This is a genomic window from Pseudonocardia bannensis, from assembly GCF_012911875.1.
Classification (GTDB): domain Bacteria; phylum Actinomycetota; class Actinomycetes; order Mycobacteriales; family Pseudonocardiaceae; genus Pseudonocardia; species Pseudonocardia bannensis.
Genome location: NZ_JAAXKZ010000032.1, coordinates 1 through 49,707 on the forward strand (window position 1 = coordinate 1; position 49,707 = coordinate 49,707).

A 49,707-nucleotide genomic window follows, 5' to 3' on the forward strand; every position below is an offset into this window, starting at 1 on the left:
GCCCCGCCCGCCCCCCGGTGGTCTGGACCGTCATGCGAATCGAGCCCGACGTTCTCCTCGTCGTCTTCGGACCCGCCGGGGCTGCACTTCGCGGCCGAGGACCAGATCCGCAGGGCAACCCGCCGCTGCACCCGCCGTCGACGGGCTTGAAACGCAAACAAAGCGTGACAAGCGTCATAGCCCGGATCACTGCAGCGTCCCGGAGTGCCTGAGTAGCACCGCCCCAAATGAGCGGACGCCCCGGCTTCGAATAGTTGCGGCCCAGCGCCTGCTGCCGACGAGGTGCAGTCCGCCGACCAGCGATTTCAAGGCGTTCGTGGTCGTCGACCGGCTCCCGGCACGCGGTCGAGTCCGAGGCGTGGAGCGGTTCGTGGAATGAGTCGTTCCGTGAGGCATTCCACGGAAGCGCGTCAGAACCTGTTCACGGCCGCAACTCTGAGCGGTTCGTGCAGGTCAAGCGTGGTGCCCCCGGCAGGATTCGAACCTGCGCTCCCGCCTCCGGAGGGCGGTGCTCTATCCCCTGAGCTACGGGGGCCGTGCAATGAGGAAAGCCTAGCGCACGATCTACAGCGGCAGCGGCTGCCCCCCGCGCTGGGTCAGCAGCTGCATGAGGTATGTGGACTCCGCGCTCTGCGAGCTGAGCATCTGGGTGGCGAGATTGCGGACCACGGGCTGCTCGGCGTGCTGCGCCCCGTACTCCAGCATCGCGGCGCCGCCCTGGTGGTGGCGCAGCATGAGCTGAAGGAACAGGACGTCGAGGTCCCGGCCGGAGGCGGCCCGCAGGGCGCGCAGCTCCTCGGCGCTCGCCATCCCGGGCATCGTTGCGACGCCCTCACCGGCGGATGTCGTCGCGGCGTGGGAGTGGCCGGACGTTCCGGACATCCAGGCCATGTGCTGCCCGCCGACGGGCAGGGCCGATGCGCCCCACAGCTCGAGCCAGCCCTGCATGCGGCCGATCTGCGCGGTCTGGGTGGCCTCGATGTCGAAGGCGAGCTGGCGGAGGACCGGGTCGCCGCTGTGGTCGCGCTCCCACGAAGCCATCTGGACGGCCTGCTCGTGGTGCACGCTCATGTCCTGCGCGAACCCGACATCGACGGATCCGGCCGTGGGGGCGGCAGGCTCGGCGCTCGGCAGTCCGATGAGCAGGCCCGCCGCGGCGCCGAGCAGGAGCAGGGCGAGCACCCCGCCGAGCGCGACCAGCACCCGTTGCCACCTGGTCGCTCCGTGCCGGTCGCCGGGGCTCGTCGTGAGGGGGTCCGAATCGGTGGACGTGGGCATCCGACCATGATGCCCCGCCTGCCCGAGGTCCCCGTCCAGCTCGCTGGGGCGTTCGTCACGCACCGTCATGATGATCCCCTACCCGGCCTGCGTGGCGGCGGCGCCGCCGTCGGTCGATCCCCGGTCGTCAGCCGGCGCTGGGCTGCTGGCCGGCCTCCGGCACCGCGCCGGGGGCGTCCGGGGCGGGCGGCGGTGCGAACGCGGGCGGGTCGTCCTGCACGAAGTTGCCCGGGCCCATCTCGTTGCAGCTCGCACCCGGCTCGGGGTGGGCGTACTGGTTGCGGCGCAGCGCCTGCACGAACTGGTCGATCCGGATGTCGTTCGCGTCGGTCAGCTTGAGCTGGTGCCCCCAGGACTGCAGTGAGATCGGCTGGTCGAGGCCGGGGTAGGGCGACATGACCATGTACGGCTGGCCCTCCACCTTGGCCCGCAGCGTGGCCAGCGCGTCGCCGGTGACCTGGTCGGGGTTGTAGGCGATCCAGACCGCACCGTGCTCGAGGGAGTGCACCAGGTTCTCGCTGCGCACCGCCTGCGGGTAGACGACGCCGTTGCAGGCGGCCCAGGCGAACTCGTGGGCGCCGCCCATCGGTGGGTTGTGCGTGTAGGCGACCTGCTGCTCGGGTGTGACGTGCTGCCCGCCCTGGAAGCTGACGACCTCGACACCCTCGATCTGCCGCGCCGGATCCTGGTTCTGCGCGGTGGGGGTGAACGGGGCGAGCGCCTCGGTGCGCCGGCTGTTCTCCTGGTTGCGGAAGAACGCGTAACCGAAGACGGCCCCCGCGAACAGCACGACGACCAGGACGGCCGCGATCAGGCCCCACGGCGTGGACTTCTTGTTGACGACAGCGGCGCGTGCGTTGCGGACCGCCTTGCTGTTCTTGCCGCTGACCATGGACCGTCCCGTGTCGCGTCGACGCTGGAAAATTGGTGACGTTCGCGGCCATCACCCGGATGGCCCTAGCGGTGCCGAAGTGTAGGAGCGCCGCCTGAGAAGCTTCTGAGCAGCACCTCCTAGACTCGGTGAAGTGACTCCCGACGTGCTCGCCGACCTCGTACGTGTGGCCGCGCTGGACGTGCTGGCCGACCGAGGCCTGGACGTCGCGGCGCTGCCCGCCGATGTGAGTGTCGAGCGCCCCCGCAACCCCGAACACGGCGACTACGCGACCAACGTCGCTATGCGCACCGCGAAGAAGGCCGGCGTCGCCCCCCGCGACCTGGCCGGCTGGCTGGTCGAGGCGCTCGCCCAGCGGCCCGGTATCGCCGCGGCCGAGGTCGCCGGCCCCGGCTTCATCAACCTGCGACTGGCCGCCGACGCGCAGGGTGCGCTGGTCCGCGAGGTGCTCGCCGCCGGCGACGCCTACGGCACCGGCGACGAACTGGCCGGCCGCAACGTCAACCTCGAGTTCGTCTCGGCCAACCCGACCGGGCCGCTGCACCTGGGCGGCACCCGGTGGGCCGCGGTGGGCGACGCGCTCGGCCGGGTGCTGACCGCGCGCGGCGCCAAGGTCACCCGCGAGTACTACTTCAACGACGCGGGTGCGCAGATCGACCGCTTCGTGGCCTCGCTGGTCGCCGCCGCGAAGGGTGAGCCGGCCCCCGAGAACGGCTACGGCGGCGCGTACATCGGCGAGATCGCCGCCCAGGTCGTCGCGGCCGAACCCGGGGTCCTGGACCTGCCCGACACCGAGCGCGACGAGGCCTTCCGCCGGATCGGCGTCGGGCTCATGTTCGACGAGGTCAAGACGGCGCTGCACGAGTTCCGCACCGACTTCGACGTGTGGTTCCACGAGCAGTCGCTGCACGACTCGGGCGCGGTCGAGGCGGCGGTGAACCGGCTCAAGGAGTCCGGGAACCTGTACGAGGCCGACGGCGCGTGGTGGCTGCGCTCGACCGAGTTCGGCGACGACAAGGACCGAGTCGTCATCAAGAGCGACGGCCGCCCGGCCTACATCGCCGGTGACATCGCGTACTACCTCGACAAGCGGGCCCGCGGGTTCGACCTGTGCATCTACATGCTCGGCGCCGACCATCACGGCTACGTCGCCCGGCTGCGGGCCGCCGCGGCCGCCTTCGGTGACGATCCCGACACCGTCGAGGTGCTCATCGGCCAGCTGGTGAACCTGGTCAAGGACGGCCAGCCGGTCCGGATGAGCAAGCGGGCCGGCACCGTCGTGACGATGGACGACCTGGTCGGCACGGTCGGCGTCGACGCGGCCCGTTACTCGCTGATCCGCTCCTCGGTGGACTCCATGCTGGACGTCGACCTGGACCTGCTGGCCAAGCGCAGCAACGACAACCCGGTGTTCTACGTCCAGTACGCCCACGCCCGGCTGGCCTCGCTGGCCCGCAACGCCGCCGATCTCGGCGTCGAGGTCGGCGAGTCCCCGGACTTCGGGCTGCTCGACCACCCCCGCGAGGGCGACCTGATCCGCACCCTGGGCGAGTTCCCGGCCGTCGTCTCCTCGGCGGCGGAGCTGCGCGAGCCGCACCGGGTGGCTCGTTACCTGGAGTCGCTGGCCAGCGCGTACCACAAGTTCTACGACTCCTGCCGCGTGCTGCCGATGGGCGACGAGGAGGTCACCGACCTGCACCGGGCCCGGCTCGGGCTGTGTGTCGCGGCCCGTCAGGTGCTGGCCAATGGCCTGAACCTGCTGGGCGTGTCCGCCCCGGAGCGCATGTGAACGCGCACCCGGCCGGCCCGCTGCACGCCGGCGTCCAGGCGCCCCCGGAGACCGCGGGCCGCCGCCCGTCCACGCCCGCCGAGCTCGACGAGCTCGCCCGCGCGGTGTGGCCGCGCAACGCGGCGCGCAACGCCGAAGGCGTCATGGAGGTCGCCGGGGTCGACGTCCGGGAGCTGGCCGAGCGGTACGGCACCCCGCTGTTCGTGGTCGACGAGGACGACTTCCGCTCCCGCGCCGCCGAGTTCGCCGCGGCCTTCGGCCCGGAGTCGGTGCACTACGCCGCCAAGGCCTTCCTGAGCGTCGAGATCGCCCGCTGGGTGGACGACGAGGGCCTGTCCCTCGACGTGTGCAGCGGGGGAGAGCTCGCGGTCGCTCTGCGCGCGGGGTTCCCGCCGGAGCGGATCGCCTTCCACGGCAACAACAAGTCGGTCGCCGAGCTCGTGGACGCGGTCGAGGCCGGCGTGGGCCGGGTGGTGGTCGACTCGTTCCACGAGGTCGTCCGGCTCGACGCGATCGCCCGGGAGCGCGGGGTCGTCGTCCCGGTGATGATCCGGGTGACGGTCGGCGTCGAGGCGCACACCCACGAGTTCATCGCGACCGCGCACGAGGACCAGAAGTTCGGGTTCTCGATCGCCGGTGGACCGACCAGCGACGCCGCCGAGGCCGCCCGCCGGGTGCTCAAGGCCGACGGGCTGTCGCTGGTGGGGCTGCACAGCCACATCGGCAGCCAGATCTTCGACACGGAGGGCTTCGAGGTGGCGGCCCACCGGGTCGTCCGGCTGCTCGCCGATCTGCACCGCGAGCACGGCGCCGAGAAGCTCGCTGAACTGTGCACGCTCGACCTCGGCGGCGGCATCGGCATCGCCTACCGCGCCGAGGAGCAGCCGCTGTCGGTGGCCGAGCTGGCCAGGCAGCTGCGCGAGATCGTCGAGCGCGAGTGCCGCGCCGCCGGGCTGGACGTCCCCGTCATCGCCGTCGAGCCGGGCCGGGCCATCGCCGGGCCGGGCACAGTGACGCTCTACGAGGTGGGCACGCTCAAGGACGTCTCGCTGGACAGCGGGTCGCGGCGGTACGTGAGCGTCGACGGCGGGATGAGCGACAACATCCGCACGGCGCTCTACGACGCGGTGTACGACTGCCGGCTCGTCTCCCGGGCGTCGCTGACCGACACCTGGGACAACGCGGGCGGTTCCGGTGACCCGAGCGAGGTCTCCGCGCTGTCGCGGGTCGTCGGCAAGCACTGTGAGTCCGGCGACATCGTCGTCCGCGACTGCTGGCTGCCGGCCGACCTCGCTCCCGGCGATCTGCTCGCCGTCGCCGCGACCGGGGCGTACTGCTATTCGATGGCCAGCTCGTACAACCGGTTGCCGCGGCCCGCGGTGGTCGCGGTCCGCGACGGACAGGCCCGGCTGCTGCTGCGCCGGGAGACCGTCGACGACCAGTTCCGGCTCGAGGTGTCGGGGTGAACCGGGGCACCCTGTGCCCCGGATCGGCCCACGAGCAGTCATGATTCGTGCCCGGAGGTCCGGGACGGTCCGCACGCGGCCCTGTGCGCCGCTGGGAGGGTTTGAGTGAACGGGAACGGCCCGAGGGGCAACGGCACACCGATCCGGGTGGCGCTGCTCGGCTGCGGGACGGTCGGCGGCGAGGTGGTACGGCTGCTGAACGAGCAGGCCGACGAGCTCGCAGCGCGGATCGGCGCGCCGGTCGAGCTGGCCGGAGTGGCCGTGCGGCGCCCGCACAAGCACCCAGAGCTGCCCGAGGGGCTGCTCACCACCGACGCGGCGGCGCTGATCGGCCGGACCGACGTCGACGTGGTCGTCGAGGTGATCGGCGGCATCGAGCCGGCGCGCACGCTGCTGCTCGAGGCACTGAAGTCCGGCAAGTCCGTGGTGACCGCGAACAAGATGCTGCTGGCCGAGGACGGCGCCACGCTGGCCGAGGCCGCGGACGCGTCCGGGGCGGACCTGTACTACGAGGCGTCGGTGGCCGGCGCGATCCCGCTGCTGCGCCCACTGCGCGAGTCGCTCGCCGGCGACCGCATCACGCGGGTCGCCGGGATCGTCAACGGCACCACCAACTTCATCCTCTCCGCGATGACCGCCTCCGGTGCCGGGTACGCCGACGCGCTGGAGGAGGCCACCCGGCTGGGCTACGCCGAGGCCGACCCGAGCGCCGACGTGGACGGCTACGACGCCGCGTCCAAGGCCGCGATCCTCGCCTCGCTGGCCTTCCACACCCGGGTCACCGCCGCGGACGTGCACTGCGAGGGCATCCGCGGGGTCACCGCGGCCGACATCGCCGCCGCGGCCGCGCTGGACTGCACGATCAAGCTGCTGGCCATCTGCGAGCGGGTCCCGGGCGGCCCCCAGGGGGACCCGGAGTCGGTTTCGGCCCGCGTCTACCCGGCCATCATCCCGCGCAGTCACCCACTGGCCGCGGTCGACGGCGCCTTCAACGCGGTGTTCGTCGAGGCCGAAGCCGCCGGGCAGCTGATGTTCTACGGTCAGGGCGCCGGTGGTGCCCCGACCGCCAGTGCCGTCCTCGGCGACCTGGTTGCCGTGGCCCGCAACCTGGTGGTGGGCGGCCGCGGACCGCGCGAGTCGTCCTACGCGAGCCTGCCGGTGCGTCCGATGGGCGCGGTGTCCACGCGCTACCACGTCAGTCTCGAGGTGGCCGACCGCGCCGGTGTGCTGGCCTCGATCGCGGGGGAGTTCGCCCGTAAGGGCGTCAGCATCGCGGCGGTCCGGCAGACCGGAGGCGGGCAGATCCCGCTGAACGGGGAGTCCGAGGACGAGGCCCGGCTGGTCGTCGTCACGCACGGCGCGCCGGACGCCGCGCTGGCCGCGACCGTGGAGGCGTTGAGTGGGTTGGATGCGGTGCGAGGGGTCGACAGCGTGCTGAGGGTCGAGGATCTGGGTCGTTCGGTGAGCGCGCTGGGGGTGCCCGGATGAGCGCCGCAGCAGCATCAACGCCTGCCCGCACCGGCCTGCGCCGCTGGCCCGGGGTCATCGAGGCCTACCGGGACCGGATGCCGGTGCAGCCCGGCTGGACGATCGTCACCCTCGGTGAGGGCGGCACCCCGCTGCTACCCGCACCGCACCTGGCGGAAGCCACCGGCTGCGAGGTCTACCTCAAGGTCGACGGTGCCAACCCGACCGGCTCGTTCAAGGACCGTGGGATGACCATGGCGGTCACCGCGGCGCTGGCCGACGGCAAGCAGGGTGTGCTCTGCGCGTCCACCGGCAACACCTCGGCCTCGGCCGCCGCCTACGCCGCCCGCGCAGGCCTGACCTGCGCGGTTCTCGTCCCGCAGGGCAAGATCGCGTTGGGCAAGCTGGCCCAGGCCGTCGCGCACGGGGCCCGGATCCTGCAGATCGACGGCAACTTCGACGACTGCCTGGAACTCGCCCGCAAGACCGCGACCGACTACCCGGTGGCCGCGCTGGTCAACTCGGTGAACCCGACGCGGATCGCGGGGCAGGCCAGCGCCGCCTACGAGATCTGCGACGAGCTCGGCCGGGCACCCGACATCCACTGTCTGCCGGTCGGCAACGCCGGCAACATCACCGCCTACTGGAAGGGCTACCGCGGCTACCACGCCGACGGGCTCATCCCGGAGCTGCCACGGATGTTCGGGTTCCAGGCCGCCGGCGCGGCGCCGCTGGTGCACGGTGCGCCGGTCAAGCAGCCCGAGACCATCGCCACCGCCATCCGGATCGGCGCCCCGGCGTCGTGGACGGCCGCGGTGGCGGCCCGCGACGAGTCGAACGGGCAGTTCGCGGCGGTCACCGACGAGGAGATCCTGGCCGCGTACCGGATGCTGTCGGCCCAGGAGGCGGTGTTCGTCGAGCCCGCTTCGGCGGCCAGCGTCGCCGGTCTCCTGCAGTCGAGTGCGAACGGGACGCTGCCGCGCGGCTCCCTCGTGGTGTGCACCGTCACCGGGCACGGGCTCAAGGACCCCGACACCGCGCTGCTCACCGCCCCGGCGCCGACCGTGGTCCCGATCGACCCGGGGGCCGTCGCCGCCGCCCTCGAGCTCCAGTGACGGTCCGCTGATGGGGCGGCCGCGCGAGATCCGGATCCGGGTGCCGGCGTCGTCGGCGAACCTCGGACCGGGTTTCGACTCGCTCGGGCTCGCGCTGTCGCTCTACGACGAGATCGACGTCGCCGTGACCGCCGACGGGGTGCACGTGGAGGTGCTGGGCGAGGGCGCGGGACAGGTCCCCTGTGACGAATCCCATCTCGTCGTCCGTGCCATGCGCGCCGCGTGGGCGGTCCTGGGTGACGCGCCGTCCGGGCTGCGGCTGCGCTGCCGCAACGCCATCCCGCATTCCCGCGGTCTGGGCAGTTCGGCTGCCGCCGCGGTCGCCGGTTCGGTGGCCGCCGCCGTGCTCTCGGGACGGGACCCGGAACTGGACCGGCAGGCATTGCTGCAGGTCACGGCAGGTATGGAAGGCCACGCCGACAACGCGGCGGCCAGCCTGCTCGGCGGCTTCGTCATCGCGTGGGAGACTTCGCCGGGCTCCGGGAATAAGCCGGACCGTTTCGACGCTGTACGACTCGACACGCACCCGGGTATCCACCCGGTGGCGTTCGTCGCAGGGGTCGAGTCCTCCACCAAGACGACCCGCGGGCTGCTGCCCGATCGGGTGCCGCTGACCGACGCCGCGTTCACCGGGAGCCGCACGGCTCTGTCGGTGTTGGCGTTCACCCAGCGCCCCGACCTGCTGTTCGCGGCGACCGAGGACAGGCTGCACCAGGGTTACCGGCGTCCGGCGTATCCGGCGTCGGCCGACCTGGTCGACGCACTGCGCCATCGCGGCGTACCGGCTGCGATCTCCGGCGCGGGGCCCACCGTCCTGGCGCTGACCAGCGACGGAACCGTCCCCGACGGGATCGACACGCACGGCTTCACCGTCGTGCCGCTGCCCGTCGACCGGGTCGGCGCGCGCGTCGAGATCGGCTGATCCGGACCGCGCGATGCTCCGTCCGGCGCGTCGAACGGGGGGTTGTTGCCCGGACCCGGGGGAAGCGTCTACTCTCGGCACCGCACGGCGACCCACGCGTCATCCGCGTGGCCTCTCGAGCCGGAATCCGCACCTCGGCAGCACACTGGGCCAGCGGATCTGGTTCCGGACCGAGCGGCCTCTTCCCCGCGACCGTCGCAATGGTTGCCGCCCCCTGCAGTCGGGACGGTTGCCGATCACGCGGCCCCGTAGCCGATTTTCGTCCGGCGGACCGTTCGGGCGAGTGTGTGAATCCGCTGACCTGGGTAGATGACCCGGGTCGGTCAGGAAGGATCTTCGTGAGCGAGACTGATCTCGTCAGCACCGAGACCGCCGCAACCGATGCGGCCAACGGAACCCCTACCCGCCGTCGGGGTGGCCTGTCCGGAATGGTGCTGGCGGAGCTGCGCCAGCTTGCTGGTGAGCTGAACATCCCCGACACCACCGGGATGCGGAAGGGCGACCTGATCGCCGCCATCAAGGAGCGCCAGGCCGGCGGCTCGGCCGCTGCGTCTCCGTCGTCGCCGCCGGCGTCCTCCGCGGCGACCCCGCAGCTGTCGCTGCCCGAGAACGAGGCGGCCGCCACCCCCGTGACCAGCACGGATACCGCTGCGCCCGCCCCCACCACGACCACCCGTCGTCGTCGCACGGCCTCGCGCCCGGCCGGTGCGCCGAGCCCGCAGCCCACCACGGCCGACACCGGCCCGGCCGCGGCCCCGACCGAGAAGGCCCCCGAGCCCGCCGTCACCGAGACGGCGCCCGCCGCCTCCGTTCCGGAGAGCCCGGCGGCCGACCCCACCGCGACGACGGACGCGCCCGCGTCCGGCGAGACCGCCGCGCCTGCCGAGACCGAGACCGGTGGCCGGCGTCGTCAGACCCGCCGGGGCCGCAACGCCGACCGCGGTGCCGATCAGGCCGCCGACCAGGGCGTTGCCACCACCGAGACCGGTGCGGCGGCGAGTGCGCCCGCCGAGACGGCCGGCGCTGAGACCGTCGACGGCGGTGACCGGGGTCCCCGCGAGGGGCGGCGGTCCCGCCAGGACAACGACCGCGATGGCCGGGGCGACCGCGACGGCGGCGGCCGCGAGGGCGGTCGCAACAACCGCGGTGGTGACAACCGCGCCGACAGCCGCGGTGACCGTAACGATCGTGGCGACCGGGGCGGGAACGACCGCAACGACCGCAACGACCGCAACACCCGGGACAGCCGCGACGACGACTCCGAGGACGACGGCGACGGCCGCGGCCGCCGGGGCCGACGCTTCCGGGACCGCCGCCGGGGCCGCGACCGCGACCGTGCCGGCGGGGGTGCGAACAACGTCGACACCGAGGTGCGCGACGACGACGTGCTGCTGCCCGTGGCAGGCATCGTCGATATCCTCGACAACTACGCGTTCGTCCGGACCACCGGCTACCTGTCCGGCCCGACCGACGTCTACGTGTCGCTGTCGATGGTCCGCAAGTACGGTCTGCGCCGCGGTGACGCGATCACCGGTGCCGTCCGCCAGCCCCGCGAGGGCGAGCAGGCGCGGCAGAAGTTCAACCCGCTCGTGCGGGTGGACACGGTCAACGGCCGGGACCCGGAGTTCGCGCGGCAGCGTCCGGAGTTCACCAAGCTCACCCCGCTCTACCCCAACGAGCGGCTGCGCCTGGAGACCGAGCCCAGCAAGCTGACCACCCGGGTCATCGACCTGGTGATGCCGATCGGCAAGGGCCAGCGCGCGCTGATCGTCTCGCCGCCCAAGGCCGGTAAGACGATGGTGCTGCAGTCGATCGCCAACGCGATCACCACGAACAACCCGGAATGCCACCTCATGGTCGTGCTCGTCGACGAGCGGCCCGAGGAGGTCACCGACATGCAGCGGTCGGTGAAGGGCGAGGTCATCGCCTCCACGTTCGACCGGCCGCCGTCGGACCACACCACGGTCGCGGAGCTGGCCATCGAACGGGCGAAGCGACTGGTCGAGATGGGCCACGACGTGGTCGTGCTGCTCGACTCGATCACGCGTCTGGGCCGGGCCTACAACCTGGCGGCGCCCGCGTCGGGCCGGATCCTGTCCGGTGGTGTGGACTCCACGGCGCTCTACCCGCCGAAGCGGTTCCTCGGCGCGGCGCGCAACATCGAGGACGGCGGCTCGCTGACGATCTTCGCCACGGCGCTGGTCGAGACCGGGTCCACGATGGACACGGTGATCTTCGAGGAGTTCAAGGGCACCGGCAACGCCGAGCTCAAGCTGGACCGCAAGATCGCCGACAAGCGGGTCTTCCCCGCGATCGACGTCGACGCGTCCGGCACCCGCAAGGAGGAGCTGCTGCTCTCCCCGGACGAGCTCGCGGTCACGGTCAAGCTGCGCCGGGTGCTCGCCGCCCTGGACGACCAGCAGGCCATCGACCTGCTGCTCACCCAGCTCCGCAAGTCGCGCACCAACATCGAGTTCCTGATGCAGGTCGCGAAGTCCACGCCCGGTAGCGACGACTGAGTCGACCGATCGGTGCCGGCGGGGTGGTCACGGGCGCTGCCCGCGGCCGCTCCGCCGTCCGGGTCGCGGGAACACCGCGTCGACCCGGATGGTTGAATGGCACGTCATCCCGGCTCCGGTTCACCCAGGCGCAGCCATAGGCGCTGATGGGACCCGGCGGCCACGTCGAGAGGAAAACCCATGCGTTCGGGAATCCACCCCGAGTACGTCGACACCCAGGTCACGTGCGGTTGCGGGAACCAGTTCACCACCCGCAGCACGAAGGCCAGCGGCGCGATCACCGTTGAGGTCTGCTCCGCCTGCCACCCGTTCTACACCGGCAAGCAGAAGATCCTGGACTCCGGCGGTCGTGTCGCCCGGTTCGAGGCCCGCTACGGCAAGCGCGGTACCCGCTCCGGCAGCTAGCAGCACCGACGGCGCCCACCACCGATGCGTGGTGGGCGCCGTCCGTTTGTCCGGGCCCTTGTCCGGCAACGACTCCCACCGTGATTCCCCGCATGTCCCCGAGATCGGAACCAGAAGAGATGACCGCCTCCGCTGGGTCGTCGGCGTCGGCAGTGTCGGCAGGACCGGCAGGGTCGTCGTTGGATGCGCTGCTCGCCGAGCACGCCGACCTGGAGCTCATGCTCGCCGACCCGGCCGTGCACGCCGACGCCGCGAACGCCCGCAAGCTGGGCCGCCGCTACGCCGAGATCGGCCCCGTCGTGGCCGCCGCCCGCGAGCTCGCCGCCGCCCGCGACGACCAGGCCGCCGCCCGCGAGCTCGCCGCCGAGGACCCCGCGTTCGCCGCCGAGGCCGAGGAGCTGACGGGCCGTATCACCGCGCTCGAGGCCCGGCTGGCCGATCTGCTCGTCCCGCGTGACCCGCACGACGGCGACGACGTCGTGCTGGAGGTCAAGTCCGGGGAGGGCGGCGAGGAGTCCGCGCTGTTCGCCGGCGACCTGGTGCGCATGTACCTGCGCTATGCCGAGCGCCGCGGCTGGAAGACCGAGGTCCTCGACGCCGTGGAGTCGGATCTCGGCGGATACAAGGACATCACGGTCTCCGTGCGGTCCCGGGCCGCCGACCCCGACGGCGTCTGGTCGGCGCTGAAGTTCGAGGGTGGCGTGCACCGCGTGCAGCGGGTCCCCGTCACCGAGTCGCAGGGCCGCGTGCACACCTCCGCCGCCGGGGTCCTCGTCTACCCGGACACCGGAGAGGACGCGGCCGTCGAGATCGACGAGAACGATCTGCGCATCGACGTGTTCCGTTCCTCCGGGCACGGTGGGCAGAGCGTCAACACCACCGATTCGGCGGTCCGCATCACGCACCTGCCGACGGGCATCGTGGTCTCCTGCCAGAACGAGCGCTCCCAGCTGCAGAACCGGGCCAGGGCCATGGAGGTGCTGCGGTCCCGGCTGCAGGCACTCGCCGAGGAGGAGGCCGCGGCGAAGGCGTCGGACCAGCGGCGTTCGCAGGTGCGCACCGTCGACCGCTCGGAGCGGATCCGCACCTACAACTTCCCGGAGAACCGGATCTCCGATCACCGGGTCGGTTACAAGGCCTACAACCTGTCGTCCGTGCTGGACGGGGATCTGGACGACGTGCTCGCCGCGCTGGCCGCGGCCGACCGGGCGGAGTCGGTAGGCCGATGAGTCGCTCGTGGGCTCGGGAGCCGGCACGATGAACCGGCAGCCGCTGAGGGTCGCCGTCCTGGAGGCCGAGCGGATGCTGGCGGCCGCAGGGGTGGAGAGTCCCCGGGTCGACGCGGAGGTCCTCGCCGCGCACGTCCTCGGCGTGCAGCGCGGCCGGTTGATGATGGTGCCGCTGGTCGATCCACCCGTGGTGGAGGCCTACCGCAAGCTCGTGGTGCGCCGGGCCGCCCGGGAGCCGTTGCAGCACCTGCTCGGGACCGCCGTGCTCGGTCCGGCCGTGGTCGCGGTCGGACCCGGCGTGTTCACCCCGCGCCCCGAGACCGAGTTGCTGCTCGAGTGGGGCCTGGAGCGGATCGCCGACGTGCCCGCCCCCCTGGTCGTCGACCTGTGCACCGGGTCGGGGGCGCTCGCGCTGGCCATCGCGGCGAGCCGGCCGGACGCGCGGGTGCACGCCGTGGAGGCCGATCCGGGGGCGCTGAGCTGGGCGCGGCGCAACATCGAGTCGCACATCGAGGGCGGCGGCACCCCCGTCACGCTGCACGCCGCCGACGTGCGCTGGCCGGACCTGCTGGTCGAGCTGGAGTCCAAGGTCGATCTGGTGGTGTGCAACCCGCCCTACGTCCCCGACGGGACCCCGTTGCCACCCGAGGTGGCCGGGTGGGACCCGCCGGGCGCCGTCTTCGGCGGCCCGGACGGGCTGGAGATCATCCGGGCGGTGATCGCCGCGTCGGCCGGGCTGCTGCGCTACGGCGGCTGGCTGGGGATCGAGCACGACGACACCCACGGCGACGCCGTCCCGGGGCTGCTGCGGCGCCGCCGGGTGCTCACCGGCGTCGAGGGACACACGGACCTCGCCGGTCGGCCGCGGTTCGCGACCGCGCAACGGCGGCTGCCCCCCTCGTGAGCTACGGGTCGGGTGCGCGCCGCGCCGTCGGGTGCCGGTCGTAGGCTCCCGGCGTGACCCAGCCCAGCCCCCCGATCTTCGACTGTTCCGATCCGGACGCCCGGCTAGAGGGACTCGCCGCCGCCGCCCGCGCGGTGCGCGCCGGGCAACTCGTCGTGCTTCCCACCGACACCGTCTACGGCGTGGGTTGTGACGCGTTCTCCGGCGCCGCCGTCCGCTCGCTGCTCGCGGCGAAGGGCCGCGGCCCGGACATGCCGGTGCCGGTGCTCGTCGGCTCCTGGTCGACGATCGACGGCCTGGTGCTGGGCGTGCCCGCGGCCGCGCGCGAGCTGATCGAGGCGTTCTGGCCCGGCGGGCTCTCGCTGGTGCTGCCGCACGCTCCGTCGCTGGCCTGGGACCTCGGCTCGACCAAGGGCACCGTCATGCTGCGGATGCCGCTGCACCCGGTGGCCCTCGAACTGCTGCGCGAGTTCGGGCCAATGGCGGTGTCGAGCGCCAACAAGTCCGGCTCCCCGCCCGCCGCCAGCGCCCAGGACGCCATGGCACAGCTGGGTTCCTCGGTGTCGGTCTACCTCGACGGCGGGCCGTCGGGTGAGCCGGTGGCCTCCACGGTCGTCGACCTCACGGCCGACGAGCCGCGCGTCCTGCGCGAGGGCGCGGTCCCGGTGGCCGCGGTCGCCGAGGTCCTGGGTCGCGAGGTCCTGACCGTCTGAGCCGGAGTCCGCTCGACGCCTACGTCAGCCCGACCTCCGTCGCCAGCCGGTCGATGGTGTGGTCGAAGAACGCGGCGTGGTCGGTGACCACGTTGTGGGTGTGGCCGAACAGCTCGAAGCTGATCGTGCCGAACAGCGCCGACCACGCGAACACGGCCCGCGCCCCGAGGGACGAGGCCGGGTCGTCGGAGGCCAGCCCCAGGTCGTCCAGGAGCGTGGGGTCGAGCGTGGTGTCGGCGCCGGCCGGTCCGGCGCCGGGATCGACCTGCCCGGCGGCCACGCCGTCGGCCAGCACCCGGCTCAGCAGCGCGCCGACCCGGGCGGCCGGGGCGATCGTGGCCTCGGGAGCGGCGTAGCCGGGCACCGGCGAGCCGTAGACCAGCGCGTACTCGTGCGGGTGGGCCAGTGCCCAGTCCCGGGTGGCCCGACAGGCGGCCCGCCACCGGGCGCGCAGGTCGTCGCGCGGCTGCCCGGCCTCGGCCTCTTCGGCCGCCCGGCCCAGCGCGTCGTAGGCCTCGACGATCAGGGTGGTGAGCAGGTCGTCGCGACTGGGGAAGTAGCGATAGACCGCTGAGGAGGCCATGCCCAGCTCGCGGGCCACCGCGCGGAGCGAGAGTGCGGCGGCGCCGCTCGCGGCCAGGTGCCGGCGGGCGACCTCGGTGATCTCGCCGGTCAACTGGGCACGGACCCGGGCTCGGGCGTTCGCGGGGGCGGACATTTCGGTAGTCTGGCACGCTTCCGGAGCGGCGCCAACAGAGGAGAGCACCGCTCTGTCGAGGCTGCGGAGACGGTCCTCGTGGGCGTGATGAGGTCCCGTCCGTCGGTCCGGAACGCCGCAGGTAGCCTGGAGCACCGTGAGCACACCGTTCTGGGGCCCGGACTTCGACGCGTTGCAGCAGCAGGATCCCGAGATCGCGGGGGTCGTGCTGAACGAGCTCGACCGCCTGCGCGGCGGCCTGCAGCTGATCGCGAGCGAGAACCTGACCAGCCCGGCGGTGCTCGCGGCGCTCGGCTCGACGCTGTCCAACAAGTACGCCGAGGGCTACCCCGGCCGCCGCTACTACGGCGGATGCCAGGTCGTCGACGTCGCCGAGGAGATCGGCATCGCGCGCACCAAGGAGCTGTTCGGCGCGGAGCACGCCAACCTGCAGCCGCACTCCGGGGCGAGCGCCAACCTCGCCGCCTACGCGGCGTTCGCCAAGCCCGGCGACACGGTGCTGGCCATGGACCTCAAGCAGGGCGGCCACCTCACGCACGGCAGCAAGGTCAACTTCTCCGGGCAGTGGTTCAACGCGGTGTCCTACACCGTCCGCGAGGACTCCGAGCTGATCGACTACGACCAGGTTCGCGACCTGGCCCGGGAGCACCGGCCGAAGATCATCATCGCCGGCGCCACCGCGTACCCGCGGCTGATCGACTTCAAGGCGTTCCGGGAGATCGCCGACGAGGTCGGTGCGATCTTCATGGTCGACGCGGCGCACTTCATCGGTCTGGTGGCCGGGCAGGCGATCCCGTCGCCGGTGCCCTACGCCGACGTCGTCACCGCGACCACGCACAAGGTCCTGCGCGGCCCGCGCGGCGGGATGATCCTGTCCCGCGCGGAGCACGCCAAGGCGCTGGACAAGGCCGTTTTCCCGTTCTCCCAGGGTGGTCCGCTGATGCACTCCGTCGCGGCCAAGGCCGTCGCGATGAAGGAGGCGTCGACCCCCGAGTACCAGGCCTACGCCAACCAGGTCATCGCCAATGCGCAGGCGCTCGCCAAGAGCCTGGAGGCCGAGGGCATGCGGGCGGTGTCCGGCGGCACCGACACCCACCTGGCGCTGATCGACCTGCGGCCCGTCGGCGTCACCGGGAGCGAGGCCGAGGCCCGCAGCGACGCCGCGCGCATCACGCTGAACAAGAACGCGATCCCGTACGACCCCGCCCCGCCGATGAAGCCGTCGGGTATCCGGGTCGGGTCGCCGAGCGTGACGACGCAGGGCATGGTCGAGGCCGACATGGCCGAGATCGGGCGGCTGCTGGCGCGCGCGGTGAAGGCCGCGCAGGGCACCGCGGCCGGGGACGCCGAACTGGCAGACGTCGCCGAGGCGGTCTCCGCGCTCGTCGCCCGGGCCCCCGCCTACCCGCGGCCCTGACGGTTCGGGCGCCGCGGTGCGCACCCAGGCGCCCGTTCTCGGGCTGGGGTTGCCGATCCGGGAGTACCTGCTCGCCGGGTTGACCGCCGCGGTGATCACGTTCCTGCTCACCGGCCTCGTCCGGGTGCTGGCGCTGAAACTGGGCGCGGTGGCCTGGCCGCGGGGTCGTGACGTGCACGTCACCCCGACGCCGCGGTGGGGCGGGCTCGCGATGCTGGCCGGCGTGCTCGGCGGCATCGGCCTGGCCGCCCAGTTGCCGGCGCTGCGCCTGGCGTTCGACTACTCCTACGACGTGCCCGGCGTCGTGCTGGGCGCGGTGCTGCTCGTCGCCGTCGGCGTGCTCGACGACCGCTACGAACTCGACGCCGTCACCAAGCTGGCCGGACAGATCACCGCCGCCGGCGTGCTCGTGCTCTTCGGCGTGCAGTGGGCGGTGTTCTGGGTGCCGTGGGGCGGGGACGGCGCCGAGACCTCCGGGTCGTTGCTCATCCTCGGCCAGGAACAGGGCGTCCTGCTCACGGTGCTGCTCACCGTCGCGCTGGTCAACGCGATGAACTTCGTCGACGGCCTGGACGGCCTGGCGGCCGGCATCGGCCTGATCGCGGCCGCCGCGACCTGCGTCTTCGCGATCGGCCTGGTGAAGCAGAACGGCAACGACCCGTCGGCCTACTCGCCGGCGCTGATCGCCGCCGTGCTGGCGGGGGCCTGCCTCGGTTTCCTGCCGCACAACTTCAACCCGGCCCGCATCTTCATGGGCGACTCCGGCTCGATGCTCATCGGGGTCCTACTGGCCGCGGCCACGACGAGTGCGTCGGGGCGCATCTCGATCAGCACGACCACCGACGGCACGGACATCCTGGCGCTGTTCGCCCCCCTCATCGTGCTGGCGGCGGTGGTGTTCGTGCCGCTGCTGGACCTGTTGATGGCGGTGGTCCGGCGGACGTGGGCGGGGATGAGCCCGTTCTCGCCCGACAAGATGCACCTGCACCACCGGCTGCTGGAGATCGGGCACAGTCACCGGCGCGCGGTGCTGCTGATCTACCTCTGGGCGGGCGTGCTCGCGTTCGGTGCGGTGGCGCTGGCGCTGATCGACGACCCGTTCATCGTGTTGTGGGCGGTCGGGGTGGGGCTCGTCGTGGCCGTGCTCGCGTCCGCCGTCCCGAGAGCAAGGATCCGATGATGAGTACAGACGACGCTTCCCCGCCCGCCACCGATCCACCGCACGTCGCGACCGTGCTGCGGCTGGCGGGGGCCATGCAGCGCACTGCGCTGATCCTGGGTGTCGCCACGAGTGCGGTCGCGATCGTGGTGGCCGTCGTGCTGCGGGGCGGCCCCGGACTCGTGGGCGCCGTGATCGGTGCGGTCCTGGCCCTGCTCGCGGGCGCGGTGGGGACCTTCGTGATGCGGGGGACCGCCCGGACCAGCCCAGCGGGGGTGATGATCGGCGCGATGACCGCCTTCGCCGGAAAGATCGTCATCCTGCTGATCTTCCTGTTGATCTTCCGGGGCACGACCCTGTTCGACAACCAGACCTTCGCGTTCACCCTGCTGGCGGTGACCGCGGCCTGGATCGTCGGGGAGGTCGTGGGATTCGTCCGGGCCAAGGTCCCGGCGGTGGACCTGTGACCGGTGGGTCGGCGTTCCCGGCCGTCGCTCGTCGAATGCGACGAGCGATGCGGATGGTCACGCCCGATGCGTTACCGATGTCCGTGATGCCCGTCTCTTTGCGACCTGCGTCACGGTCCCTGGCGCCTTCTACAAGCGATAGAGCGACGTCGGCGGCGTATCGGGGTGGCGAACGGTGAGATCGCGCGGTGAATGGACGTCGTGCGAGGTCGTCCCTGGTAAGCGGTCCCTAACGTGCCTGATATGGTCCCCGTGATGGAGCCGGACCAGCCGCGTAACGGGGGTGGTCGTACACCACCGCCCGGCGAGGCCTGGACTGCTCTGTCCTACCTCCTGTCCGGCTTTCTGCTCTTCGGCGGAATCGGCTGGGGGTTGGACAAGCTGCTGGACACGCGGGTCTTCTTCTTGGTCGGGCTGCTGGCCGGGGGGGCTGCCTCGTTGTACTTGATTTATCTCAGGTACGTTAAGTCTTGATCGTCTCGATTCTGTCGACCCGGTTTAGCCCGGTCGGCGGAACCGGAAGGAGCATTGGGTGACCACGTTGGCCACCGCCCCAGCCCCGGGCTTCGAAGCTCCGGGAGTCGCGGACTTCGACCTGCCGCCGATCTTCGGCCCGGTCACGAAGCCGGTCGTTCAGCTAGTGCTCGCCGCGATCATCATCTACGTGGCGTTCCGCTACTCCGTCCGCAAGCCCGCGCTGGTGCCGAGCAAGTCCCAGTTCCTGGGCGAGTCGTTCCACGGGATCGTGCGTAACAGCATCGCGCGGGACATGATCGGCCCGGAGTTCCTGAAGTACGTGCCGTTCCTGACCACGCTGTTCGCCTTCCTCTTGGTGAACAACCTGTTCGGGATCATTCCGCTGTTCCAGTTCCCGACGTTCTCCCATCCGGGCGTGCCGTACGCGCTCGCCGCGATGGTGTGGTTGATCTTCACCTACGTCGGCATCAGGCACCACGGCTTCCTGGGTTACCTCCGGACCTCCACCTGGCCGCCGGACGTGCCGTGGTGGGTGCGGATCATCCTGACCCCCATCGAGTTCATCTCGAACATCCTGCTGCGCCCGGTCACCCTGTCGCTGCGGTTGTTCGGCAACATGTTCGCCGGCCACCTGCTGCTGCTGGTGTTCATTCTCGGTGGCGAGTACATGCTGTTCACCGCCGACTCGATCCTGCTGAAGGTGCTGTCCCCCTTCGCCTTCGGGATGGGCATCGTCTTCACGTTCTTCGAGGCCTTCGTCCAGGTGGTGCAGGCCTACATCTTCGTCATGCTGACGGCGTCGTACATCGGCACCGTGCTCGCCGACGACCACTAGGTCGTCCCGCTCCAGACCTCCCGAGGGCCGCGAAACGTACCGCGGACCGGATCGAAAGGAAAAGAACGACAATGACCGGAAGCCTGAACGTCGTCGGGTACGGCCTGTCCGCCATCGGCCCGGGTATCGGCGTGGGCATCGTCTTCGCCGCGTTCATCAACGGCGTGGCCCGTCAGCCGGAGGCCCGCGGCCAGCTGCAGGGCATCGCGTTCATCGGCTTCGCGCTGTCCGAGGCGCTGGCCATTCTGGGCCTGGTGCTCGCGTTCGTCCTCTGAGCCTGAGCCATCCGCAGCGTCACAGGTGAGGCGGAGGAGCACACCATGACCATCGTTCTCGCGGCGGAGGAACTGAACCCCCTCGTACCGCACCCGATCGAGATCGTCGTCGGCACGATCGCCTTCCTGCTGCTGTTCTACGTCCTGAAGCGAACGGTCTTCCCGCAGTTCGAGAAGGTCTACGCCGAGCGCACCGACAAGATCGAGGGTGGGCTCAAGCGGGCGGAGGAGGCGCAGGAGGAGGCGAACCGCCTGCGCCAGCAGTACGAGGAGCAGCTGGCCGGCCTGCGTGCCGAGGCCGCCCGCATCCGCGACGAGGCCCGTGCCGAGGGGCAGCAGATCAAGGCAGAGCTGCGTGCCCAGGCCGAGGAGGAGGCGGAGCGCATCCGCCAGCGTGGCCTCGAGCAGCTCAATGCCGCGCGTGAGCAGACCGTGCGCACACTGCGTGCCGAGGTCGGCGGACTGGCGGTCCAGCTGGCCGAGCGCATCATCCGCACCGAGTTGTCGGACGACGCGCGGCGCGCGGCCACCGTCGACGACTTCCTGTCCGAGCTCGACGGTCTCGCGCAGCGGCGGGAGACCAGCCCGACCGCGGGTGGGTCGAGCTGATGGCGGTCGTCTTCGCGGCCACCAGCCGGGAGTCACTGACCGAGGTCCGCGCCCGGCTGGACGCCTACCTCGACCAGGCATCGGCCGCGGACCTGGAGCGGCTCGGCCAGGAGCTGTTCGCCGTCACCCGGCTGTTGCAGGACACGGCGTCGCTGCGCCGCCACCTGGCCGATCCGGCGGTGCCGGAGTCGGTCCGGACCGGCCTGGTCCAGCGTCTGCTGGGCGGCAAGGTGGCCCAGCAGACGCTGGACCTCGTGTCCGCCGTCGTCGGCGCGCGCTGGTCGCGGTCGATCGACATGGTCGACGCGCTCGAGGACCTGGCTCGCCGTGCCACCCTTGCGGTCGCGGAGAAGAACGGCACCCTCGACGACGTCGAGGATGAGCTGTTCCGCTTCGGCCGCATCCTCAACCGCGAGCCCGAGCTGGCGATCCTGCTCGCCGACCCGTCGCAGCCGGCGGACAAGAAGGCCGAGCTGCTCGACCGGATCCTGGCGGGCAAGGTCTCGCCGGTGACCGCGACGCTGCTGCGCGAGACCGTCCGGTCCCCGCGTGGACGGCAGCTGGACGTCGCCGCGGAGGAGCTCGCCGAGATCGCCGCCGCCGTCCGGGACCGTTCGGTGGCCAAGGTGGCCACGCCGGTTGCGCTGACGTTCGCGCAGCAGCAGCGGCTGACGGATGTGCTGACCCGCATGTACGGGCGGCCGATCGCGCTGCAGATCGAGCTGGACGAGGGCCTGCTGGGCGGGCTGACGGTCCAGGTCGGCAACGAGGTCATCAACGGCAGCGTGGCGGGCAAGCTGGAAGAGGCCCGGCGGCGGCTGCCGCACTGAATCATCATGCCGGCGCGGGTCTCGGCGAGACGTAACTGACTGATCGAGAAGAAGGAACACACGACAGCCATGACAGAGCTGACGATCTCCCCGGAGGAGATCCGGAGTGCGATCTCCAGCTACGTCTCGTCGCTGGAGACCGAGACCTCCCGCGAGGAGGTCGGCACCGTCTCCGACACCGGTGACGGCATCGCCCACGTCGAGGGTCTGCCCTCGGCGATGACCAACGAGCTGCTGGAGTTCGAGGGCGGCGTGCTGGGCGTCGCGCTGAACCTGGACCAGCGCGAGATCGGTGCGGTCATCCTCGGCCCGTATGGCGGGATCGAGGAGGGCCAGCAGGTCAAGCGCACCGGCAGCATCCTCTCGGTGCCCGTGGGCGACGCCTTCCTGGGTCGCGTGATCGACCCGCTGGGCGCGCCGATCGACGGGCTCGGTGCCATCGAGGCCGAGACCGAGCGCGTGCTCGAGCTGCAGGCCGCGTCGGTGGTCGAGCGGCAGAGCGTGAGCGAGCCGCTGCAGACCGGGATCAAGGCGATCGACGCGATGACCCCGATCGGCCGCGGGCAGCGGCAGCTGATCATCGGTGACCGCAAGACCGGGAAGACCGCGGTCTGCGTGGACACGATCATCAACCAGAAGCAGAACTGGGAGACCGGCGACCCCAAGCAGCAGGTCCGCTGCATCTACGTCGCGATCGGCCAGAAGGGCTCCACGATCGCGGGTGTCCGCCAGGCGCTCGAGGAGAAGGGCGCGCTGGAGTACACGACCATCGTCGCTGCGCCCGCGTCCGACCCGGCCGGGTTCAAGTGGCTCGCGCCCTACACCGGGAGCGCGCTGGGCCAGCACTGGATGTACCAGGGCAAGCACGTGCTGATCGTGTTCGACGACCTGTCCAAGCAGGCCGAGGCCTACCGGGCGATCTCGCTGTTGCTGCGTCGCCCGCCGGGTCGTGAGGCCTACCCGGGGGATGTCTTCTACTTGCACTCGCGGCTGCTGGAGCGGTGCGCGAAGCTGTCCGACGCGCTGGGTGCGGGGTCGATGACCGGGTTGCCGATCATCGAGACGAAGGCCAACGACGTGTCGGCCTACATCCCGACCAACGTCATCTCGATCACCGACGGTCAGGTGTTCCTGGAGTCCGATCTGTTCAACCAGGGGGTCCGGCCGGCGATCAACGTCGGTATCTCGGTGTCCCGGGTCGGTGGTGCGGCACAGATCAAGGCGATGAAGCAGGTCTCGGGATCGCTGCGGCTGGACCTGTCGCAGTACCGCGAGCTGGAGGCGTTCGCCGCCTTCGGTTCCGACCTCGACGCCGCCTCGGCGGCGGCCCTCGGTCGCGGTGAGCGCCTGGTCGAACTGCTCAAGCAGCCGCAGTTCTCGCCGGTGCCGGTCGAGGAGGAGGTCGTCTCGATCTGGCTGGGCACCTCGGGCCAGCTCGACTCGGTGCCGGTGCAGGACATCGCCCGCTTCGAGAAGGAGTTCCTCGAGCACCTGCGTCGCCAGCACCAGGGCGTTCTGGCCGAGATCCGGGACACCGGCAAGCTCACCGACGAGGCCATCGACCGGCTCAAGGGCCTGGTGGACGAGTTCAAGAAGCAGTTCACCGCGTCGGACGGCTCTTCGGTGGTGCCGAAGGAGGCCGGGGCCGAGGCGCTGGACGAGGACGAGGTCGACCGCGAGACCGTCAAGGTCAACAAGCCGGCTCCGGCCGCGAGCTGAACGGATAGTCACCGATGGCGGCACAGATTCGCGTGCTGCGGCGGCGGATCAGGTCGACGCAGTCCATCAAGAAGATCACCAGGGCGATGGAGCTCATCGCCACCTCCCGGATCGCGAAGGCGCGCGCCCGGGTTGACGAGGCCAAGCCGTACGCCGAGCAGATGACCCGGGTCCTCACGGAGCTGGCCACCAACTCGGCGCTCGATCACCCGCTGCTCGTCGAGCGGGAGAACCCGAAGCGGGCCGCGGTGCTGGTCGTGACCAGCGACCGCGGCCAGTGCGGCGGCTACAACGCCAACGTGCTCAAGGAGGCCGAGCAGCTCCAGCAGCTGCTGCGGGAGCAGGGCAAGGAGCCCGTGCTCTACGTCATCGGCCGCAAGGGTGTGGGCTACTACCGGTTCCGCCGGCGCAAGGTGGCCGCGTCCTGGACGGGTTTCTCCGAGCAGCCCCGGTACGAGAACGCGGCGGAGGCGGCCCGGACGCTGGTCGAGGCGTTCATGGCCGGGCAGGACGACGGGCCGGACGGGTCCGCCGGTGACGACGGCGTTCAGGGCGTCGACGAGCTGCACCTCGTCTACACGCAGTTCAAGAACATGGTCACCCAGACGCCGCAGGCCCGGCGAATGGCGCCCATGGAGGTCGAGTACGCGGTCGACACCGTGGGAACCCCCGGTGGGGACATCGACGAGCCCTCACGTGGACCGTCGGACAACCCGCAGGCGCTGTACGCCTTCGAGCCGGACCCGGAGACCCTCTTCGACGCCCTGCTCCCGAAGTACATCGGCGCCCGGCTGTTCGCCGCGCTGCTCGAGTCGGCGGCATCGGAGTCGGCCAACCGCCAGCGGGCGATGAAGGCCGCTACGGACAATGCGAACGAACTGATCCGTACCCTGACGCTGCAGGCCAACCAGGCCCGTCAGGCCCAGATCACCCAGGAGATCAGTGAGATCGTCGGTGGCGCCGACGCTCTCGTGAGCGCAGGAAGTGAGAACTGATGACCGCCACCGCTGATACCCAGACCAGGACCGGCCGGGTCGTCCGGGTCACCGGCCCGGTCGTCGACGTCGAGTTCCCGCGCAACGCCGTCCCGGAGCTGTACAACGCTCTGACGGTCGATGTGACCTTCGGGGAGCTCGCTCGCACCCTGACCCTGGAAATCGCCCAGCACCTGGGCGACAACGTGGTCCGGGCGATCTCGATGCAGCCGACCGACGGTCTGGTCCGCGGCGCCTCCGTGACCGACCTCGGCCGCCCGATCTCGGTGCCGGTCGGTGACCAGGTCAAGGGCCACGTGTTCAACGCCCTGGGCGACTGCCTCGACAAGCCCGACCTGGAGATCACCGGCGAGCTGTGGGGCATCCACCGCAAGGCGCCGGCGTTCGACCAGCTCGAGGGCAAGACCGAGATGCTGGAGACCGGCATCAAGGTCATCGACCTGCTGACCCCGTACGTGCAGGGCGGCAAGATCGGCCTGTTCGGCGGCGCCGGAGTCGGCAAGACGGTGCTCATCCAGGAGATGATCACCCGTGTCGCCAAGAACTTCGGTGGTACCTCGGTGTTCGCCGGTGTCGGTGAGCGCACCCGTGAGGGCAACGACCTCATCACGGAGATGACCGAGGCCGACGTCATCAAGGACACCGCGCTGGTGTTCGGGCAGATGGACGAGCCGCCGGGCACCCGTATGCGGGTCGCGCTGTCCGCGCTGACGATGGCGGAGTACTTCCGGGACGAGCAGAACCAGGACGTGCTGCTCTTCATCGACAACATCTTCCGGTTCACCCAGGCCGGCTCCGAGGTCTCCACGCTGCTCGGCCGCATGCCGTCCGCGGTGGGATACCAGCCGACCCTGGCCGACGAGATGGGCGAGCTGCAGGAGCGGATCACCTCGACGCGGGGCCGGTCCATCACCTCGATGCAGGCCATCTACGTGCCCGCGGACGACTACACCGACCCGGCGCCGGCGACCACGTTCGCGCACCTGGACGCGACCACCGAGCTCTCCCGGCCGATTTCCCAGAAGGGGATCTACCCGGCGGTGGACCCGCTGACCTCGACCTCCCGGATCCTCGACCCGCAGTACGTCGGCGACGAGCACTTCCGGGTCGCCAACGAGGTCAAGCGGATCCTGCAGAAGTACTCCGACCTGCAGGACATCATCGCCATTCTCGGTATCGACGAGCTGTCCGAGGAGGACAAGCAGCTCGTCGCCCGGGCCCGGCGCATCGAGCGCTTCCTGTCGCAGAACCTGCTGGTCGCCGAGCAGTTCACCGGCCAGCCGGGCTCGACGGTTCCGCTGAAGGAGACCATCGAGGCGTTCGACAAGATCGCCAAGGGCGAGTTCGACGACGTTCCCGAGCAGGCGTTCTTCCTCTGCGGCGGTCTCGAGGACCTCGAGAAGAACCGCAAGAAGCTGCAGGGCTGATCGCATGGCGGAGATGACGGTCGAGCTGGTCGCGGTCGAGCGGCGGATCTGGTCCGGAGAGGCCACGTTCGTGCTCGCGCGCACCACGGAGGGCGAGGTCGGCGTGCTGCCCGGCCACGAGCCGACGCTGGCCCAGCTCGAGGAGGCCGGCGTGGTGCGCATCGACACCACGGACGGCTCCTCGATCACGGTCGCGGTGCACGGCGGTTTCCTGTCGATCACGCCGGACGGCGTGACGCTGCTGGCCGAGTACGCCGAGCTCTCCGACGAGATCGACGTCGCGCGGGCACGGCAGGCCCGGGACCGGGCCGACACCTCGGATCGCGAGGGTGCGGCGGCGAAGGCGCGCGCCGAGGCGCGGCTGAGGGCCGCCGAAGCGGCCGAGTAGCGAGTCGCAGTGGGGACCGTGACCGTTGTCGTCGGGCTCCTGCTGCTGTTCGGCTGTCTGCTGCTCGGCTGGTTCGCCGTGCGGCGGGTTCGTCTGATGCGGGGCGGCGGTGTGGACGTATGTCTGCGCCGCCGCTCCGGCATATGCAGGGAGTCCCGCGAGTCGCGGGACTCCGCCGCCGGATGGCACTTCGGTGTGGGGCGATACCGTGGCGAGCAGCTGGCCTGGCACCGGCTGACCAGCTTCCGGCTCGGGCCGACGGTGTCGATCGACCGCAACGAGCTCGAGATCGTCGACCGGCGCGAGCCGACCGGTCCGGAGAGCTACGCGCTCCCACCGGCCGCCGTCGTGCTGCGCTGCCGCCACCCGCAGGGGGCGGATCTGGAGCTCGCGATGTCCCCCGGGGTGCTGACGGGCTTCCTGTCGTGGCTGGAGGCCACCCCGCCCGGACGCAGCACCGGCTACCGCCAAGCCTCCTGACCCCGCGAGTCGGGGTCTCCACGTCCGCGAGTCGGGGTCTCCACGTGCGTGAGTCGGGGTCTCCACGTGCGTGAGTCGGGGTCTCCACGTGCGTGAGTCGGGGTCTCCACGTGCGTGAGTCGGGGTCTCCACGTGCGTGAGTCGGGGTCTCCATGTGCGTGAGTCGGGGTCTCCATGTGCGCGAGTCGGCGGTTCGCGTGTGATCCGCGCTCAGGTTCCTCGGAGGGGTGTCGGGAGCCGTCACACGCCCGGGTCACCGGGGCTGTGCCGCCCCCGGCTCACGTGATCGTCGCGGGCAGCGCACCATAGTGCGTATCCGGCTCGGGCGGGCAGCGTCGGCGTGAGCCTCGCCTTGGCCAAGCTGGCGCGTATCAGGTCGCGATCCCCTGCGTGGCACCGCAGGCCTTGATCTCCGCCGCCCCACTCGGTGGGTACGTCTACCGGGGAAGTGCCCTGTCTGACCCGACCGCACCTGCGCCTCGAAGGCGGCCGACCGCGACTCGCGCACATGGAGACCCCGACTCGCGCACATGGAGACCGCGACTCGCGGGTTGTTACTTCGAGGCGGGGCCGCCCGGCTGCCACAGCACGTCGCCGTCGGGGTTGGCCACGCGGCCGAGGATGAACAGCAGGTCCGACAGCCGGTTGAGGTACTTCGCGGTGAGCGGGTTGGTGCGCTCGGCGTCGACCTCGAGCAGCGCCCATACCGAGCGCTCGGCGCGGCGGGCGACCGTGCGCGCCACGTGCAGGTAGGCGCCACCGGGGGTGCCGCCGGGCAGGATGAACGAGTTGAGCTTGGGCAGGCGCTCGTTGAACGTGTCGCACCAGCCCTCGAGCCGGGTCACGTAGTCCTCGGTGATCCGCAGTGGCGGGTACTCCGGGTCGGGCACGATCGGTGCGCACAGGTCTGCGCCGACGTCGAACAGATCGTTCTGGATCTGCCGCAGCGGGACCAGGATCTCCTCGGCCAGTTGCCCGACCGTGACCGCGACGCCGATGGCGGCGTTGCACTCGTCGGTGTCGGCGTAGGCGGCGAGCCGCGGGTCGGTCTTGCTGACCCGGCTGAAGTCGCCGAGCGCGGTCGTCCCGTCATCGCCGGTCTTGGTGTAGATCCTGGTCAGGTGCACGGCCATGGCGCAGACGGTAACCACGGCGCTGCCCGGCCCGCCAGCGGGTGGCGGCGGTTCGTAGCACTCCTCCTGGCGGGACGGTGCTCGCCCCGACCCCCCGGGGTGGGGGGTGGACGGGTCGGCGGGGGCCGCTAGCGTCGTCGCTCGTGGTGGAGCATTTCGCGGTCCGCGGCGGCGCTCGGTTGGTGGGCGCCGTCGACGTCGTCGGGGCCAAGAACAGCGTGCTGAAACTCATGGCGGCCGCGCTGCTCGCCGAGGGCACCACGACGATCACGAACTGCCCGGAGATCCTGGACGTCCCGTTGATGGCCGACGTGCTGCGCAGCCTCGGCTGCACGGTCGAGGTCGACGGCGGGACCGTCACGATCGACGTGCCCGCCGAGCCGGGAGCGTCGGCGGACTACCGCTCGGTGTCCAAGCTGCGCGCCTCGGTGTGCGTGCTGGGCCCCCTGGTGGCCCGCTGCCGGCGCGCGGTGGTTCCGCTCCCCGGGGGTGATGCCATCGGTTCGCGGCCGCTGGACATGCACGCTTCGGGGCTGCGCAAACTCGGGGCGACCACCGAGATCGAGCACGGTCGGGTCGTGGCGCACGCCGAGGGGCTGCGCGGGGCGCAGATCTGGCTGGACTTCCCCAGCGTCGGTGCCACCGAGAACATCCTGATGGCCGCGGTGCTGGCCGAGGGCACGACGGTCATCGACAACGCCGCGCGTGAGCCGGAGATCGTCGACCTCTGCACGATGCTGCAGCAGATGGGCGCCAAGATCGAGGGCTCCGGGTCCTCGACGCTGACGGTGCACGGGGTGACCGGGCTGCAGCCCACCGAGCACCGTGTCATCGGGGACCGGATCGTCGGTGCGACGTGGGCGTTCGCCGCGGCGATGACGTGCGGGGAGGTCACCGTGCGTGGCGTCGACCCGCATCACCTCGACCTGGTGCTGGACAAGCTGCGCAGTGCCGGCGCGCAGACCCGCATCGGGGCGGGGGAGTTCACCGTGCGGATGGACGGCCGCCCCCGTGCCGTGGACTTCGTGACGTTGCCCTACCCGGGCTTCGCGACGGACCTGCAGCCGATGGCCATCGCGTTGTCCGCGGTGGCGGACGGGACGTCGATGATCACCGAGAACGTCTTCGAGTCCCGGTTCCGGTTCGTCGACGAGATGGTCCGGCTCGGTGCCGACGCGCGCACCGACGGTCACCACGCGGTCGTCCGCGGCGTCGAGCGGTTGTCCAGCGCGCCGGTCTGGGCCAGTGACATCCGCGCCGGCGCCGGCCTGGTTCTCGCCGGGCTCTGCGCCGACGGATTGACCGAGGTCTGGGACGTCGAACACATCGACCGTGGGTACCCCCGGTTCGTGGAGAACCTCAGCGAGCTGGGCGCCGACATCGCGCGCGTGAGCACCGAGCCCGACCGCTGAGGACACCGGCGGCGCTCCGCCGACCGGTCGGGCCGGACGGAGCAGCAGCGGTCGCCGACGCCGGGGATGCGTGCGACCGTCCGGGGTGCGTCGCCAGGAGGCCGGTATGTCCAGTGCAGCCCATCCAGCCGAGCCGGCCCATTCGGCGGAGCAGTCCGCGAGACGGGTCGGTCGCAGCGAGCCGGTGAAGATCGGCGCCCGGATCGGCATCGTGGCCAACGGGGTGGTGCACCTGCTCATCGCGTACCTGGCACTGCAGATCGCGTTCGGGCGCAGCGCGGAGGCGGACCCGAACGGCGCGATGCAGACCATTGCGGCCCAGCCGTTCGGCCGGGTGCTGCTGTGGCTGGTGGCGGTCGGCTTCGTCGCGGTCGCGCTCTGGCGGCTCACCACGGCGATCTGGGGTTACACCTATGTCGAGGACCGCAGGAAGCGGCTGCTGAAGCGGATGGCGAACGCCGGCCGGGCCGTCATGTTCGCGGTGCTCGCGGTGCTCGCGGCCCGCATCGCTTCCGGTGGGGCGGGGGGAGGCGGCGGCCAGCAGGCGACCGCGGGCGTGCTCGGGCTGCCCGGTGGCCCGGTCCTCATCGGCCTCATCGGGCTGGGCATCCTGATCGGTGGCGGCGTGATGATCCATCAGGGCTGGACGAAGCGGTTCACCGAGGAGCAGGACCTCAGCACGGCGGACGAGCGAGCCCGCCGGACCAACGAGCGCACCGGTCAGATCGGTCACATCGCGAAGGGCATCGCGTTCGTGATCCTGGGCGTGCTGGTCGGCACAGCGGCGATCACGTACAACCCGCAGCAGGCCAACGGCCTGGACGCGGCCCTCAAGACGCTGGCGGCGCAACCCTTCGGGCCGTACCTGCTCACCGCGATCGCGATCGGGATCGCCTGCTACGGGGTCTACTGCTTCTTCGACGCCCGCTACCACCGGGTCTGAGGGCGCCGCCGCTACTCCAGTGCCCCGCGGCTGAGCACCGTCCGGGCATCCACCAGGTCGGCGCTGAAGACGAGCAACCGATACCCGCCGGCCGCGTTCCGGCCGGGGCGCCGGATCGTCGCCCGGATCCCGGCGCCCCGCAGCCGCGAGCGCAGAACCTGCGCCGCCGCCTCCGTCGGCACCCGGGAGACCTCCTCGAGCAGCCCGTCACCCGTCGTGTCATCGGGGTCGTGGCCGGGTGGTGCCGGTTGCGAGCGGCTGTTGCCGTAGGTCCAGCGCAGGAGCAGGACGAGAAGCCCGATGGCGAGCAGGGTCGCCAGCAGCTCGAAGAGACCGACCGGCGTGCTCATGGCACACATTGTCGGCCACGTGACGAACATCTGGCATCGCTGGATCGATCAGGTCGAACCCGCTGCGTACTTTTCCACGAGACCTGCGTACTTTCTCATCCACGCGAATGTGACGAGGTGCGATCGCCGGAGTGCATTGAGCTACCGGCCAGTACGATCAGGCGATCCACGATGGCGGAGGTGTCCGGTGCCGTACCCGACCGACCGTGAGCGCGACCGACCCTGGGTGATCCGGACCTACGCCGGGCACTCCTCGGCGGAGAAGTCGAACGCGCTCTACCGGCGCAACCTGGCCAAGGGCCAGACCGGTCTCTCGGTGGCGTTCGACCTGCCCACCCAGACCGGCTACGACCCCGACGACGAGCTGGCCAAGGGTGAGGTCGGCAAGGTCGGCGTCCCGGTCAGCCACATCGGCGACATGCGCACGCTGTTCGACGGCATCCCGATGGCCGAGGCGAACACGTCGATGACGATCAACGCGCCGGCCATGTGGCTGCTCGCGCTGTATGTCGCGGTGGCCGACGAGCACGGTGCCGACCGGGCCAAGCTCGCCGGCACCACACAGAACGACATCGTCAAGGAGTACCTGTCGCGGGGCACGTACGTGTTCCCGCCGGCACCGAGCATGCGGCTGATCACCGACATGATCGCGTGGTCGGTCTCCGAGATCCCCAAGTGGAACCCGATCAACATCTGCAGCTACCACCTGCAGGAAGCCGGGGCCACGCCCGCCCAGGAGCTGGCGTACTCGCTGTCCACCGCGATCGCCGTGCTCGACTCCGTCCGCGACTCCGGGCAGGTGCCGCCGGAGAAGTTCGGCGACGTCGTCGGGCGCATCTCGTTCTTCGTCAACGCCGGGCTGCGGTTCGTCGAGGAGATGTGCAAGATGCGCGCCCTCGGCCGGCTGTGGGACGAGATCACCCGTGAGCGCTACGGGGTGGAGAACCCCAAGCAGCGGCGGCTGCGCTACGGCGTGCAGGTCAACTCGCTCGGACTGACCGAGGCCCAGCCGGAGAACAACGTCCAGCGCATCGTGCTCGAGATGCTCGCCGTGACGCTGTCGCGCGACGCCCGGGCCCGCGCCATCCAGCTGCCGGCGTGGAACGAGGCGCTCGGCCTGCCGCGGCCTTGGGACCAGCAGTGGGCGCTGCGCATGCAGCAGGTGCTGGCCTACGAGACCGACCTGCTCGAGTACGAGGACCTCTTCGCCGGCAGCCACGTCGTCGAGGCCAAGGTGGCCGAGCTCGTCGAGGGCGCGCGCGCCGAGATCGACCGGGTGCAGGAGATGGGTGGTGCGGTCGCCGCCGTCGAGTCCGGTTACATGAAGGGCGAGCTGGTCAGCTCGCTGGCCGAGCGACGGCGCCGGATGGAGTCCGGCGAGGACGTCATCGTCGGCGTCAACAAGTTCGACACCACCGAGCCCAGCCCGCTGCAGGCCGAGGGCGCGCAGGCCATCGAGACCGTCGACCCGGCCACCGAGGCCGCTGCGATCGAGGCGATCCGGGCCTGGCGCGCCGATCGCGACGACAGCGCCGTCGAGGCCGCGCTGACGGAGCTGCGGGACGCGGCCAAGACCGACGCCAACCTCATGGAGGCCTCGATCGCCTGCGCCAAGGCCGGGGTGACGACGGGGGAGTGGGCCGGCGCGCTGCGCGAGGTCTTCGGTGAGTTCCGCGCGCCGACCGGTGTCTCCGCCGCGGTCGCGTCGGGGGAGGCGGCGACGGAGATCGCCGCGGTGCGTGAGCGGGTCCGGGCCACCGGCGACGAGATCGGCTCCCGGTTGCGGATGCTGGTCGGCAAGCCGGGACTGGACGGGCACTCCAACGGTGCCGAGCAGGTCGCCGTGCGCGCCCGCGACGTCGGATTCGAGGTCATCTACCAGGGCATCCGGCTGACCCCGGCGCAGATCGTCGCGGCCGCGGTGCAGGAGGGTGTGCACGTCGTCGGCCTGTCGGTCCTCTCGGGCTCGCACCTCGAAGTGGTCCCGGCCGTGGTCGAGGGGCTGCGCGCCGCCGGTGCCGACGACGTCCCGGTGATCGTCGGCGGCATCATCCCGCCCGAGGACGAGGCGGTCCTGCGCGAGCGCGGGGTCGCCGCGGTCTTCACGCCGAAGAACTACCAGCTCACCGAGATGATGGGCGAGATCGTCAGCATGGTGCGGGCGGCCCACGGGTTGACCTGACGGCCTCGTGAGTGGCGCTGGTCGCTCCGGCGGCCATCGCCACTCACGAGCGCGCAGCGTCCTCTTCCTCGCGTTCGCCGCGGCGGCGCAGCAGCCGGAAGCCCGGGATGCCGTTGATCGCCAGCCGGACCTCCTTGAGCACCTCGAGGAGCTCGTGGACGTCGGGGCCGACCCGGTCGAGGGTGGCGAGGATCGGCATGATGTCGCTCTCCATGTGCTCGGTGAACACCGGAAGCTGGTCGACCAGCCGGATCGCGGCGTGCACCTCCTGCTCGGACAGCTCGTCGACGAACTTCGCAGCCAGCGGAGCGGCCCGTTGTGCGAGCGGGGTGTAGGTGGCCAGCAGCTCGCTCGCCCCCGTGCTGGCCGCGGCGGCCTCCTCGACCACCGCACCGGCGCGGTCGGCCACCGCCGTCGCCTTCACGATCACACCCGAGGCGTCGCCGGCGACCGCTCCCGCGCCCTCCACGACGAGACTCGCCTCCGCAGCGACCCGGCCCGCGGTCGCGACGAGCTCCGCAGCGCCGCCCGCGACCTGATCCGCCCGCGCGACGAGCCCCGCCGCCGACCCGGCCACCTGGTCGGCGCGGGCCACGATGCCGGCCGCGGCGTCGGCCACCGGGCGCACCGAGCCGATCAGCCGCTCCGCCTCGCCCGCGACGGCGTCGACCCGGATCAGCAGGGCGTCCACCCGGTCGATCACCAGGTCGACCCGGTCGGCGACCTCGGTGACCCGGCCCACGAGCCCGTCGACGCCGTCGAGCAACCGCACCGCCCGCTCCGGCAGCGTCGCGGCCACCCCGAAGGCCTCCCCGGTCCACCCGACCACCGCCTGGGCCCCCGCGACGAGATCGGACGGGCCGGGCACGACGAACCCGGCGATGCGCAACGCCATGGGCCGCATCATGGTCCATCGGCGGGATCGGGGCGCGGCCGAGCCGTATGACGTCCGGCCACGGCGCCGTGAAGGGGGTGGTCGGCACCCCGGCCACGAGTAACCCGCGTTACGTCCGGGTATGGCGGCCGATCAGGTGATCTCCGCGTCCGTACAGGCCGCGCGATTGCTTTCTGATAACAACACGTCGTGACCAGGGCCACTGCCCGATTGGTCACCTACGTTCAGGCGACGTCGCCGGTCGCCGCACGTACGTACCGCGGGGACCGGTTGCCAGCGATGCCGACCGTCAGGGGGCGATCATGACCGAGCGGACGTGGACCCGACGCGACTTCTTCCGGCGGACGGCGGTGGCCGGGGCGGTGGCTCTGGGCGGCCCCGTTCTGCTCTCGGCGTGCGCCAGCACGAGCACCGGCAGCGGCAGCACGCTGGAGAACGCGCGCAGCGCCGGAACCATCAAGGTGGGTATCGCGAACGAGGCGCCCTACGGGTACACGGACGAGGCCGGGAAGGTCACCGGCGAATCGGTCGAGGTGGGCCGGGCCGTGCTCACCGCCCTGGGCATCAACGCCATCGAGCCCACGACCGTCGAGTTCGGCTCGCTCATCCCGGCGCTCAACGCCCGACAGTTCGACATGGTGACCGCGGGCATGTTCATCAACCCCGAACGCTGTGCGAACGCCGCGTTCTCCGCTCCGGACTACACCGCCCCCACCGCATTCCTGGTGCCCGCCGGCAACCCGCAAGGGGTGGCCACGTTCGAGGACGTCAAGGGCAAGGGCCTGCGGCTGGCAGTCCTCAGCGGTGCCGTCGAGCAGGGTTATGCGCAGAAGAGCGGCGTCCCCGAGGGGCAGATCCAGGTCTACGACACCCAGAACACCCTGCTGCAGGCGGTGGCCTCGGGCCGTGCCGACGCCGCCGCGCTCACCAACATCTCGCTCAACGACGTGGTCAAGAAGAACCCGGGCGCCGCGGTCGAGGTGACGCCGGGCTTCTTCCCGACCATCGACGGCAAGGAGACCATCTCGGCCGGGGCGTTCGTCTTCCGCAAGGGTGACGAGGAGTTCGTCAACGCGTTCAACACCGAACTCGCGAAGCTGCACGACAGCGGCCGGTGGCTCGAACTCGCCTCGCCGTTCGGCTTCACCCAGGACAACGTGCCGGGGCCGGACGTGACCACCGAGCGGCTCTGCACGGCGAGCTGAACCGGCGGGCGGCGTCGTGTTCGACAACCTGCCGCGGATCGTCTCGGTCCTGCTCGAGGGGCTGCCCGAGACCGTCATCGCCACGGTCGGCGGAATCGCCCTGACCATCGCGCTGTCGTTCGGCGGCGGGCTCGCGCTGTTGTCCGGCACCCGGGCCGTGCGGCTGTTGGCCCGGGTCTACGTCGAGGCCTTCCGGGGCACCTCCGAGGTGGTCCAGCTGTTCTGGATCTACTTCGTGCTGCCGGTGCTCATCGGTTTCCAGTTGGTTCCGCTGTGGGCCGGTGTCCTGGTGCTCGGACTCAACCACGGCGCGTACGGCGCGGAGATCGTCCGCGGGGCGGTGCAGTCCGTGCCCAAGGCGCAGTACGAGGGCGCCATCGCGCTGAGCCTCTCGCCGGCCCAGCGGATGCGCCGGGTGATCCTGCCGCAGGCCGTGGTCGAGATGCTGCCGCCGTTCAACAACCTGTTCATCCAGTTGCTCAAGTCGACGGCGATCTTGTCGTTCATCACGGTGCCGGAGGTGACCCGTCAGGGCGTCCAGGTGCTCGTGCCGAACTTCGGCAGCGACATCGTGCTGATCTTCGTCGTGATGCTGCTGATCTACCTGGTACTCGCCGTACTGATCACCGCGGTGATGCGGCTGCTGGAACGGCTGGCGGCGACGAAGGTGGGGCGGCGGCCGTCGAGCGTGGCCCGGGAACGGGTGGACGACCTCGGCGGAGTCGCCGCCGGCGGGGGAGGTGCGTCGTGAGCCCCCTGTGGGACTGGGACTACGCCTGGAGCATCCTCCCGGACCTGCTCCGCGCGCTGGTCGTCACCATCCAGATCACGTTGCTCGGGTCGCTGGTGGCGCTGGTGCTCGGACTGGTCATCGCGGTACTGCGCAGGGCGCGCATCCCGGTGGTCGACCGCGTGCTGTGGGCGCTCGTCGAGTTCATCCGCTCGACCCCGCTGCTCGTGCAGGTGTTCTTCCTGTTCTTCGTGCTGCCGCAGTTCGGCATCGTGCTCAGCGCGTTCGTGGTCGGTGTGATCGGGCTCGGCGTGCACTACGCGACCTACACCTCGGAGGTCTACCGCGCCGGCATCGACGCCGTCCCCCGCGGGCAATGGGAGGCCGCGACGGCGCTGAGCCTGTCGCGATCGCGCACCTGGACCGGGGTGATCCTGCCGCAGGCCATCCCCCGGGTGCTGCCGGCGCTGGGCAACTACGTGATCTCCATGTTCAAGGAGGTCCCGCTGCTGATCGGGATCGGCGTCGTCGAGGTGGTCAACGAGGCCCGCGAGATCGCCTCGGAGACGTTCCGCCCGGTGGAGCCCTACACCATCGCCGGGCTGCTGTTCCTCCTGCTGAGCTATCCGGCCTCGATGCTGGTCCGACGTCTGGAGCGCCGCCGTGCCGCCGTCTAGTTCCACCACCACCGCCGAGCCCATGATCGTCTTCGATGGGGTCGTGAAGCAGTTCGGCGACAACGTCGTGCTCTCCGAGCTGGACTTCACCGTCGCGCCCGGGGAGCACGTGACACTGATCGGGCCGTCCGGGTCGGGCAAGACGACCATCCTGCGGCTGCTCATGACCCTGGAGAAGGTCAACCGGGGAACCATCCACGTGGGCGGGAAATGCCTCTCGCACATGGACAAGGGCGGCAAGCGCGTTCCCGCCGACGACAAGTACTGCCGGGAGGTGCGCAAGCGCATCGGGATGGTGTTCCAGCAGTTCAACCTGTTCCCGAACATGACCGTGCGGGGCAACCTCATCGAGGCACCGTGCCGCGTGCTGGGGCTGTCCAAGGAGGAGGCGAACGCTCGGGCGGAGGAGCTGCTGGAACTCGTCGGGCTGTCGGGGAAGATCGACGAGCACCCGACCCGGCTCTCCGGGGGTCAGCAGCAGCGCGTGGCCATCGCCCGCGCGCTGGCCATGCGTCCGGACGTGCTGCTGCTCGACGAGGTGACCTCCGCGCTCGACCCGGAGCTGGTGGCCGGTGTCCTGGCGCTGCTGCGTGACATCGGCGAGACCACCGACATCACGATCCTCTGCGTGACCCACGAGATGGGGTTCGCGCGGGACTTCTCGCACCGGGTGATGATGTTCGACCGCGGCAAGGTCGTCGAGGACGCGCCGCCGTCGGAGCTGTTCACCCAGCCGCGGGAGCAGCGCACCCGGGACTTCCTGCGAGCGGTGCTCGACCGGCACTGATTCGCTCAGAGGCGCGTCCGACGCTCGCACAGCATCGCGGTGGTGAGGTCCCGTGGCGGGAGGTTCTCAGCCGTGAAGCCGAACGGAGCGGTGAGACGCAGCCACTCACCCGAGTCCTGCAGGGCGGTCAGGGCGACGTCGAACGCGTCCCGCAGTTCGCGGTCCCCCTCGCGGAACGCGAACGCGCCCGCCGGGACGGCCTCCCGCCCGTCGATCACCGGCCGGACGTCGTCGGTCACCTCGAGCTGCGAGCCCGGGTTGCGGGCGATCTCGTCGAGCAGGGAGATCCGGGTCAGGGCTCCGACCGGAACCCGGCGCCCCTCCACCGCCCGGAACAGCGAGGTCTGCCCCTCGAAGACGGCCATCCCGGCATCGCGGATGCCCGCGGCCCGCGCGTACTCCTGCTCGACCGAGTCGGACAGCACTCCGAGCGTGAGGCCGCGGCGGCGGACGTCGTCGAAGGTGCTGATGCGGTCCGGGTTGCCCTGCTGGACCAGGAATGCGGTGGGGGCCAGGAAGTCGGGCCGGGAGAACAGGACCCGTTGGCAGCGTCGTGGTGTGACCGTCAGCCCTGCGGTGATGATGTCGAACTGGCCCACCCGCAGGCCCGGGATGAGCTCGGAGAAGCCGATCTGCACGGCCTCGATGCCGCCGACGCCCAGTGCGGCCAGCACCGCCCGCGCGACCTCGGGCGCTTCGCCCGTCACCCGGCCGTCCGAAGCCGAGTAGCCGAAGGGCCGTTCACCCGCGATACCCACGCGGGCGATCCCGGCGCGCCGCATCCGGTCGAGCGTGGACCCGGACGTGTCGGCGCCGCAGCCCACCGTGGCGCCGGCGGCGAGAGTGATCCCGCCGCCCGCGAGAGCGAGGAGGCGCCGGCGGGTCAACATCCCCGCCGACTGTAGCGGGCTCTGATCGCTCCTAGTCGGGCCACACCGGCGAGCGCTTCTCCAGGAACGCGGCCATACCCTCCTTGGCCCCCGGGGACTGCGACAGCGACGCCATAACCTCGACGGCGATCGCGTAGGCGTCGGCCTCGGGCCGGTCGAGCTGTGCATACAGGGTCTGCTTGCCGACACCCTTCCCGAAGCGGCTGCCGCGCGTGGCCCGCCTGAGCAGCTCGTCGACGCGCGCGTCGAGCTCGGCGTCGGGGACCACGTAGTTGATCAGGCCCCACTCGGCGGCGGTGGCCGCGTCGATGGCGTCCCCGGTGAGGGCGAGCTCCATCAGCCGCTTGCGCCCGACGTTACGGGCCACCGGCACCGCCGGGGTGTGGCAGAACCAGCCGCCCTTGCCGCCCGGCAGCGCGAACCCGGCGGACTCCGCGGCGACCGCGAGGTCGCAGGAGGCGACGAGCTGGCAGCCGGCGGCGGTGGCCAGGGCCTGCACCCGGGCGATCACGACCTGGGGCACCGACTGGATGGTGCGCATGACCTTCGTGCACAGCTGCAGCAGGTCCCGGACTCCGGCGAGGTCGCGGGAGGACACGTCGGCGAAGTCGTGACCGGCGGAGAACGCCTTGCCCTCGGCGGCGAGCACGATGCCGGTGGCATCGGAGCGCCCCGCGGTCTCGAACGCGTCGAGCAGTTCGAGCAGGTGCGCCTCGGAGAGTGCGTTGCGCCGTTCCGGCCGGTTCATGGTGATCCGGACGGTGTCGCTGTCGTGCTTGACGAGCAGGTACTCGTAGTCCGCCATGCGCTCACCGTAGCCGGGACGTTCGCCCCTAGAAAGCGATGGACGGACGTCATAGTTTGACCTTGTGACCGGATGCGAAAGCTGGTCACACGGTCACAGGATCGGTCCGACGGCGAGGAGGACCGCCCATGAGTGCCCCGGCCCGGGTGCCCGACCGGCTCGACCGCGTCCTGGACGTGGCCACCGATCTGCTCGTGCGCTGGGGCTACCAGCGGGTGACGATCGAGGACGTCGCCCGGCACGCCGGGATTGGCAAGGGCACGGTCTACCTGCACTTCCGCACCAAGGACGCGTTGTTCCTCACCGTGCTGCTGCGCGCGCACCACGGCGTGGTCTCCCGGCTGGTCGAGCGGATCCGCGCCGACCCGGCCGAGGCCCTGCCCAGCCGGATGCTGCGTTCGCTATACCTCGAGCTGGCCGGCGATCCGGTCGTCCGGCCGCTCTACCTGGGCGACAGCGCGGTCCTCGGCCGTCTCGCGCACGAGTCGGCCGACACCCTCGGCGAGCTGGCGCAGCGGCGTGAGGAGGCCGGGCGGGCCTGGTTCGGGCTGCTGCGCGACGCAGGCCTGCTGCGCACCGACCTCGACGTGTCCGAGCAGCTCTACCTCCTCGGCGCGGTCACGTCGGGGTTCTACTTCGTCGACTCACTGCCGGTGCCGACCGCACCCGGCGACCCGGCAGGCCGCGCCGCCGTCCTGGAGCACGCGCTCGCCGCGTCGCTCGAGGTCCCCGGCGCGCCCGCCCCGGGGGCGGCGACCGCGGAGGCGGTCGCGGACCTGTTCGCATCCCTGATCGAGCACATCGACGACGAGTGGCAGCGCCGCGTCCGGCGATCCGGGCGCGCAGCCGAGAGGCGGAGCGCGAGATGACCGCGACGAACCCGATGACGAGTCCGACGACGGGTACGGCCGGCCCGGACCCGATGTCTCCGGAGCTGCTGGCCGACCCCTACGGCGGGTACGGAAAGCTGCGGGAGCAGGCCCCGGTCGTACGTGGACAGTTCATGGAGGGCGGCCCGGTCTGGTTCGTCACCCGCTACGACGACGTGCGCACCGTGCTCGCCGACCCGCGCTTCGTCAACGACCCGGCCTCGGTCCCCGGCGCCGCGGCGCAGGACATCCGCAAGCGCCTGATGGAGAGGCTGGGCGTGCCGGCCGAGCTCAGCAGGTACCTGGCCCGCGGGATCATCGACACCGACCCGCCGGACCACACCCGGCTGCGCAAGCTCGTCTCCCGGACGTTCACGGTGCGCCGGGTCGCTGACCTGCGCTCCCGCGTGGAGGCGATCACCGCGGCGCTGCTCGACGACCTCGCCGCGGCCGCTCCCGGCCCCGTCGACCTCATCGAGACCTTCGCCTACCCGCTGCCGATCACGGTCATCTGCGAGCTGGTGGGCATCCCCGAGGCCGATCGGCCGGTCTGGCGGGAGTGGGGCCGGGCGCTGGTGTCGATGAACCCGGAGATCCTCCCCGACGCGCTGCGCGCGATGGTCGATCACATCCATGACCTGATCGGCCGGCGCCGCGCCGCGCCGACCGACGACCTGCTCAGCGGCCTCATCCGCACCCACGACGAGGACGGCGACCGGCTCTCCGACGGCGAGATGGTCTCGCTCGTGCTGACCCTGGTGCTGGCCGGGCACGAGACCACCGCGCACCTGATCGGCAACGCCACCGTGGCCCTGCTCACCCACCCCGACCAGCTCGGCCTGCTGCGCCGTGACCCCGCGCTGTGGCCGGGCGCGGTGAACGAGCTGATGCGCTGGTGCGGGCCCGTGCACCTGGTCCGGCTGCGCTACGCCGCCACCGACGTGGAGCTGGGCGGGGTGACGATCCGGGCCGGCGAGGCGGTGCAGGCCGTGCTCGTGTCGGCCAACTTCGACCCGCGCGAGTACCCCGACCCCGACCGCCTGGACATCACCCGCAGGCCCGGTGGCCGGGGCGACGGCCACGTCGGGTTCGGTCACGGCGCGCACTACTGCCTCGGCGCGGCGTTGGCCCGCCAGGAGGGTGAGGTGGCGCTGCACGCGCTGATCGACCGGTTCCCGGACCTGGCGCTGGCGGTCGACCCGGCGGAGCTGGCCTGGCAGCAGGTGCCGGGCGCGCGCCGGCTGGCCGAGCTGCCGGTGACGGTCTAGCCCGGGCGCGGGCATGGCCGCTGGGGGGACGGCCATGCCCGCGCCCGACCTTCGCCCGGCTCGGACGACCCCGCCGGGGTTACCGTGCGAGCCGTGGCCGGCCGTCAGCAGCGAGCGACGTCCTTCGGCGAGGTCGCCGAGGACTACGACCGATTGCGGCCTGCGCCGCCGCAGGACGCGGTCGCGTGGCTGCTGCCCGAGGACTGCGCGGTCGCGGTCGATGTGGCCGCCGGCACCGGCCTGCTGACCCGTGCGCTGGCGCGGCACGTGCCGAGGGTCACCGCGGTCGAGCCCGACCCGCGGATGCGGGCGGTGCTGTCGGCGCGCTCGCCCGATGTCCGCGTCGTCGAGGGCCGCGGGGAGGCGCTTCCGCTGCCCGATGCGAGCGCGGATGCGGTGCTCATCGCGTCGGCGTGGCACTGGATGGATCCCGATCGCGCCGTCCCCGAGATCGCGCGCGTGCTCCGCGACGGTGGCCGCTTCGGCGTGACCTGGACGAGCCGCGACCACCAGGTCGAGTGGGTGCGCGACCTCGACCGGTTCCGTCCGCCCGCGACGGCCGGGCCGGTCGAGGGTGGAGCCGAGGACACGTCGCCGCGACGACGGCACCGCGACGTCGAGCTGCCCGAGGACGGGCTCTTCGAGGACATCGAACGCACGACGTTCGCCTTCACGCGCCGGATGACGATCGACGACGTCGTCGACATGCTGGCCACCTACAGCGGTTTCATCACAGCGGATCCGCAGGAGCGAGCAGTAGGAGCTCGACGCGCCCGAGCCGCGCTGGAGCAGCGCTTCCCGGGCGCCGACGAGATCGACCTGCCGATGCGGTCCTGGTGCTGGCGTGCTGATCGGGCCGCCCGGGCCCGTCCTCGGGCCTAGTACGACTTCGGCAGCCCGAGGGTGTGCTGGGCGATGTAGTTGAGGATCATCTCCCGGCTCACCGGGGCGATCCGCGCGGTGCGGACGGCGCCGATCAGCGTTCCCACGCCGTACTCGACCGACATCCCGTTACCGCCGTGCGCCTGCACCGCGGCGTCGACGGCGTTGATCGCCGCCTCGGCCGCCGCGTACTTCGCGATGTTGGCCGCCTCGCCCGCAGCCGCGTGGTCGCCGGCGTCGTAGAGCCAGGCCGCGCGGGTGGTGGCCATCCGGGCCAACTCGACCTCGACGTGGGCCTTGGCCAGCGGGTGCGCGATGGCCTGGTGGCTGCCGATCGGCGCGCCCCACACGCTGCGGTCCTTCGCGTAGTCCGTGCCCTTGCGCAGGGCGTAGCGGGCCAGGCCGTTGGAGTACGCCGCCACCGTGATGCGCTCCGGGTTGAGCCCGGCGAACAGCGCGGCGAGGCCGGACTCCTCCCCCCCGACGAGCGCGTCGTCGGGCAGCAGGGCGTCGTCGAAGAAGACGGTGAACTGCCGCTCGGGCGAGGTGATCGCCATGTCGATCGGCTGGTAGCTCATGTCGGGGGTGTCGGTGGGCACGATGAACATGGCCGGGCGCAGGGTCCCCGACGCCGCGTCCTCGAGCCGCGCGACGACGAGGGTCGCCTCGGTCTCGTCGACCCCGGAGATGTAGTACTTGCGGCCCGAGAGCCGCCACCCCTTGCCGTCGGGGTCGCGGCGCGCGGTGGTCGTGATCCGGTGGGAGTTCGAGCCGGCGTCGGGCTCGGTGATGGCGAACGACATCTTCACCCGGCCGGTGGCGAACCCGGGCAGCCAGCGTTCCCGCTGCTCGGGCGTTCCGGAGGTGGCGATCACCGACGCCGCGATGGCCGGCGAGACGACGATCAGCAGCAGCGGGCAGCCGGCCGCGGCGATCTCCTCCGCGACGATCGACAGCTCGACCATCCCGGCGCCACCACCGCCGTACTCGGCAGGCACCGCGACGCCCAGGTAACCCGCCTCACCGGCCTCGGCCCACAGCTCGGTGGTCTTCTCGCCGGACTTGGCCTTGGCGATCAGATAGTCATGGCCGTACTTCGTGGCCATCGAGGCCACCGACTTGCGGAGCAGCTGCTGCTCATCGGTCTCGCGCAGGTCCATCGATGCACCTTTCTGCGGTATGTGGGTCGTGAGCGGGGACAGCGGTGGGAACTGCGTCATCCGCTCACGGGGCGAAGCCGAGCCGGCGGGCGGCCAGCTCGGTGAGGACCTCGTCGGCGCCGCCGCCGATGCCGAGGATCCGGGCGTCGCGGTAGTGCCGTTCGATCTCGGAGTCGCGCATGTAACCGGCGCCGCCGTGCAGCTGCACCGCGTCGTCGACGGTCGCGCTGCAGGCGGCCACGGCCGCGTTCTTGGCCATGCACACCTGCGCGAGGGTGTCGATGCTCGAGCCCGCGAGCGACTCGTCGGCCTCCTGGCCCGCGGCGATCCGCGTCGCGACCTCGCGGGTGTAGGTGCGGGCCAGCTCGATGCGCTGGGCCATCTCGACGAGCCGGTGCCGGACCACCTGGCGGGCGATCAACGGGCGGCCGAAGGTACTGCGGTCGCGGACCCAGCCCAGCGTGAGGTCCAGGGCGCGCTGCGCGGTCGCGTAGGCCTGCACGGCCAGCGCGATCCGCTCGGTCTGGAACTGCTGCATGATGAGGGCGAACGCGCCGTTCTCCGGCCCGACGAGGTTGGCCACCGGGACGCGCGCGTCCACGAAGGACAGCTCCGCGGTGTCGCTGCAGTGCCAGCCCATCTTCTCCAGCCGGCGGGTCACGGTGAAGCCCGGCGTGCCCTTCTCGACCACCAGCAGGCTGATCCCGCCGTAGCCCTCGCCGGCGGTGCGCACGGCGGTGGTCACGAAGTCGGCGCGCACGCCGGAGGTGATGTAGGTCTTCGACCCGTTCACGACGTAGTGGTCGCCGTCGCGGACCGCTCGGGTGCGCAGGGCGGCGACGTCCGAGCCGGCGTCGGGCTCGGTCACGCCGAGCGCGCCGATCGTCTCGCCGGCGAGGGTGGGCCGGACGAACCGGTCGATCAGCCCCGGGTCGCCGGCCGCGACGATGTGCGGCAGCGCGATGCCGTGCGTGAGCAGCCCGGCCACCAATCCGCCCGACCCGCCGGCCTGGATCAGCTCCTCGGTGACGACGATCGAGTCGAGCAGGTCGCCGCCGGCGCCCCCGACCTCCTCCGGGAACGCGACGCCGAGCAGGCCGAGCTTCGCGGCGTCGGCGTGCAGTCCGCGGGGGAGCTCGCCGGCACGTTCCCACTCGTCGAGGTGCGGGACGATCCGGGTCCGGGTGAAGCGGCGGACGGTCGCCCGCAGCTCGCGGCGCTCAGGGGTGTCCCAGGGGTCGGTCATCGGTCAGCTCCCAAGCCGTGCGTCGAGGTGGCGGGCCCAGTCGGCGAGCAGGGCGCGGCGGCGTGCTCCGTCGTCGGTGAGCAGGTCGGCCAGGCCGAGGCCGCGGATGAGGTCGAGGGTCTGCTGGACGGCCTCGCGGACGCCCGGGCGCGACTCATCGGCGCCGAGCAGCTCGACGGTCAACCGGTGCGACTCCCGCCCGATGACCGCCTCGAGCGGCACGACCGCGGCCCGGACGTCCGGGTCGGTGCGCGCGGCCGTCCACAGTTCGAGCGCGGCGTGGAAGAGCGGGCCGGTGCACACCCGCGCGAGCATGTCGAGCACGGCCGCAGTGCGGGCGGGCCCGGTGGGCAGGTCGGTCGCCTGCTCGCGGATCTCGGCGATCCGGGCGGCTCCGATGTACTGCACCGCGGCGATGACGAGCTCGGCGCGGGTGGGGTAGTGGTGCAGCTGAGCGCCACGGGAGACGCCGGCACGCTGGGCGACCGCGGTGGTCGTCGTCCCGGCCCAGCCGTGCTCGACGAGGCTGGCGACGGTGGCCTCCATGAGCCGCGCGCGGGTCAGCTCGCTGCGCTCCTGCTGACGGGTGGGCACGGGACGGCAGTGTGCCCGGCCACAAACAAACAAGCAAGACTGCTTGTTTTGGGCGCGCGGTCAGCCTCGGTGGTGCAGCAGCAGCAGGGTGTACGCCGCGAGGCTCTGCGCGTCCGCGATCTCTCCGCGTCTGATCATGGCCTCGAACTCGGCCGTGCCGAACCACCTCGCGCGCATGTCCTGCTCGGTGTGCTCACGCCGGGCCGGACCCGGGGTCAGCTCGGTGGCGAGGAAGACCACCCCCCGCTGGCTCGACATCCCCGGCGCCACCTCGAGCTCGCCGATCAGGTCCATTCGGCCGGCCGCGAGCCCCGTCTCCTCCAGCAGCTCCCGGGTGGCGAGTTCGGCCGGATCGACCTCCGCGCGGTCCGGCGCCGTGCCGGCCGGGAACTCCCAGCGCCGCCGCCCCACCGGGTAGCGGAACTGCTCGACCAGGTGCAAGCGGTCGCCGTCGCGCGGGATGACGAGCGCGTAGGTCGGCTTGTCCACCACGCCGTAGATGCCGTCGGTGCCATCGGACCGCCGGATCGCGTCCTCCCGCACCGTCATCCACCGATTGGCGTACACCTGGCGGCTGCTGAGGGTCTCCACGGCGCCCACGGTGCCCGGTGCACGGCTTGTCTCATCCCTGGTCGAAGAGTGAGGTGAATCACATGTCGACCGGGCGCGCCGATGCCCCGTGACCCACCCGGCTCCGCGCAGTGGCCGATGCGCCGCCGATCCGTCGGCGGTCCCCGGCCGGGGCGTCCGGGGCTGATCGGTACCGCCGTCCGGCTCGCCGGAGGCGTCCCGCGGCGGCGGCAGCCTGCGCCGGGGGCTGCGCAACCTGCTGCCGCGGGTGCGGGCACCATGCCCTGGTGCGCGCGTCCCGGCTGGTGGCCCTGCTGTTCACCCTGCAACGCCGCCGCGCCGCCACGGCCGCCGAGCTCGCCGCGGAACTGGAGGTCTCCGAGCGCACGATCTACCGCGACGTCGCCGCGCTGCAGGACGCCGGGGTGCCGCTCTGGGCGGAGTCGGGCCGCGGCGGCGGGATCCGGCTGCTCGACGGCTGGCGTACCCGGCTCGACGGGCTGACGTCCCGCGAGGCGGCGGCGATCCTGGCGATCGGGGCGCCGCAGGTGCTCGCCGACCTGGGGATGAGCTCGGCACTCAGTACGGCACAGGCCAAGCTGCTGGCGACGTTGCCGCCGGATTTCCGCGAGCACGCCCGGGTCGTCAGCGAGCGGTTCCATCTCGATGCGCCGGGATGGTTCGCCTCGCCGCAGCAGGCCGGCCCGCTGACCGCGGTGGCCGAGGCGGTTTGGGAGCGGCGTCGGCTGCGGGTGCGCTACGCCCGGGGGGCGCACGCGGTGGAGCGCACCCTGGAGCCGCTCGGCCTCGTGTTGAAGGCGGGGGTGTGGTACCTGGTGGCCGCGATCGCGGGGGAGGCCGGCGCGATCCGCACCTACCGGGTCGCGCGGATCCTCGCGGCGGAGCTCGACGGGGCGTACTTCGAGCGGCCGCCGGGGTTCGTGCTGGCGCAGTGGTGGGCGGAGTCGGCCGCCCGGTTCGCGGGCTCGCTGTTGCGCGAGAAGGTCCGGCTCCGGCTGGGACCGGGCGGGCTGCGGGCGCTGCCGCACGTCACCGACGCCGACGCGGCGGTGCGGGCCGTGGCGCTGGCCGGGCCGGCCGATGCCGAGGGCTGGCGGGAGGTCACCCTGGAGGTGGAGAGCGTCGACGTCGCGGCCGGGCAGCTGACCGCGCTGGGCGGCCAGGTCGAGGCGCTCGACCCGCCGACGCTCCGGGCCGCGCTGGCCGCGGCGGGGGCGGCGCTGGCGGCCCGGAACGCTCACTAGGCTGCGCAACGTGCGCCTCGTCATCGCCCGCTGCCAGGTCGACTACGTCGGACGCCTCACCGCGCACCTACCGATGGCACCCCGGCTCCTGCTGATCAAGGCCGACGGGTCGGTCAGCGTGCACGCCGACGACCGCGCCTACAAGCCGCTGAACTGGATGAGCCCGCCGTGCTGGCTCGAGGAGCAGCCGGGCGTGTGGACGGTGCGCAACAAGTCCGACGAGTCTCTCGTGATCACCATCGACGAGGTGCTGCACGACACGAGCCACACCCTCGGCGTCGACCCGGGCCTGGTGAAGGACGGCGTCGAGGCGCACCTGCAGGAGTTGCTGGCCGCGCACCCCGATGTACTCGGCGAGGGCTTCACCCTGGTCCGCCGCGAGTACATGACCGCGATCGGTCCGGTGGACCTGCTCTGCCGCGACGGCGAGGGCCGCAGCGTCGCGGTCGAGGTCAAGCGCCGCGGGGAGATCGACGGCGTCGAGCAGCTCACCCGGTACCTCGAGCTGATGGACCGCGACCCGCTGCTGCGGCCCGTCACCGGCGTGTTCGCCGCGCAGCAGATCAAGCCGCAGGCGCGCACACTCGCCGAGGACCGCGGCATCCGGTGCGTCGTCGTCGACTACGACGCGCTGCGTGGGGTGGAGTCGACCGACCTGCGGCTGTTCTGAGCCCAGCCCACCCGTACGGGCAGGGTGTTCCCGGCGACATGCGCGGTTTACCGAACGGACGGGAATGGGAGTATCTGACCCGAACTTGTCCCTGGGGGTAGCGGGAGGTATTCGCGTGGCACGGGAGTTCCGGACGGTCGGCGTGGTCGGCCTGGGCACGATGGGCGCCGGCATCGTGGAGGTGTTTGCGCGCAACGGCCTGCAGGTGATCGCCGCCGAGGTCGACGAGGAGGCCGTGGCTCGGGGTCGGATGCATCTCGAGACGTCCACCCGGCGCGCGATCGAGCGCGGCAAGCTGACCGATGAGGCGGCCGCCGAGCTGCTGGAGCGGATCACCACCACGACGTCGCTGGCCGACATGGCCGACGCCGACCTGGTCATCGAGGCCGTTCCCGAGAGCCTCGACCTCAAGGCCGCCGTCTTCGCCGAGCTCGACAAGGTGGTCCGGCCCGAGGTCATCCTGGCCTCGAACACCTCGTCGCTCTCGGTCACGGAGCTGTCGGTGCGGACCGGCCGGCCGGGCAAGGTCGTCGGGATGCACTTCTTCAACCCGGCCCCGGTGCAGAAGCTCGTCGAGCTGGTGCGCACCGTCGTCACCGAGCCCGACGTCGTCGACGATCTGAAGGCCTTCGCCGCCACCCTTGACAAGGTGCCGGTGGTCATCGGGGACCGCGCCGGGTTCATCGCGAACGCGCTGCTCTTCGGCTACCTCAACCACGCCGCGCGCATGTACGAGTCGCACTACGCGAGCCGCGAGGACCTCGACGCCGCCATGCGCTACGGCTGCGGGTACCCGATGGGCCCGCTGGCGCTGCTCGACCTGATCGGGCTGGACACGGCCTACGAGATCCTCAACACGATGTACCGGCAGTCGCGCAACCAGCTGCACGCGCCGACTCCGGTGCTCAAGCAGATGATCACTGCCGGGCTGCTCGGCCGGAAGAGCGGGCGCGGCTTCTACACCTACGAGAAGCCGCACTCCTCGAAGGTCGTGCCCGACGCGCTGACCCCGTCCGGCACCGTGCCCGAGGACGCCGAGGTGCGCGACGTTCAGCGCGTCGGCGTCGTCGGCACCGGGACCATGGCCAGCGGCATCGTCGAGGTGCTGGCGAAGGCGGGGCTCGACGTCATCGTGCGTGGGCGCAGCGACAGCAAGGTCGAGAGCTCCATCGCCGGGATCCGCAAGTCCCTGGACAAGGCCGTGGTCCGCGGGCGGCTGTCCGAGGAGGACCGGGACGCCACCCTGGGCCGGATCACCGGCACCACCCAACTGGAGGACTTCGCCGACGTCGACCTGGTGGTCGAGGCGATCGCCGAGGAGCTCGACGTCAAGCGGGCCGTGTTCGCTGCGCTGGACGAGATCTGCAAGCCGGGCGCGATCCTGGCGACGACGACGTCGTCGCTGCCGGTCGTCGAGTGCGCCGCGGCCACCTCGCGTCCCGCCGACGTCATCGGGATGCACTTCTTCAACCCCGCCCCGGTGATGAAGCTGGTCGAGGTGGTCTCGACGATCACCACCGCCCCGGACGTCGCGGCCACCGTTCTGGCGCTGTGCCAGCGGCTGGGCAAGGTGCCGGTGTCCTGTGGCGACCGGGCCGGGTTCATCGTCAACGCGCTGCTGTTCCCGTACCTCAACGACGCGGTGAAGATGCTCGAGGCGCACTACGCGACCTCGGACGACATCGACGCCGCGATGAAGACCGGCTGTGCGCTGCCCATGGGTCCGTTCGAGCTGCTCGACGTCGTCGGACTGGACGTGTCGCTGGCCATCGAGCGCTCGCTCTACCAGGAGTTCCGGGAGTCCGGGTTCGCACCGGCGCCGCTGCTCGAGCACCTGGTGACCGCGGGCCGGCTGGGCCGCAAGACCGGCCACGGCTTCCGCGACTACGCCGCGCGGTGAGCTGACCGCAGTTCCATGCCCCGATCCAACCGGACGCAGCGGCCCGAGCACGTGCCGCTGCGGTCGTCCGTCGTCACCCGGACCGAGCACGCTGCGGACGGCCAGTGGCTGGTCCGCAGCGTGCCCGGGTCGTCATCGGTCAAGGACTACCGGTGTCCCGGCTGTGATCAGCGGATCCCGCCGGGAACGGGGCACCTGGTCACCTGGCCGGCGGATGAGTACGGGTCGGTGGCCGACCGGCGGCACTGGCACGTGCCGTGCTGGAATGCCCGCGACCGACGCAGGCCGGGCGGTCGTCGCCGCTGAAGCGGCCATCCGGCCCGACGACGTCGCCGGAGTCCGTGCCGTTCTGCCGGCACCGCCCGCGGCCGGCCCCGATCGGTGCTGCCGGTTCGGTCAGCGGCGGGTGGCGGACGCGGGCCGCCGACGGGTGCGGCGTCGGTTCGTCGAACTGGTCCGCGTCGTCTCGAGTTCCGCGCCGGCGTCCGCCGGCTCCGGGATCTCGGTAGCGGTGCTGTCCTCGGCCGCCGGCGCGCCGGACGCCGTGGGGGCGGGGGCGTCCTCGGCGGTCGGGACGTCGGATGTTGCGTGGGCGGGGGCGTCCTTCGGGGTGAGGGTCTCGTCCGTCGTTGCGCCGGCCTCGTCTGCCGTCCGGGCCCCGTCCGTGTCGTGTGCGTGATCGCCGGCCGGCCGGCGGGCGGTCGGCGTGGTGACGGCGGCGGGTTCGGTGGGCTTGGTGGCCGCGACGTCGTTGCCGGCGGCGGGCCGGGTGGTTGCGG

Annotated in this window: 49 protein-coding genes, 1 tRNA gene and 1 pseudogene; 37 read left to right on the plus strand and 14 right to left on the minus strand. The window is 71.6% G+C overall.

The window, feature by feature from the left end; genetic code table 11:
* Positions 1-460: 460 nt before the first annotated feature.
* The 3 genes from HF519_RS11185 to HF519_RS11195 all read right to left on the minus strand — a co-directional run bounded on the left by HF519_RS11185 (position 461) and on the right by HF519_RS11195 (position 2,170).
* A tRNA-Arg gene (locus HF519_RS11185) sits at positions 461-535 on the minus strand.
* A gap of 29 nt (positions 536-564) precedes the next feature.
* Positions 565-1,278: a DUF305 domain-containing protein gene (locus tag HF519_RS11190; RefSeq protein WP_169412841.1), complete on the minus strand. Its 714-nt coding sequence runs from the start codon at positions 1,276-1,278 to the stop codon at positions 565-567.
* A 127-nt stretch (positions 1,279-1,405) separates the two neighbouring features.
* Positions 1,406-2,170, minus strand: a complete 765-nt coding sequence (locus tag HF519_RS11195) for a thioredoxin-like domain-containing protein (protein WP_169412842.1) — start codon at positions 2,168-2,170, stop codon at positions 1,406-1,408.
* A gap of 133 nt (positions 2,171-2,303) precedes the next feature.
* Here HF519_RS11195 and argS point away from each other — a divergent pair, with 133 nt between their 5' ends.
* From argS to HF519_RS11245, 10 genes are all read left to right on the plus strand, one after another.
* The gene (gene argS, locus HF519_RS11200) at positions 2,304-3,959 is read left to right on the plus strand and encodes an arginine--tRNA ligase (RefSeq protein ID WP_169412843.1); all 1,656 of its coding nucleotides are present in this window, start codon (positions 2,304-2,306) and stop codon (positions 3,957-3,959) included.
* Positions 3,956-5,425 (plus strand): diaminopimelate decarboxylase, encoded by a 1,470-nt coding sequence (lysA, locus tag HF519_RS11205; RefSeq protein ID WP_169412844.1) that lies wholly within the window; start codon positions 3,956-3,958, stop codon positions 5,423-5,425. Before argS ends, lysA begins: the two co-directional genes overlap by 4 nt.
* Before the next feature lie 105 nt (positions 5,426-5,530).
* Complete coding sequence (locus tag HF519_RS11210; protein ID WP_169412845.1) at positions 5,531-6,913, plus strand: homoserine dehydrogenase; 1,383 nt, start codon at positions 5,531-5,533, stop codon at positions 6,911-6,913.
* Positions 6,910-8,007, plus strand: coding sequence for a threonine synthase (gene thrC / locus HF519_RS11215; RefSeq protein ID WP_169412846.1), 1,098 nt, complete (start codon positions 6,910-6,912; stop codon positions 8,005-8,007). The genes HF519_RS11210 and thrC overlap by 4 nt, the downstream gene beginning before the upstream one ends.
* Before the next feature lie 10 nt (positions 8,008-8,017).
* Positions 8,018-8,929: a homoserine kinase gene (gene thrB / locus HF519_RS11220; RefSeq protein ID WP_169412847.1), complete on the plus strand. Its 912-nt coding sequence runs from the start codon at positions 8,018-8,020 to the stop codon at positions 8,927-8,929.
* A 428-nt stretch (positions 8,930-9,357) separates the two neighbouring features.
* Positions 9,358-11,448, plus strand: a complete 2,091-nt coding sequence (gene rho, locus HF519_RS11225) for a transcription termination factor Rho (protein ID WP_246243178.1) — start codon at positions 9,358-9,360, stop codon at positions 11,446-11,448.
* Positions 11,449-11,628: 180 nt separating this feature from the next.
* Positions 11,629-11,853 (plus strand): 50S ribosomal protein L31, encoded by a 225-nt coding sequence (gene rpmE, locus HF519_RS11230; protein WP_169412849.1) that lies wholly within the window; start codon positions 11,629-11,631, stop codon positions 11,851-11,853.
* 119 nt (positions 11,854-11,972) lie between these two features.
* Positions 11,973-13,082 (plus strand): peptide chain release factor 1, encoded by a 1,110-nt coding sequence (prfA, locus tag HF519_RS11235; RefSeq protein WP_169412850.1) that lies wholly within the window; start codon positions 11,973-11,975, stop codon positions 13,080-13,082.
* A gap of 28 nt (positions 13,083-13,110) precedes the next feature.
* A complete protein-coding gene (gene prmC / locus HF519_RS11240) occupies positions 13,111-13,986 on the plus strand; it encodes a peptide chain release factor N(5)-glutamine methyltransferase (protein WP_169412851.1) in 876 nt (291 codons plus the stop codon).
* A gap of 53 nt (positions 13,987-14,039) precedes the next feature.
* Positions 14,040-14,699 carry an L-threonylcarbamoyladenylate synthase gene (locus HF519_RS11245; protein WP_312860046.1) on the plus strand — a complete coding sequence of 220 codons (660 nt, stop codon included), beginning with the start codon at positions 14,040-14,042 and terminating at the stop codon, positions 14,697-14,699.
* 19 nt (positions 14,700-14,718) lie between these two features.
* Here the strand turns inward: HF519_RS11245 and HF519_RS11250 are convergent, their stop codons facing one another.
* Positions 14,719-15,417, minus strand: a complete 699-nt coding sequence (locus HF519_RS11250) for a TetR/AcrR family transcriptional regulator (RefSeq protein ID WP_169412852.1) — start codon at positions 15,415-15,417, stop codon at positions 14,719-14,721.
* Positions 15,418-15,553: 136 nt separating this feature from the next.
* Here HF519_RS11250 and glyA point away from each other — a divergent pair, with 136 nt between their 5' ends.
* The 13 genes from glyA (at position 15,554) to HF519_RS11315 (ending at position 26,495) form a co-directional block, all read left to right on the plus strand.
* The gene (gene glyA / locus HF519_RS11255; protein WP_169412853.1) at positions 15,554-16,834 is read left to right on the plus strand and encodes a serine hydroxymethyltransferase; all 1,281 of its coding nucleotides are present in this window, start codon (positions 15,554-15,556) and stop codon (positions 16,832-16,834) included.
* A 16-nt stretch (positions 16,835-16,850) separates the two neighbouring features.
* Complete coding sequence (locus tag HF519_RS11260) at positions 16,851-18,014, plus strand: glycosyltransferase family 4 protein (RefSeq protein ID WP_312860047.1); 1,164 nt, start codon at positions 16,851-16,853, stop codon at positions 18,012-18,014.
* Positions 18,014-18,460 (plus strand): Cg1360 family ATP-synthase-associated protein, encoded by a 447-nt coding sequence (locus tag HF519_RS11265; RefSeq protein ID WP_169412854.1) that lies wholly within the window; start codon positions 18,014-18,016, stop codon positions 18,458-18,460. Before HF519_RS11260 ends, HF519_RS11265 begins: the two co-directional genes overlap by 1 nt.
* A 255-nt stretch (positions 18,461-18,715) precedes the next feature.
* On the plus strand, positions 18,716-18,934 hold the full coding sequence (locus tag HF519_RS33275; protein WP_169412855.1) for an AtpZ/AtpI family protein: 219 nt from the start codon (positions 18,716-18,718) through the stop codon (positions 18,932-18,934).
* 58 nt (positions 18,935-18,992) lie between these two features.
* On the plus strand, positions 18,993-19,772 hold the full coding sequence (atpB, locus tag HF519_RS11275) for a F0F1 ATP synthase subunit A (protein WP_169412856.1): 780 nt from the start codon (positions 18,993-18,995) through the stop codon (positions 19,770-19,772).
* Between the two features lie 71 nt (positions 19,773-19,843).
* Entirely contained in the window at positions 19,844-20,047 is a 204-nt protein-coding gene (gene atpE / locus HF519_RS11280; RefSeq protein ID WP_169412857.1) for an ATP synthase F0 subunit C, read from the plus strand.
* A gap of 45 nt (positions 20,048-20,092) precedes the next feature.
* The gene (locus HF519_RS11285; RefSeq protein ID WP_211169869.1) at positions 20,093-20,656 is read left to right on the plus strand and encodes a F0F1 ATP synthase subunit B; all 564 of its coding nucleotides are present in this window, start codon (positions 20,093-20,095) and stop codon (positions 20,654-20,656) included.
* Positions 20,656-21,486, plus strand: coding sequence for a F0F1 ATP synthase subunit delta (locus HF519_RS11290; protein ID WP_169412858.1), 831 nt, complete (start codon positions 20,656-20,658; stop codon positions 21,484-21,486). Before HF519_RS11285 ends, HF519_RS11290 begins: the two co-directional genes overlap by 1 nt.
* A 69-nt stretch (positions 21,487-21,555) precedes the next feature.
* On the plus strand, positions 21,556-23,205 hold the full coding sequence (gene atpA, locus HF519_RS11295; RefSeq protein ID WP_169412859.1) for a F0F1 ATP synthase subunit alpha: 1,650 nt from the start codon (positions 21,556-21,558) through the stop codon (positions 23,203-23,205).
* 14 nt (positions 23,206-23,219) lie between these two features.
* Positions 23,220-24,200 carry a F0F1 ATP synthase subunit gamma gene (locus tag HF519_RS11300; protein WP_169412860.1) on the plus strand — a complete coding sequence of 327 codons (981 nt, stop codon included), beginning with the start codon at positions 23,220-23,222 and terminating at the stop codon, positions 24,198-24,200.
* A complete protein-coding gene (gene atpD / locus HF519_RS11305) occupies positions 24,200-25,627 on the plus strand; it encodes a F0F1 ATP synthase subunit beta (RefSeq protein ID WP_169412861.1) in 1,428 nt (475 codons plus the stop codon). Before HF519_RS11300 ends, atpD begins: the two co-directional genes overlap by 1 nt.
* Positions 25,628-25,631: 4 nt before the next feature.
* Positions 25,632-26,015, plus strand: coding sequence for a F0F1 ATP synthase subunit epsilon (locus HF519_RS11310; protein ID WP_169412862.1), 384 nt, complete (start codon positions 25,632-25,634; stop codon positions 26,013-26,015).
* An 18-nt stretch (positions 26,016-26,033) separates the two neighbouring features.
* Positions 26,034-26,495 carry a DUF2550 domain-containing protein gene (locus tag HF519_RS11315; protein WP_312860048.1) on the plus strand — a complete coding sequence of 154 codons (462 nt, stop codon included), beginning with the start codon at positions 26,034-26,036 and terminating at the stop codon, positions 26,493-26,495.
* A 554-nt stretch (positions 26,496-27,049) separates the two neighbouring features.
* Here HF519_RS11315 and HF519_RS11320 read toward each other — a convergent pair.
* Positions 27,050-27,628 carry a cob(I)yrinic acid a,c-diamide adenosyltransferase gene (locus HF519_RS11320; protein WP_169412864.1) on the minus strand — a complete coding sequence of 193 codons (579 nt, stop codon included), beginning with the start codon at positions 27,626-27,628 and terminating at the stop codon, positions 27,050-27,052.
* 143 nt (positions 27,629-27,771) lie between these two features.
* Here HF519_RS11320 and murA point away from each other — a divergent pair, with 143 nt between their 5' ends.
* Both murA and HF519_RS11330 read left to right on the plus strand, forming a co-directional pair.
* Positions 27,772-29,040 (plus strand): UDP-N-acetylglucosamine 1-carboxyvinyltransferase, encoded by a 1,269-nt coding sequence (murA, locus tag HF519_RS11325; RefSeq protein WP_169412865.1) that lies wholly within the window; start codon positions 27,772-27,774, stop codon positions 29,038-29,040.
* A 106-nt stretch (positions 29,041-29,146) separates the two neighbouring features.
* Entirely contained in the window at positions 29,147-29,983 is an 837-nt protein-coding gene (locus HF519_RS11330; protein WP_169412866.1) for a DUF1206 domain-containing protein, read from the plus strand.
* Positions 29,984-29,994: 11 nt separating this feature from the next.
* Here the strand turns inward: HF519_RS11330 and HF519_RS11335 are convergent, their stop codons facing one another.
* Complete coding sequence (locus HF519_RS11335; RefSeq protein WP_169412867.1) at positions 29,995-30,333, minus strand: hypothetical protein; 339 nt, start codon at positions 30,331-30,333, stop codon at positions 29,995-29,997.
* Positions 30,334-30,520: 187 nt separating this feature from the next.
* On the opposite strand from HF519_RS11335, the gene HF519_RS11340 reads away from it, so the two are divergent.
* On the plus strand, positions 30,521-32,515 hold the full coding sequence (locus HF519_RS11340; protein WP_169412868.1) for a protein meaA: 1,995 nt from the start codon (positions 30,521-30,523) through the stop codon (positions 32,513-32,515).
* A 43-nt stretch (positions 32,516-32,558) separates the two neighbouring features.
* On the opposite strand, the gene HF519_RS11345 is transcribed toward HF519_RS11340, so the two are convergent.
* Positions 32,559-33,410, minus strand: a complete 852-nt coding sequence (locus tag HF519_RS11345; protein WP_169412869.1) for a hypothetical protein — start codon at positions 33,408-33,410, stop codon at positions 32,559-32,561.
* 302 nt (positions 33,411-33,712) lie between these two features.
* Between HF519_RS11345 and ehuB (HF519_RS11350) the strand changes: the two genes are divergently transcribed.
* Genes ehuB (HF519_RS11350) through ehuA form a run of 4 tightly spaced genes read left to right on the plus strand, consistent with a single transcriptional unit; the run spans position 33,713 to position 36,809 of the window.
* On the plus strand, positions 33,713-34,615 hold the full coding sequence (ehuB, locus tag HF519_RS11350; protein WP_211169871.1) for an ectoine/hydroxyectoine ABC transporter substrate-binding protein EhuB: 903 nt from the start codon (positions 33,713-33,715) through the stop codon (positions 34,613-34,615).
* A 16-nt stretch (positions 34,616-34,631) separates the two neighbouring features.
* On the plus strand, positions 34,632-35,366 hold the full coding sequence (gene ehuC, locus HF519_RS11355) for an ectoine/hydroxyectoine ABC transporter permease subunit EhuC (protein ID WP_169412870.1): 735 nt from the start codon (positions 34,632-34,634) through the stop codon (positions 35,364-35,366).
* Positions 35,363-36,022: an ectoine/hydroxyectoine ABC transporter permease subunit EhuD gene (gene ehuD / locus HF519_RS11360; RefSeq protein WP_169412871.1), complete on the plus strand. Its 660-nt coding sequence runs from the start codon at positions 35,363-35,365 to the stop codon at positions 36,020-36,022. The genes ehuC and ehuD overlap by 4 nt, the downstream gene beginning before the upstream one ends.
* A 22-nt stretch (positions 36,023-36,044) precedes the next feature.
* The gene (gene ehuA / locus HF519_RS11365; protein WP_169412872.1) at positions 36,045-36,809 is read left to right on the plus strand and encodes an ectoine/hydroxyectoine ABC transporter ATP-binding protein EhuA; all 765 of its coding nucleotides are present in this window, start codon (positions 36,045-36,047) and stop codon (positions 36,807-36,809) included.
* Positions 36,810-36,814: 5 nt separating this feature from the next.
* On the opposite strand, the gene ehuB (HF519_RS11370) is transcribed toward ehuA, so the two are convergent.
* Together ehuB (HF519_RS11370) and HF519_RS11375 are read right to left on the minus strand one after the other, a co-directional pair.
* Positions 36,815-37,699, minus strand: a complete 885-nt coding sequence (ehuB, locus tag HF519_RS11370; protein WP_169412873.1) for an ectoine/hydroxyectoine ABC transporter substrate-binding protein EhuB — start codon at positions 37,697-37,699, stop codon at positions 36,815-36,817.
* A 31-nt stretch (positions 37,700-37,730) separates the two neighbouring features.
* Positions 37,731-38,504, minus strand: a complete 774-nt coding sequence (locus tag HF519_RS11375; protein ID WP_169412874.1) for an enoyl-CoA hydratase-related protein — start codon at positions 38,502-38,504, stop codon at positions 37,731-37,733.
* 128 nt (positions 38,505-38,632) lie between these two features.
* On the opposite strand from HF519_RS11375, the gene HF519_RS11380 reads away from it, so the two are divergent.
* The 3 genes from HF519_RS11380 to HF519_RS11390 all read left to right on the plus strand — a co-directional run bounded on the left by HF519_RS11380 (position 38,633) and on the right by HF519_RS11390 (position 41,523).
* Positions 38,633-39,373, plus strand: coding sequence for a TetR/AcrR family transcriptional regulator (locus HF519_RS11380; RefSeq protein WP_169412875.1), 741 nt, complete (start codon positions 38,633-38,635; stop codon positions 39,371-39,373).
* Positions 39,370-40,641: a cytochrome P450 family protein gene (locus HF519_RS11385; RefSeq protein WP_246243175.1), complete on the plus strand. Its 1,272-nt coding sequence runs from the start codon at positions 39,370-39,372 to the stop codon at positions 40,639-40,641. Before HF519_RS11380 ends, HF519_RS11385 begins: the two co-directional genes overlap by 4 nt.
* Before the next feature lie 93 nt (positions 40,642-40,734).
* Complete coding sequence (locus HF519_RS11390; protein ID WP_169412876.1) at positions 40,735-41,523, plus strand: class I SAM-dependent methyltransferase; 789 nt, start codon at positions 40,735-40,737, stop codon at positions 41,521-41,523.
* Here HF519_RS11390 and HF519_RS11395 read toward each other — a convergent pair.
* The 4 genes from HF519_RS11395 to HF519_RS11410 all read right to left on the minus strand — a co-directional run bounded on the left by HF519_RS11395 (position 41,520) and on the right by HF519_RS11410 (position 45,114).
* Positions 41,520-42,683 (minus strand): acyl-CoA dehydrogenase family protein, encoded by a 1,164-nt coding sequence (locus tag HF519_RS11395; protein ID WP_169412877.1) that lies wholly within the window; start codon positions 42,681-42,683, stop codon positions 41,520-41,522. The genes HF519_RS11390 and HF519_RS11395 overlap by 4 nt on opposite strands.
* Positions 42,684-42,747: 64 nt before the next feature.
* A complete protein-coding gene (locus HF519_RS11400) occupies positions 42,748-43,929 on the minus strand; it encodes an acyl-CoA dehydrogenase family protein (protein WP_169412878.1) in 1,182 nt (393 codons plus the stop codon).
* A gap of 3 nt (positions 43,930-43,932) precedes the next feature.
* Positions 43,933-44,475, minus strand: a complete 543-nt coding sequence (locus tag HF519_RS11405) for a TetR/AcrR family transcriptional regulator (protein WP_169412889.1) — start codon at positions 44,473-44,475, stop codon at positions 43,933-43,935.
* 108 nt (positions 44,476-44,583) lie between these two features.
* Positions 44,584-45,114: an NUDIX domain-containing protein gene (locus HF519_RS11410; RefSeq protein ID WP_169412879.1), complete on the minus strand. Its 531-nt coding sequence runs from the start codon at positions 45,112-45,114 to the stop codon at positions 44,584-44,586.
* 266 nt (positions 45,115-45,380) lie between these two features.
* Here HF519_RS11410 and HF519_RS11415 point away from each other — a divergent pair, with 266 nt between their 5' ends.
* From HF519_RS11415 to HF519_RS11430, 4 genes are all read left to right on the plus strand, one after another.
* Positions 45,381-46,358, plus strand: coding sequence for a helix-turn-helix transcriptional regulator (locus HF519_RS11415; protein WP_169412880.1), 978 nt, complete (start codon positions 45,381-45,383; stop codon positions 46,356-46,358).
* A gap of 10 nt (positions 46,359-46,368) precedes the next feature.
* Positions 46,369-47,028 carry an endonuclease NucS gene (gene nucS / locus HF519_RS11420; RefSeq protein ID WP_169412881.1) on the plus strand — a complete coding sequence of 220 codons (660 nt, stop codon included), beginning with the start codon at positions 46,369-46,371 and terminating at the stop codon, positions 47,026-47,028.
* Between the two features lie 115 nt (positions 47,029-47,143).
* A complete protein-coding gene (locus HF519_RS11425; RefSeq protein ID WP_312860050.1) occupies positions 47,144-48,928 on the plus strand; it encodes a 3-hydroxyacyl-CoA dehydrogenase family protein in 1,785 nt (594 codons plus the stop codon).
* 15 nt (positions 48,929-48,943) lie between these two features.
* A complete protein-coding gene (locus tag HF519_RS11430) occupies positions 48,944-49,234 on the plus strand; it encodes an Rv1322 family protein (RefSeq protein WP_169412883.1) in 291 nt (96 codons plus the stop codon).
* Positions 49,235-49,324: 90 nt separating this feature from the next.
* Here HF519_RS11430 and HF519_RS11435 read toward each other — a convergent pair.
* Positions 49,325-49,707 (minus strand): annotated as a pseudogene (locus HF519_RS11435) (hypothetical protein); the annotation flags it as partial.

Excerpts from the sequence above, each read along its gene's own strand:
- HF519_RS11285 (WP_211169869.1), top strand. The coding sequence starts at position 20,093 with ATGACCATCGTTCTCGCGGCGGAGGAACTGAACCCCCTCGTACCGCAC.
- thrB (WP_169412847.1), top strand. The coding sequence starts at position 8,018 with ATGGGGCGGCCGCGCGAGATCCGGATCCGGGTGCCGGCGTCGTCGGCG.
- ehuB (WP_169412873.1), bottom strand. The coding sequence starts at position 37,699 with ATGTTGACCCGCCGGCGCCTCCTCGCTCTCGCGGGCGGCGGGATCACT.
- HF519_RS11345 (WP_169412869.1), bottom strand. The coding sequence starts at position 33,410 with ATGGCGTTGCGCATCGCCGGGTTCGTCGTGCCCGGCCCGTCCGATCTC.
- HF519_RS33275 (WP_169412855.1), top strand. The coding sequence starts at position 18,716 with ATGGAGCCGGACCAGCCGCGTAACGGGGGTGGTCGTACACCACCGCCC.
- HF519_RS11330 (WP_169412866.1), top strand. The coding sequence starts at position 29,147 with ATGTCCAGTGCAGCCCATCCAGCCGAGCCGGCCCATTCGGCGGAGCAG.
- HF519_RS11335 (WP_169412867.1), bottom strand. The coding sequence starts at position 30,333 with ATGAGCACGCCGGTCGGTCTCTTCGAGCTGCTGGCGACCCTGCTCGCC.
- HF519_RS11320 (WP_169412864.1), bottom strand. The coding sequence starts at position 27,628 with ATGGCCGTGCACCTGACCAGGATCTACACCAAGACCGGCGATGACGGG.
- HF519_RS11300 (WP_169412860.1), top strand. The coding sequence starts at position 23,220 with ATGGCGGCACAGATTCGCGTGCTGCGGCGGCGGATCAGGTCGACGCAG.
- HF519_RS11290 (WP_169412858.1), top strand. The coding sequence starts at position 20,656 with ATGGCGGTCGTCTTCGCGGCCACCAGCCGGGAGTCACTGACCGAGGTC.
- rho (WP_246243178.1), top strand. The coding sequence starts at position 9,358 with ATGGTGCTGGCGGAGCTGCGCCAGCTTGCTGGTGAGCTGAACATCCCC.
- HF519_RS11375 (WP_169412874.1), bottom strand. The coding sequence starts at position 38,504 with ATGGCGGACTACGAGTACCTGCTCGTCAAGCACGACAGCGACACCGTC.
- HF519_RS11265 (WP_169412854.1), top strand. The coding sequence starts at position 18,014 with ATGAGTACAGACGACGCTTCCCCGCCCGCCACCGATCCACCGCACGTC.
- ehuA (WP_169412872.1), top strand. The coding sequence starts at position 36,045 with ATGATCGTCTTCGATGGGGTCGTGAAGCAGTTCGGCGACAACGTCGTG.
- atpE (WP_169412857.1), top strand. The coding sequence starts at position 19,844 with ATGACCGGAAGCCTGAACGTCGTCGGGTACGGCCTGTCCGCCATCGGC.
- atpA (WP_169412859.1), top strand. The coding sequence starts at position 21,556 with ATGACAGAGCTGACGATCTCCCCGGAGGAGATCCGGAGTGCGATCTCC.
- HF519_RS11430 (WP_169412883.1), top strand. The coding sequence starts at position 48,944 with ATGCCCCGATCCAACCGGACGCAGCGGCCCGAGCACGTGCCGCTGCGG.
- atpD (WP_169412861.1), top strand. The coding sequence starts at position 24,200 with ATGACCGCCACCGCTGATACCCAGACCAGGACCGGCCGGGTCGTCCGG.
- rpmE (WP_169412849.1), top strand. The coding sequence starts at position 11,629 with ATGCGTTCGGGAATCCACCCCGAGTACGTCGACACCCAGGTCACGTGC.
- HF519_RS11195 (WP_169412842.1), bottom strand. The coding sequence starts at position 2,170 with ATGGTCAGCGGCAAGAACAGCAAGGCGGTCCGCAACGCACGCGCCGCT.
- HF519_RS11385 (WP_246243175.1), top strand. The coding sequence starts at position 39,370 with ATGACCGCGACGAACCCGATGACGAGTCCGACGACGGGTACGGCCGGC.
- HF519_RS11400 (WP_169412878.1), bottom strand. The coding sequence starts at position 43,929 with ATGACCGACCCCTGGGACACCCCTGAGCGCCGCGAGCTGCGGGCGACC.
- prmC (WP_169412851.1), top strand. The coding sequence starts at position 13,111 with ATGAACCGGCAGCCGCTGAGGGTCGCCGTCCTGGAGGCCGAGCGGATG.
- prfA (WP_169412850.1), top strand. The coding sequence starts at position 11,973 with ATGACCGCCTCCGCTGGGTCGTCGGCGTCGGCAGTGTCGGCAGGACCG.
- HF519_RS11190 (WP_169412841.1), bottom strand. The coding sequence starts at position 1,278 with ATGCCCACGTCCACCGATTCGGACCCCCTCACGACGAGCCCCGGCGAC.
- thrC (WP_169412846.1), top strand. The coding sequence starts at position 6,910 with ATGAGCGCCGCAGCAGCATCAACGCCTGCCCGCACCGGCCTGCGCCGC.
- ehuB (WP_211169871.1), top strand. The coding sequence starts at position 33,713 with ATGACCGAGCGGACGTGGACCCGACGCGACTTCTTCCGGCGGACGGCG.
- HF519_RS11395 (WP_169412877.1), bottom strand. The coding sequence starts at position 42,683 with ATGGACCTGCGCGAGACCGATGAGCAGCAGCTGCTCCGCAAGTCGGTG.
- HF519_RS11380 (WP_169412875.1), top strand. The coding sequence starts at position 38,633 with ATGAGTGCCCCGGCCCGGGTGCCCGACCGGCTCGACCGCGTCCTGGAC.
- HF519_RS11310 (WP_169412862.1), top strand. The coding sequence starts at position 25,632 with ATGGCGGAGATGACGGTCGAGCTGGTCGCGGTCGAGCGGCGGATCTGG.
- HF519_RS11250 (WP_169412852.1), bottom strand. The coding sequence starts at position 15,417 with ATGTCCGCCCCCGCGAACGCCCGAGCCCGGGTCCGTGCCCAGTTGACC.
- HF519_RS11405 (WP_169412889.1), bottom strand. The coding sequence starts at position 44,475 with ATGGAGGCCACCGTCGCCAGCCTCGTCGAGCACGGCTGGGCCGGGACG.